The 57067-nt window shown below is 72.7% G+C and carries 50 protein-coding genes (2 of these 50 only partly in view); 30 read left to right on the plus strand and 20 right to left on the minus strand.

Annotation, left to right across the window (positions count from 1 at the left end; all coding sequences use genetic code 11):
• Positions 1 to 129 carry the 3' portion of a DUF5685 family protein gene (locus tag ABZ621_RS27500; protein ID WP_360609101.1) on the plus strand. The gene continues 1278 nt to the left of window position 1, outside the view, so 129 of the gene's 1407 nt are visible here — the last part of the coding sequence; its start codon lies beyond the left edge, outside the window; the stop codon is at positions 127 to 129.
• 79 nt (positions 130 to 208) lie between these two features.
• Here ABZ621_RS27500 and ABZ621_RS27505 read toward each other — a convergent pair whose 3' ends face one another.
• Positions 209 to 1717 carry a DUF4246 domain-containing protein gene (locus ABZ621_RS27505; RefSeq protein ID WP_360609103.1) on the minus strand — a complete coding sequence of 503 codons (1509 nt, stop codon included), beginning with the start codon at positions 1715 to 1717 and terminating at the stop codon, positions 209 to 211.
• A gap of 191 nt (positions 1718 to 1908) precedes the next feature.
• Here ABZ621_RS27505 and fabG point away from each other — a divergent pair, with 191 nt between their 5' ends.
• Positions 1909 to 2706 carry a 3-oxoacyl-ACP reductase FabG gene (gene fabG, locus ABZ621_RS27510; RefSeq protein ID WP_360609105.1) on the plus strand — a complete coding sequence of 266 codons (798 nt, stop codon included), beginning with the start codon at positions 1909 to 1911 and terminating at the stop codon, positions 2704 to 2706.
• A gap of 21 nt (positions 2707 to 2727) precedes the next feature.
• Here the strand turns inward: fabG and ABZ621_RS27515 are convergent, their stop codons facing one another.
• The 5 genes from ABZ621_RS27515 to ABZ621_RS27535 form a co-directional block, all read right to left on the minus strand.
• Positions 2728 to 3585, minus strand: a complete 858-nt coding sequence (locus tag ABZ621_RS27515; protein WP_360609106.1) for an aldo/keto reductase — start codon at positions 3583 to 3585, stop codon at positions 2728 to 2730.
• Between the two features lie 17 nt (positions 3586 to 3602).
• A complete protein-coding gene (locus ABZ621_RS27520) occupies positions 3603 to 4826 on the minus strand; it encodes an MFS transporter (protein WP_360609107.1) in 1224 nt (407 codons plus the stop codon).
• A gap of 247 nt (positions 4827 to 5073) precedes the next feature.
• Positions 5074 to 5541 (minus strand): MarR family transcriptional regulator, encoded by a 468-nt coding sequence (locus tag ABZ621_RS27525; protein ID WP_360609108.1) that lies wholly within the window; start codon positions 5539 to 5541, stop codon positions 5074 to 5076.
• Between the two features lie 136 nt (positions 5542 to 5677).
• Positions 5678 to 7294, minus strand: a complete 1617-nt coding sequence (locus ABZ621_RS27530) for a glycerol-3-phosphate dehydrogenase/oxidase (RefSeq protein WP_360609109.1) — start codon at positions 7292 to 7294, stop codon at positions 5678 to 5680.
• Positions 7291 to 7890, minus strand: a complete 600-nt coding sequence (locus ABZ621_RS27535; RefSeq protein ID WP_360609110.1) for a helix-turn-helix domain-containing protein — start codon at positions 7888 to 7890, stop codon at positions 7291 to 7293. The genes ABZ621_RS27530 and ABZ621_RS27535 overlap by 4 nt, the downstream gene beginning before the upstream one ends.
• Positions 7891 to 7964: 74 nt before the next feature.
• Between ABZ621_RS27535 and ABZ621_RS27540 the strand changes: the two genes are divergently transcribed.
• From ABZ621_RS27540 to ABZ621_RS27550, 3 genes are all read left to right on the plus strand, one after another.
• Positions 7965 to 9560, plus strand: a complete 1596-nt coding sequence (locus tag ABZ621_RS27540; RefSeq protein WP_360609111.1) for an FAD-binding oxidoreductase — start codon at positions 7965 to 7967, stop codon at positions 9558 to 9560.
• Between the two features lie 60 nt (positions 9561 to 9620).
• Positions 9621 to 10502, plus strand: a complete 882-nt coding sequence (locus ABZ621_RS27545; protein WP_360609112.1) for a YegS/Rv2252/BmrU family lipid kinase — start codon at positions 9621 to 9623, stop codon at positions 10500 to 10502.
• Positions 10503 to 10694: 192 nt separating this feature from the next.
• Positions 10695 to 11357, plus strand: coding sequence for a deoxynucleoside kinase (locus tag ABZ621_RS27550; protein WP_360609113.1), 663 nt, complete (start codon positions 10695 to 10697; stop codon positions 11355 to 11357).
• Between the two features lie 58 nt (positions 11358 to 11415).
• Here ABZ621_RS27550 and ABZ621_RS27555 read toward each other — a convergent pair whose 3' ends face one another.
• The gene (locus ABZ621_RS27555; protein WP_360609114.1) at positions 11416 to 12108 is read right to left on the minus strand and encodes an HAD family hydrolase; all 693 of its coding nucleotides are present in this window, start codon (positions 12106 to 12108) and stop codon (positions 11416 to 11418) included.
• 175 nt (positions 12109 to 12283) lie between these two features.
• Here ABZ621_RS27555 and ABZ621_RS27560 point away from each other — a divergent pair, with 175 nt between their 5' ends.
• The 3 genes from ABZ621_RS27560 to ABZ621_RS27570 all read left to right on the plus strand — a co-directional run bounded on the left by ABZ621_RS27560 (position 12284) and on the right by ABZ621_RS27570 (position 14280).
• A complete protein-coding gene (locus tag ABZ621_RS27560) occupies positions 12284 to 13003 on the plus strand; it encodes an SDR family NAD(P)-dependent oxidoreductase (RefSeq protein WP_360609115.1) in 720 nt (239 codons plus the stop codon).
• 73 nt (positions 13004 to 13076) lie between these two features.
• Positions 13077 to 13403, plus strand: a complete 327-nt coding sequence (locus ABZ621_RS27565) for a plasmid stabilization protein (RefSeq protein ID WP_360609116.1) — start codon at positions 13077 to 13079, stop codon at positions 13401 to 13403.
• Positions 13404 to 13569: 166 nt separating this feature from the next.
• On the plus strand, positions 13570 to 14280 hold the full coding sequence (locus ABZ621_RS27570; RefSeq protein WP_360609117.1) for a BTAD domain-containing putative transcriptional regulator: 711 nt from the start codon (positions 13570 to 13572) through the stop codon (positions 14278 to 14280).
• On the opposite strand, the gene ABZ621_RS27575 is transcribed toward ABZ621_RS27570, so the two are convergent.
• From ABZ621_RS27575 to ABZ621_RS27590, 4 genes are read right to left on the minus strand one after another with little or no spacing between them, the layout of a single operon-like run.
• Positions 14253 to 14744 carry a S26 family signal peptidase gene (locus ABZ621_RS27575; RefSeq protein ID WP_360609118.1) on the minus strand — a complete coding sequence of 164 codons (492 nt, stop codon included), beginning with the start codon at positions 14742 to 14744 and terminating at the stop codon, positions 14253 to 14255. The genes ABZ621_RS27570 and ABZ621_RS27575 overlap by 28 nt on opposite strands.
• Complete coding sequence (locus ABZ621_RS27580) at positions 14741 to 16576, minus strand: ABC transporter ATP-binding protein (protein ID WP_360609119.1); 1836 nt, start codon at positions 16574 to 16576, stop codon at positions 14741 to 14743. The genes ABZ621_RS27575 and ABZ621_RS27580 overlap by 4 nt, the downstream gene beginning before the upstream one ends.
• A complete protein-coding gene (locus ABZ621_RS27585; RefSeq protein ID WP_360609120.1) occupies positions 16573 to 17100 on the minus strand; it encodes a hypothetical protein in 528 nt (175 codons plus the stop codon). The genes ABZ621_RS27580 and ABZ621_RS27585 overlap by 4 nt, the downstream gene beginning before the upstream one ends.
• A 2-nt stretch (positions 17101 to 17102) precedes the next feature.
• Positions 17103 to 17747 carry a MauE/DoxX family redox-associated membrane protein gene (locus ABZ621_RS27590; RefSeq protein WP_360609121.1) on the minus strand — a complete coding sequence of 215 codons (645 nt, stop codon included), beginning with the start codon at positions 17745 to 17747 and terminating at the stop codon, positions 17103 to 17105.
• Positions 17748 to 17946: 199 nt separating this feature from the next.
• Between ABZ621_RS27590 and ABZ621_RS27595 the strand changes: the two genes are divergently transcribed.
• The 3 genes from ABZ621_RS27595 to ABZ621_RS27605 all read left to right on the plus strand — a co-directional run bounded on the left by ABZ621_RS27595 (position 17947) and on the right by ABZ621_RS27605 (position 21953).
• A complete protein-coding gene (locus tag ABZ621_RS27595) occupies positions 17947 to 18144 on the plus strand; it encodes a hypothetical protein (protein ID WP_360609122.1) in 198 nt (65 codons plus the stop codon).
• 113 nt (positions 18145 to 18257) lie between these two features.
• A complete protein-coding gene (locus tag ABZ621_RS27600) occupies positions 18258 to 21104 on the plus strand; it encodes an ABC transporter permease (protein ID WP_360609123.1) in 2847 nt (948 codons plus the stop codon).
• A gap of 3 nt (positions 21105 to 21107) precedes the next feature.
• Complete coding sequence (locus ABZ621_RS27605; RefSeq protein WP_360609124.1) at positions 21108 to 21953, plus strand: ABC transporter ATP-binding protein; 846 nt, start codon at positions 21108 to 21110, stop codon at positions 21951 to 21953.
• Between the two features lie 166 nt (positions 21954 to 22119).
• Here ABZ621_RS27605 and ABZ621_RS27610 read toward each other — a convergent pair whose 3' ends face one another.
• Complete coding sequence (locus ABZ621_RS27610) at positions 22120 to 23070, minus strand: collagenase (protein ID WP_360609125.1); 951 nt, start codon at positions 23068 to 23070, stop codon at positions 22120 to 22122.
• Between the two features lie 255 nt (positions 23071 to 23325).
• Between ABZ621_RS27610 and ABZ621_RS27615 the strand changes: the two genes are divergently transcribed.
• From ABZ621_RS27615 to ABZ621_RS27640, 6 genes are all read left to right on the plus strand, one after another.
• Entirely contained in the window at positions 23326 to 23658 is a 333-nt protein-coding gene (locus ABZ621_RS27615) for an alpha-amylase (RefSeq protein WP_360609126.1), read from the plus strand.
• Positions 23659 to 23774: 116 nt separating this feature from the next.
• On the plus strand, positions 23775 to 24344 hold the full coding sequence (locus tag ABZ621_RS27620; protein ID WP_360609127.1) for an EF-hand domain-containing protein: 570 nt from the start codon (positions 23775 to 23777) through the stop codon (positions 24342 to 24344).
• 568 nt (positions 24345 to 24912) lie between these two features.
• Entirely contained in the window at positions 24913 to 25494 is a 582-nt protein-coding gene (locus tag ABZ621_RS27625) for a carbonic anhydrase (RefSeq protein WP_360609128.1), read from the plus strand.
• Positions 25491 to 26972, plus strand: coding sequence for a SulP family inorganic anion transporter (locus tag ABZ621_RS27630; RefSeq protein ID WP_360609129.1), 1482 nt, complete (start codon positions 25491 to 25493; stop codon positions 26970 to 26972). Before ABZ621_RS27625 ends, ABZ621_RS27630 begins: the two co-directional genes overlap by 4 nt.
• Before the next feature lie 196 nt (positions 26973 to 27168).
• Positions 27169 to 27768, plus strand: a complete 600-nt coding sequence (locus ABZ621_RS27635) for a DUF2165 domain-containing protein (protein WP_360609130.1) — start codon at positions 27169 to 27171, stop codon at positions 27766 to 27768.
• Positions 27769 to 27824: 56 nt separating this feature from the next.
• Positions 27825 to 28274, plus strand: a complete 450-nt coding sequence (locus tag ABZ621_RS27640) for a DUF523 domain-containing protein (protein ID WP_360609131.1) — start codon at positions 27825 to 27827, stop codon at positions 28272 to 28274.
• Between the two features lie 94 nt (positions 28275 to 28368).
• On the opposite strand, the gene ABZ621_RS27645 is transcribed toward ABZ621_RS27640, so the two are convergent.
• Together ABZ621_RS27645 and ABZ621_RS27650 are read right to left on the minus strand one after the other, a co-directional pair.
• On the minus strand, positions 28369 to 30534 hold the full coding sequence (locus tag ABZ621_RS27645; protein ID WP_360609132.1) for a glycoside hydrolase family 9 protein: 2166 nt from the start codon (positions 30532 to 30534) through the stop codon (positions 28369 to 28371).
• Between the two features lie 354 nt (positions 30535 to 30888).
• Positions 30889 to 31851 carry an alcohol dehydrogenase catalytic domain-containing protein gene (locus tag ABZ621_RS27650; protein WP_360609133.1) on the minus strand — a complete coding sequence of 321 codons (963 nt, stop codon included), beginning with the start codon at positions 31849 to 31851 and terminating at the stop codon, positions 30889 to 30891.
• A gap of 492 nt (positions 31852 to 32343) precedes the next feature.
• Between ABZ621_RS27650 and ABZ621_RS27655 the strand changes: the two genes are divergently transcribed.
• The 5 genes from ABZ621_RS27655 (at position 32344) to ABZ621_RS27675 (ending at position 38250) form a co-directional block, all read left to right on the plus strand.
• Positions 32344 to 33345: an ABC transporter substrate-binding protein gene (locus ABZ621_RS27655; RefSeq protein WP_360609134.1), complete on the plus strand. Its 1002-nt coding sequence runs from the start codon at positions 32344 to 32346 to the stop codon at positions 33343 to 33345.
• A gap of 66 nt (positions 33346 to 33411) precedes the next feature.
• Positions 33412 to 35001: a sugar ABC transporter ATP-binding protein gene (locus tag ABZ621_RS27660; RefSeq protein WP_360609135.1), complete on the plus strand. Its 1590-nt coding sequence runs from the start codon at positions 33412 to 33414 to the stop codon at positions 34999 to 35001.
• Positions 34998 to 36113: an ABC transporter permease gene (locus ABZ621_RS27665; RefSeq protein ID WP_360609136.1), complete on the plus strand. Its 1116-nt coding sequence runs from the start codon at positions 34998 to 35000 to the stop codon at positions 36111 to 36113. The genes ABZ621_RS27660 and ABZ621_RS27665 overlap by 4 nt, the downstream gene beginning before the upstream one ends.
• Positions 36110 to 37108, plus strand: a complete 999-nt coding sequence (gene yjfF, locus ABZ621_RS27670) for a galactofuranose ABC transporter, permease protein YjfF (RefSeq protein WP_360609137.1) — start codon at positions 36110 to 36112, stop codon at positions 37106 to 37108. Before ABZ621_RS27665 ends, yjfF begins: the two co-directional genes overlap by 4 nt.
• A 74-nt stretch (positions 37109 to 37182) precedes the next feature.
• The gene (locus ABZ621_RS27675) at positions 37183 to 38250 is read left to right on the plus strand and encodes an aldose epimerase family protein (RefSeq protein ID WP_360609138.1); all 1068 of its coding nucleotides are present in this window, start codon (positions 37183 to 37185) and stop codon (positions 38248 to 38250) included.
• 66 nt (positions 38251 to 38316) lie between these two features.
• Here ABZ621_RS27675 and mmsB read toward each other — a convergent pair whose 3' ends face one another.
• Genes mmsB through chvE form a run of 3 tightly spaced genes read right to left on the minus strand, consistent with a single transcriptional unit; the run spans position 38317 to position 42265 of the window.
• Entirely contained in the window at positions 38317 to 39561 is a 1245-nt protein-coding gene (gene mmsB / locus ABZ621_RS27680) for a multiple monosaccharide ABC transporter permease (protein ID WP_360609139.1), read from the minus strand.
• Positions 39558 to 41129 (minus strand): multiple monosaccharide ABC transporter ATP-binding protein, encoded by a 1572-nt coding sequence (gene mmsA / locus ABZ621_RS27685; protein ID WP_360609140.1) that lies wholly within the window; start codon positions 41127 to 41129, stop codon positions 39558 to 39560. Before mmsA ends, mmsB begins: the two co-directional genes overlap by 4 nt.
• A gap of 26 nt (positions 41130 to 41155) precedes the next feature.
• On the minus strand, positions 41156 to 42265 hold the full coding sequence (gene chvE / locus ABZ621_RS27690; protein ID WP_360609141.1) for a multiple monosaccharide ABC transporter substrate-binding protein: 1110 nt from the start codon (positions 42263 to 42265) through the stop codon (positions 41156 to 41158).
• A gap of 223 nt (positions 42266 to 42488) precedes the next feature.
• Between chvE and ABZ621_RS27695 the strand changes: the two genes are divergently transcribed.
• The 4 genes from ABZ621_RS27695 to araD all read left to right on the plus strand — a co-directional run bounded on the left by ABZ621_RS27695 (position 42489) and on the right by araD (position 47978).
• Positions 42489 to 43535, plus strand: a complete 1047-nt coding sequence (locus ABZ621_RS27695) for a LacI family DNA-binding transcriptional regulator (RefSeq protein ID WP_360609142.1) — start codon at positions 42489 to 42491, stop codon at positions 43533 to 43535.
• Positions 43536 to 43933: 398 nt separating this feature from the next.
• Positions 43934 to 45643 (plus strand): ribulokinase, encoded by a 1710-nt coding sequence (gene araB, locus ABZ621_RS27700; RefSeq protein WP_360609143.1) that lies wholly within the window; start codon positions 43934 to 43936, stop codon positions 45641 to 45643.
• 47 nt (positions 45644 to 45690) lie between these two features.
• Positions 45691 to 47199, plus strand: a complete 1509-nt coding sequence (gene araA / locus ABZ621_RS27705; RefSeq protein ID WP_360609144.1) for an L-arabinose isomerase — start codon at positions 45691 to 45693, stop codon at positions 47197 to 47199.
• Positions 47200 to 47264: 65 nt separating this feature from the next.
• The gene (gene araD / locus ABZ621_RS27710) at positions 47265 to 47978 is read left to right on the plus strand and encodes an L-ribulose-5-phosphate 4-epimerase AraD (protein WP_360609145.1); all 714 of its coding nucleotides are present in this window, start codon (positions 47265 to 47267) and stop codon (positions 47976 to 47978) included.
• Positions 47979 to 48042: 64 nt separating this feature from the next.
• Here araD and ABZ621_RS27715 read toward each other — a convergent pair whose 3' ends face one another.
• The 3 genes from ABZ621_RS27715 to ABZ621_RS27725 form a co-directional block, all read right to left on the minus strand.
• Positions 48043 to 49509, minus strand: coding sequence for an endo-1,4-beta-xylanase (locus tag ABZ621_RS27715; RefSeq protein WP_360609146.1), 1467 nt, complete (start codon positions 49507 to 49509; stop codon positions 48043 to 48045).
• A gap of 320 nt (positions 49510 to 49829) precedes the next feature.
• A complete protein-coding gene (locus tag ABZ621_RS27720; protein WP_360609147.1) occupies positions 49830 to 51272 on the minus strand; it encodes a family 43 glycosylhydrolase in 1443 nt (480 codons plus the stop codon).
• Between the two features lie 170 nt (positions 51273 to 51442).
• Positions 51443 to 52456, minus strand: coding sequence for a LacI family DNA-binding transcriptional regulator (locus ABZ621_RS27725; RefSeq protein WP_360609148.1), 1014 nt, complete (start codon positions 52454 to 52456; stop codon positions 51443 to 51445).
• 232 nt (positions 52457 to 52688) lie between these two features.
• Here ABZ621_RS27725 and ABZ621_RS27730 point away from each other — a divergent pair, with 232 nt between their 5' ends.
• The 4 genes from ABZ621_RS27730 to ABZ621_RS27745 all read left to right on the plus strand — a co-directional run.
• On the plus strand, positions 52689 to 53978 hold the full coding sequence (locus ABZ621_RS27730) for an extracellular solute-binding protein (protein ID WP_360609149.1): 1290 nt from the start codon (positions 52689 to 52691) through the stop codon (positions 53976 to 53978).
• 67 nt (positions 53979 to 54045) lie between these two features.
• A complete protein-coding gene (locus ABZ621_RS27735) occupies positions 54046 to 54963 on the plus strand; it encodes a sugar ABC transporter permease (RefSeq protein WP_360609221.1) in 918 nt (305 codons plus the stop codon).
• Positions 54960 to 55790 (plus strand): carbohydrate ABC transporter permease, encoded by an 831-nt coding sequence (locus ABZ621_RS27740; protein WP_360609150.1) that lies wholly within the window; start codon positions 54960 to 54962, stop codon positions 55788 to 55790. Before ABZ621_RS27735 ends, ABZ621_RS27740 begins: the two co-directional genes overlap by 4 nt.
• Positions 55791 to 55870: 80 nt before the next feature.
• Positions 55871 to 57067 carry the 5' portion of a glycoside hydrolase gene (locus ABZ621_RS27745; protein WP_360609151.1) on the plus strand. It continues 168 nt past the right edge of the window, so 1197 of the gene's 1365 nt are visible here — the first part of the coding sequence; its start codon is at positions 55871 to 55873; the stop codon falls past the right edge of the window.

Raw genomic sequence — 57067 nt, forward strand, 5'->3', positions numbered from 1 at the left:
GGTGGTTCCGGAAGCGGCCCCGGCGGCTCCGGTGGTTCCGGCGGCTCCGGGGGCGGTGGCGGTGGCTGCGGGGACGGCGGCGGTGGCTGCTGCAACCCGTGCAAGTGCTGCGACTGCTGCTGCGACTGAACGGGACGGGCGCGCCGCCCCGGTACCCCCGCGCAGGGGGACCGGGGCGGCGCGCCGCACGTCGTCCGGGGCCGCGGGCTCAGTGCTCGCAGAGGGAGAACTCCCGCTCGTAGAGCTGCTCGTTGTGCTCGTCGACGAAGAACTTCCGTTCCTTCATGAGCTCTTCGCGGAAGGTCTTGGCCTGCTCCAGCGTCATGGTCGGGGTCGCGGACCACGGCTGCTGCGGCGGCACGTCGGCCGTCGAGACGATCCGCTGCGAGGGGTCGACCAGGAAGAACGCGAGGATCTTGCGGTGTCCCGGACGGGTGGGGTCCGCGAGGCGGAACGCGTCGACGCGGTGCTGGAGGACGTTCGGGAAGGCCAGGCACCGGCCCTGCGGCGTCGACGCCGACCCCAGCACCTGGTTCAGCGCCTCGTCGTTCTCCAGGCCGTAGACCTCGCGCACACCGGTGTCGTCGCTCTGCTGGTACTCCGGATCGTCGAGCGCCGCCCGGAAGCCGAGGCGGCTCTCGGTGATGTTCTCGCTGTCCCAGTAGTAGAGCCCGGTCGAGACGATGCGCTCGTTCACCATCCCCTCGACGTGCCACGAGCCGCCCGCGTACTCGGGCTTCTCCGGGGTCAGGTGGATGGTGGCGAGCTTGACGATCACCTGGAGCCGGCGACCGCGCAGATCGACCCGGTCGGCCTCGGCGGGCGCCTCGGGCGCGGTGAACTCCGGGGCGTCCGGGACGACCGGGCTGCGGTTCTCGTACCAGTCGTCGTGGGCTTCCGCCCAGGCGTGGTAGGCCTCCTGGTAGGCCGTGGCGTCGGCGTAGGCGGACTTGACCGGATACTCCGGCTCCGCGTCGTACCACCCGTAGGGATCGGCCTCGATGCGCAGCGGCCGGGGATGGCGCAGGTCGGTGAGCACCCGCTCGAACAGCGGACGCATCCTCCCGAACAACTCCGGCAGCACGGCGCCGAGTTCACGATGGTCCTCGGGATGGACGTTGTTGACGTACGAGCGGAAGGCGACCCCGCCCTCGTCGTCGACCTCGACGTCCGTGGGCAGCCACTGGAACCGCTCCGAGAACTCGTACGCCGAGTAGCGGTCCGTCGGGTTCCGCCACGTCTCCTCGGGCGCGCCGCTCACCTCCCGCACCAGGCAGAACAGCGAGGGGTGCACGAGGTCGAGCACCTGGCCGTCGGAACCGGGGTGCCAGTCCCTCTCCGCCTCGGGCACCTCCTCCAGGACCCGCACCGCGTCCCGCAGCCGGGCCCTGAGCGACTCGTCGACGAGCGCGTCCGACTGCCACACGCCGTCGACCGCGGACACCTCGGCACCGGTCGCCTCGTCCCTCAGCGCGGCGTAGTGCGCGAGTTCGCCGAGCACGTACGCCACCTGCGCCTCGGTGAGCCCCTGAGCGACCGCCTCGCGGGTCCACCGGGCCACGATGCCGGCGTCGTTCCTCTTCTCGAACCACCCCGATTTCGCCCGGACATGGGCGCTGCACTCCATCATCTCCAGCTCCCGCAAGGTCCGCGGCGGCGTGAACGGCAGCGTACGGGTGGAGTGGAAGGGCAGGGGGAATGCGGTGAAGCCGGTCAATGCTCTGGGTCCTTCGAGTCGGCGTGCGATGGCGGGAAGGATATGCCAGCCGGGTCGCGTCGGATGACTCGTACGGGTGAGATCCGCGCCGCCGGAGCGGGCAGCCCGAAAACGGTCTCACCGGCGCGCGAGCCGGTCGCCTACGGTGAGGGCACCCACCGGTGAGTGACGTGGAGAGGACGGGGCGGCCCATGACCAGCACCCCTTGGCGAGAGCGGTCCGTCGTGGTGACGGGAGGGACGCGCGGCATCGGACGGGGCATCGCGGAACTCTTCGCCCGCCGGGGCGCGGCGGTGCTCCTGACCGGCCGGGACGCGGCCGTGGCGCGCGCGGTGGCCGGGGAGGTCGCCCGCGCCACCGGCGGGCGGGTCGCGGGGACCGGCGTGGACCTCCGCGACCCGGCCGCGGTCGAGGCGATGGCGGCCGAGGCGGAACGCCTCCACGGGCACGTCGACGTCCTGTGCGCGAACGCCGGGGTCTTCCCCGAGAAGCCGCTGCGCGAGATGACCGCGGCCGATATCGACGACGTCCTCGCCGTCAACCTCCGGGGCACGATCCTCGCGGTGCGGGCGTGCCTGCCGGCGATGGAACGCGCCGGGCGCGGCCGCGTCGTCCTCACCTCGTCCATCACCGGACCGACCACCGGCTACACCGGCTGGTCCCACTACGGCGCGAGCAAGGCGGGCCAGCTGGGCTTCCTGCGCGGGGCGGCGCTCGAACTGGCCCCGCTGGGCATCACCGTCAACGCGGTGCTCCCCGGGAACGTCCGTACCGAGGGCCTGGACGCGCTGGGCGAGGAGTACCTGCGGCGGATGGCCGCGTCGATCCCCCTGGGCCGGCTGGGGGAGACCGCCGACATCGCCCACGCCGTCGGCTTCCTCGCCTCGGACGAGGCCGCCTTCATCACCGGCCAGACGCTCACCGTCGACGGCGGCCAGACGGTCCCCGAGTCCCTGGACGCGCTCGCCACGACGACCGGCACGGCCTGAGGCCCCACCGGCCGCCCGGGGTCAGTTCAGCTCGTCGGGGTGCGGGCCGGTGCGCAGGCCGCGGTCGAGACCGGCGATCGCCGCCATCTCCTCGTCCGTCAGGACGAAGCCGAAGACGTCGAAGTTGGCGCGGATCCGGGCCGGGGTGACCGACTTCGGGATGACCACGTTGCCGAGCTGGAGGTGCCAGCGGATGACGACCTGGGCGGGCGACGTGCCGTGGGCGGCGGCGATCGCTTCGATCGCCGGGTCGTCGAGGACCGCTCCCTGGGCCAGCGGGCTCCACGCCTCGGTGGCGATCCCGTGCTCGCGGTGGAAGGCGCGCAGCTCGGACTGCCGGAGCGCGGGGTGCAGTTCGATCTGGTTGACGGCCGGGGTCAGGGTGGCGTCGTCGAGCAGCCGGCGCAGGTGCTCCGGCTGGAAGTTGGAGACGCCGGCGGCGCGGATCCGGCCCTCCTCGGCGAGCCGTTCGAGGGCGCGCCAGGAGTCGCGGTACAGGTCGCGGGCCGGGGTCGGCCAGTGGATCAGGTACAGGTCGACGTAGTCCAGGCCGAGCTTGGCGAGACTGGCGTCGAAGGCCCGGAGGGTGGCGTCGTGGCCCTGGTCGGCGTTCCACAGCTTGGTGGTGACGAACAGTTCCTCGCGGGCGATCCCGGAGCCGGCGAGGGCCCGGCCGACGCCCGCCTCGTTGCCGTAGACGGCGGCGGTGTCGATGCTGCGGTATCCCGCGTCGAGGGCGGCCGTGACGGCGGCGGTGGTCGCGTCGTCGGCGACCTGGAAGACGCCGAAGCCGAGCTGGGGGATCTCGACGCCGTTGTTCAGCGTGACGGTGGGGACGGCGGGGGCGGTGGGGGTGGTGGGGGTGGTGGACGGTGCCATGGGGGGTACGTGTTCCTTCACTTGGCGAGCGCGGTGGGCTCGGTGGGCTCGGTGGCGCGGGCCGGGGCGGCCTGGGCCACGACGGTGCTGGTCCTGGTGGTGCGGCGTTCGAGCGCGGCGGACCAGAGGGCGAGGGCGAGTGCGGTGGCGGCGAGGACGGCGCCGACCCAGTTCGGGGCGGTGTAGCCGAGTCCGGCGGCGATGACGAGTCCGCCGAGCCAGGCGGCGAGGGCGTTGCCGAGGTTGAAGGCGCCGATGTTGACCGCGGAGGCGAGGGTGGGCGCGCCGTGGGCCTGGTCGAGGACGCGCTTCTGGAGGGGCGGGACGGTGGCGAAGCCGAGCGCTCCGACGAGGAAGACGGCGATCGCGGCGAGGACCTTGTCGTGCGCGGCGAGGGTGAACAGGCCGAGGACGACGGCGAGTCCGCCGAGGGTCGCGTAGAGCAGGGGCATCAGGGCGCGGTCGGCGTAGCGTCCGCCGAGCAGGTTGCCGAGGAACATGCCGGTCCCGAAGAGGACCAGCAGCCAGGTGACGGCGCCCTCCGAGTACCCGGCGGTCTCGGTCATCATCGGCGCGATGTAGGTGATGGCGGCGAAGACGCCGCCGAAGCCGAGGACGGTCATCGCCATGGCGAGCAGGACCTGGGGGTTGCGGAAGGCGGTGAGCTCGCGGCGCAGGTTCGCGCTCGCGGGGCGGGGCATGGCGGGGACGAGGCGGGCGATGCCGGCCAGTCCGACGACGCCGAGGGCGGCGACGACGACGAAGGTGGTGCGCCAGCCGACGGCCTGTCCGATGAAGGTGCCCAGGGGGACGCCGACGATGTTGGCGACGGTGAGGCCGGTGAACATGGTGGCGATGGCGCCGGCCTTCTTGTCGGGGGCGACGAGGCCGGCGGCGACGACGGAGCCGATGCCGAAGAAGGAGCCGTGGGCGAGGGAGGCGATCACGCGCCCGGCGAGCATGACCTCGAAGGTGGGGGCGAGGGCGGAGACCAGGTTCCCGGCCACGAACAGGCCCATCAGCACCATGAGCATGCGTTTGCGGCTGACCCGGCCGCCGAGCACGGTGAGGAGCGGGGCTCCGATGACGACGCCGAGTGCGTAGCCGGTGACGAGGAGACCGGCGGTGGGGATGGTGACGCCGTAGTCGCCGGCGATCTGGGGCAGCAGTCCCATGATGACGAACTCGGTGGTGCCGATTCCGAAGGCCCCCACGGCGAGGGCGAGTAGTGCGAGCGGCATTGGGCCCAACCCTTCCTTGTTGCTTGAGCGAGCTCCTTGCGTGCTCTCACAATAATTGCAGACGCGTGTTAATTGCAAACGCGGGCAGATGTTGGAGTGGAAGTGTGGGCGCCTGCGTGGTGTGGGCGGGTGCAATGAAGAACCCCCGCCCGGGCGCGAAGCCCGGACGGGGGTGGTGGAGTGCGGTGGGTGTGGGTGTGGGTGTGGGTGTGGGTGTGGGTGTGGGTGTGGCGGGTGCGGTGGGCCGCTACGGGTGCGGCGCCGGTACGTCGACGGCCTCGACGGCCGCGACCAGCGGGGCCAGCTCGGGGTTCCCGGCCGCCTCGTCCAGCGCCCGCCGCAGTGCGGCGTCGTTGGTCGGCCGGGCCGCGCCGAGGAGCTCCCGGCCCGCCGGGGTCACCTCGGTGTAGATGCCGCGCCGGTCGGTCGGGCAGAGGTACCGCGACAGCAGTCCGCGGTCCTCCAGGCGGGTGACGAGGCGCGTCGTGGCGCTCTGGCTCAGGACGACGGCGTCGGCGACCTGCTTCATCTGCAGGTGGCCGCCTTCGCCGTCGTGCTGCCGGCCGAGCACGTCGAGCAGGGAGTACTCCCGCGCGCTCAGGCCGTGGCCCGACTGCAGGGCCCGCTCGACGTGCGACTCGATCCGGTCGTGCAGCAGGGAGAGCGCGCCCCAGCGGCTGGCGAGCGCGGTGAGGGCGGGATCCGTCGCGGTCATGGGTTCCGGTCTCCTTCCGCGGGCTGTCGACGCCCAGGATACGCCGGCGGAGCAAAAATCGGCGGATGCGGATATCGCGCTGACGCAAGTAACCGGCGCCGACCGCCCCGACCGCCCCGACCGCCCCGGCCGTCGGTCACCCGGCGCCGGTACCGGTGCCCGTGCCGTGCCCCAGCCGGGCCGGGGTCGCGCGGGCGAGGGCGTCGCGGGCCGCCTCCTCCGCGAGGGCGCGGTCCTCCGGGACCACGCCGACGCGGGTGCGGCGGTCGAGGAGGTCGGAGGTGTCGAGGGCGCCCTCGTGGCGGACCGCCCACACGAGTTCGGCGCCGGTCACGGGGTGCCCGGGCACGACGGGCTCGGGCAGGGCCGGGTCCTCGATCCCGAGGGCGTGGACGGCCGGGGCCTCGGAGCCGTACCGCTGGACGAGGCGGGGCGGCACGTCGAGTCCGGCGAGGGCCGCCGGGCGGGCCGCGCCGACGAGCGGGACGGAGGCGGTGCGGCAGGGGCCGGCGGGCAGGTCGCGGACGGCGACGGCCGCGTCGACGGCGTCCTGGGCCATGCGGCGGTAGGTGGTCAGCTTCCCGCCGACGACCGTCACGACGCCGTCGGGCGAGGTCAGCACCGCGTGCTTGCGCGAGATGTCGGCGGTGCGGCCGTCCGGATCCCGGCTGTCGAGCAGGGGCCGCAGGCCGGCGAAGGCCCCGACCACGTCGCAGCGGCGGACGGTGACGTCGAGGGCGGAGCCGAGGACGTCGAGGAGGAAGCCGATGTCGGTCTCCGGGACCTCCGGCACGTCGGGGACGTCGCCGTCGACGGGCTCGTCGGTGAGGCCGACGTACACCCGGCCGTCGCCCTGCGGCAGCACCAGGACGAAGCGGTTCGTCTCGCCGGGGATCGGGATGTGCAGTCCGGCGGAGAGCCGGCCGAGGGTCTCGGAGCGCAGGACGAGGTGCGTGCCGCGCGAGGGCCGGAGCCGTACGTCGTCGACGAGGCCGCCCGCCCAGACGCCGGTCGCGTTGACGACGGTGCGGGCGCGGATCCGCAGCTCCTGTCCGGTGGTCTCGTCGCGTACCAGCGCGCCGTCGCCGCGCAGCTCCAGGGCCCGGGCGCGGGTGAGGATCCGGGCGCCGTAGGCGGCTGCGGTGCGGGCGATCGCGGTCACCAGGCGCGCGTCGTCCGAGAGCTTGCCGTCCCAGGAGAGCAGTCCGCCGCGCAGGCCGACCGGGCGCAGGGCGGGGGCGAGGTGGCGGGTCTCGACGGCCGACAGCGTGCGCGGCTGCGGCAGCGTGCGCCGCGAGGTGCGGGCGCCGACCCGCAGCAGGTCGCCCGCGACGAACCCGGCCCGGGCGAGGGCCGCCTGGCCGCGGCTCACGAGCGGCGTGAGCGGGAGCACGAAGGGCTGGGCGCGGACCAGGTGCGGGGCGGTGCGCTCCATGAGGATGCCGCGCTCGACGGCGCTCTCGTGGGCGACGTCGAGCTGCCCGGTGGCGAGGTAGCGCAGTCCGCCGTGGATCAGCTTGGAGCTCCAGCGGGAGGTGCCGAACGCCAGGTCGTGGGCGTCGATCGCGGCGACGCTCAGCCCGCGGGTGGCGGCGTCGAGCGCGGCTCCGGCTCCGGTGGCGCCGAGCCCGACGACGAGGACGTCGACGGTCTCGCCGTCGGCGAGCCGCTCCAGTTCGCGCCGGCGCCGCTCGGCGTCGAGGGAGGAGCCGGGCAGGGCGGTGCCGCTCGGGGGAGTGCTCGTGGGGTTCACGGGGCGAGGGTCCTCTCCAGCAGGGTGCGCAGCTCGTCGAGGAAGGCGGCTTCGCTCAGTTCGGGATCGCTCGCGTCGGCCATGGTGCGCAGCGAGAGCGTGAAGGACTGGACGACGAGCAGCAGGGACCGGGCCTGCAGGTCGAGGTGGGCGCGGCGGACGGAACCGTCCTCGTGCCCCTCCTCCAGGGCTGTGAGGAGCAGCCCGAGCAGGGCGTCCTGGCTGGCGCCGCGCCGGTCGAGGACGTACGGCAACAGCAGCTCGGGGTCGACGTCGAGGATCTTCTGGAACAGCGGATGGGAACGGAAGGCGGCGACGCCGGCCACGAGCCCTTCGACGATCCGCTCCCGTTCGGGCCGGTCGTCGTCGACGAGCGGCATGGCGCCGGCGGCGACCGCGATCCACTCGCGGGTCATCAGGTCGCCGACGAGGCTCCGGACGTCGGGCCAGCGCCGGTAGATGGTCATCCGGGACACGCCGGCCCGCCGGGCGACGTCGGTGAGGGTGGTTCGCCGTACGCCGACGGCGAGCACGCAGTCCCGTGCCGCGTCGAGGACGGGATCTGCGTCCGCATGGTTGTGACGAATGGGCGTCATCTGTCACAGTGTAATGCCAGTGAGGGCCGAGCGGCAGCGCCGTCCCTGAAACAGACCGTGAGGAACCTCTCGAAGTGGACATGTTGTGGAGCGGCTGGGGCGACCCGGCCAAGGCGGCACCCCTGCCCGAATCGGTGACCGGACTGCTGCGGGACCTGCTCGGCGTCACGCCCCGTGAGAGCGGCCCCTCCGCCCTCACCGACATCGACGTGCCCGCCCCGGCACTGACCGAGGAGGCGAGCGGCGCCCTGCGCGCCGCCGTCGCCGCGCCCGACGGCGTACGGGACGACGCCGAGAGCCGCATCCGGCACACCCGCGGCAAGTCCACCCCCGACCTCCTGCGCATCCGCGCCGGCGAGGTCGACGACATCCCCGCCGCCGTCGTCCTGCCGGGAAGCCACGACGAGGTCCTCGCCGTCCTGCGCGCCTGCGCGGACCACGGTCTCTCCGCCGTCCCCTTCGGCGGCGGCACCTCCGTCGTCGGCGGCCTCGCCCCCACCACGAAGCGCCCGTTCGTCGCCCTCGACCTGCGGCGCCTCGACCGGCTGCTCGCCCTCGACGAGATCTCGCGCACCGCCACCCTCCACCCCGGCCTGCGCGGCCCGCAGGCCGAGGCGCTGCTCAACGAGCGCGGCTGGACCCTCGGCCACTTCCCCCAGTCCTTCGAGTGGGCCACCGTCGGCGGATTCGCCGCGGCCCGCTCCAGCGGCCAGGCCTCCGCCGGCTACGGCCGCTTCGACGAGATGGTCCTCGGCCTGGAGGTCGCCACCCCGGAGGGCACCCTCTCCACCGGCCGCGCCCCGCGCTCCGCCGCCGGCCCCGACCTGCGCCAGCTGATCCTCGGCTCCGAGGGCGCCCTCGGCGTGATCACCTCGGTGACCGTCCGCGTCCGCCCGCTGCCGCAGGAGCGGATCTACGAGGGCTGGCGCTTCGCCTCCTTCGAGGCCGGCACGGCCGCCCTGCGCCGCCTCGCTCAGGACGGCCCCCGCCCCACCGTGCTGCGGCTCTCCGACGAGTCCGAGACCTTCATCGGGCTGGCCCAGCCGGACGCCATCGGCAGCGCCGCACTCCCCGAGAACCCCGGCTGCATGGCCATCGTCGGCTTCGAGGGCACCGAGGCCGACACAGCCGCCCGCCGCGCCGCCGCGCGCGAGGTCCTCCTCGCCTGCGACGGCGAGTTCATCGGCGAGGAGGCGGGCGACAAGTGGGAGCACGGCCGTTACAACGCCCCCTACCTGCGCGACGCCCTCCTCGGCGCCGGCGCGTTCGCCGAGACGCTGGAGACGGCCGCGTTCTGGTCCGCGATCCCCGGCCTGTACACGGCCGTACGCGACGCCCTGACCGCCACCCTCACCGAGGCCGGCACCCCGCCCCTCGTCATGTGCCACATCTCGCACACGTACGAGAACGGCGCCTCGCTGTACTTCACCGTCGTCTCCGCGCAGGGCGAGGACGCCGTCGCGCACTGGGCGCCCGTGAAGCGGGCGGCGAACGACGCGATCCTGGCGGCGGGCGGCACCATCAGCCACCACCACGGCGTCGGCACCGACCACCGCGACTGGTACGCCCGCGAGGTCGGCCCGCTCGGCATCCGCATGCTCCAGGCGGTCAAGGCCGAGGTCGACCCGACCGGCGTCCTCAGCCCCGGGGTCCTCATCCCCGTCCGCTGAGCACCACCCCGTCCCGCCCCCTTCCCGACCCTCTCATCGCGCCGCCCGGAGGCCAGTTCCATGCGACAGTTCACCGCCGTCGTCAACCCCACCGCAGGGGGATCCAGCGGCACGGCGAGCCTGCTCCCGGTGGCCCGGCTGCTGCGGGAGGCGGGCGCGCGGCTCGACACCGTGTACAGCCGCAGTCTGGAACACGCGCGGGAAGTCGCCCGGGAGGCCGGGGAGAAGGGGCACGTCGTGCTCGCCGTCGGCGGTGACGGCATGGCCGGCACCGTCGGCGGCGCGCTCAGCGGCACGGACACCGTCTTCGGCCTGGTCCCCGCGGGCCGTGGCAACGACTTCGCCCGGGCCCTGGGCCTTCCCACCGACGCCCCGGGCCTCGTCAGGGTCCTCCTCGACGGGGAACCGCGCGCCGTCGACACCATCGAGGTGCGGTCGGCCCGGCACGCCGGCGTCTGCGTCCTCGGCAGCGTGTACGCGGGCGTCGACGCGGTGGCCAACCGCCACGCGAACGACTCCCGTCTCCTGCGCGGAGCGGCCTCCTACTACGCCGGCGGCCTCCGGGCCGTCCTCGCCTGGAAGCCCGCCGCGTACCGGATCACGATCGACGGGATCCGGCACGAACGCAGCGGCTACTCCGTGGTCGCGGCCAACTCCGGCTTCTACGGATTCGGCCGGAACATCGCCCCGGGTGCCCGCGTCGACGACGGCCTCCTCGACGTCGTCGTCATCAAGGAGGCGCCCAAGCGCCTCTTCTTCGCCATGATGAACGAGCTCAAGACGGGCGCCCACGTGCACCGCCCGCAGATCGAGATCCTCCGCGGCAAGGAGGTCCGCATCGAAGCCGACCGCCCCCTGCCGTACGGCGCGGACGGCGAGGTCGACGCCACCCTGCCGGTCAGCCTCAGGGCGATGCCGGCGGCCCTCCGCGTCCTGGCCTGACCAGGACGCCGGGCCGCCCGGGTCAACTATGCTTCTGGGCGGCACCCGCGCAGCGGCTTGTGAGGCCCGGGCGGGGACCGCGTGACATCGATCATGAAGATCCTGGGGAACCGACTGACCGCCGTGACGTGTCCGGGGCGGAGGGGGCACCCGGCTCTCGCCGTGAACAGGAATCCCAGGGAGAAGTGAGGTATGTCGGTGATCTGCGTCGGAGGCATGATCGGGATCGGCAAGACGAGTGTGGCCGAGCTTCTGGCGAAGGAGCTGGGCAGCGACGTCTTCTACGAGAGCGTGGACGACAACCCGATCCTGCCGCTCTTCTACACGGCGAGCCCCGAGGAGATCCAGGCCAAGCGGTACCCCTTCCTGCTCCAGCTCTACTTCCTGCAGACGCGCTTCGCGTCGATCAAGGAGGCGTACAAGCAGGGCGACAACGTCCTCGACCGGTCCATCTACGAGGACTGGTACTTCGCCAAGGTCAACCACGACCTGGGCCGCATCAGCTCCCTGGAGATGCAGGTCTACGAGGGCCTGCTCGACGAGATGATGCGCGAGATCGACGGCCTGCCGTACCGCAAGGCACCCGACCTCATGGTCTACCTGAAGGCGGACTTCGAGACGGTGCTCAAGCGCATCGGGTTGCGCGGCCGCGACTTCGAGCAGGACGAGGCCCTCGTGGAGTACTACCGGACCCTGTGGTCCGGCTACGACGACTGGGTGCACAAGCACTACTCGGCCAGCGAGGTCCTCGTCATCGACATGAACCGCACCGACGTCGTGAACGAACCCGACGACGCGGCCCGCGTGGTGCAGCAGGTCAAGGACGCCCTGACCGCCGCGAGGTCCCGCGCCTGAACCCGCGCGCCGGAAGGCGCCGCCGGCCGGGCCCCGGCGTGACCGGCCGGCCCGGCGGTCACTCCGGGGGCCGGGACAGCGGACTGGTGTCGATCCTCCGCAGCAGGGTCGCGACGTCCTCGCAGACGAGCACCGCGCCCGCCTCCTCCAGCTCGGCGCGCGTCGCGCCGCCGGTCAGCAGGCCGACGCACGGCAGCCCGGCCCGCCCGGCGGCCTCGACGTCCCACACGGTGTCGCCGACGAAGACGGCTTCCTCGGGCTCGGCCCCCACCGCTTCCAGGGCGGCCTCCACGAGGTCGGGCGCCGGCTTGGTGGCGTCCACGTCCCCGCCCGAGGTGGCCGTCTCGATCACGTCGTCGGCGTCGAGCAGCCGGCGGACGGCGGCGACCTCCTCCGCGGAGGCCGAGCTGGCGAGCACGACCCGCCATCCCCGGGCGGACACGGCGCGCAGCAGCTCCGTCGCGCCCTCGAAGGGGCGGAGATTCTCGTACCAGGCGGCGTAGAGGGCGCCGTGCGCGTCGGCGATCGCCCCGTCCTCGGCGCGCCGGCGCCGCTCCCCGAGTACCGCGTCGAGGAGACGGTCCGCGCCCATGCCGATGGCGTGGTGGATGCGGGACATCGGTACGTCGTGACCGTGCCGGCGCAGCGCCTGCCACCAGGTGACGGTGTGGAGGTAGGTGGTGTCCACCAGGGTCCCGTCGACATCGAACAGGGCGGCGCCCCGGGACGCTCGTGCCGCACGCGCAGTCATCGTGTCCTCCTCACGCCGGGCCCCGTCGCCTCGGTCCGGTCAGGCGACTACCCGGCCGTGGTCCTCCCACCCGTATCCGTGCGTCGGGCGTGTTCCGCCGGGGCGGGGGCAGGGGCCGAGTGGGTGCGTGCCGCGCCGGGGCGGGCAGGTGCCACCGGCCGGCAGGAGCGTGATCATGATCTGGGTGTCCGATTTCTACTCGTTCGTCGAGAGCCTGCTGGCCATGCACGCGATGCCGGACGAGCCCGGGAGGACGTTCGCGGGCCGCAACGTGGTCGTGACCGGTGCGGGCGAGGGAGCGGGGCGGGCCACCGCACGCGCCTTCGGGGAGTCCGGGGCCCGCGTGGCTCTCCTCGGGGAGGGCCGGGCCGGTCTGGAGGAGGTGGCCGGGGAGGTCCGCCGGGCCGGGGGCGAAGCCCTGGTCGTGCCGGTCGACATGGCGGAGCCGTGGAGGGCGGAGGAGGCGGCGGACCGCGTCGAGGGCCGCCTCGGCCCGGTGGTGGTGTGGGTGAACGCGGCGTTCGCGTCCGGCCGCGCGCCGTTCCTCGCGGCGGCCCCGGAGGAGTTCGAGCGGGTCACGCGGGTGACGTACCTCGGCTGTGTGAACGGCACCCGGGCCGCCCTGCGGCGCATGCTGCCCCGCGACACCGGCGCCGTCGTCCAGCTCGGCCCCGCACCCGGCGAGGCCGACGGGCCGCTGGGGGCCGCGTCCCGCGGGGCGAGCCACGCGATCGACGGCTTCACCGCCTCCGTACGGGTCGAACTGCGCCGCCGCCGCAGCCGGGTGGCCGTCACGGTGGTGCGGCTGCCGGCCGTGACCGCCCCGGCGTTCCCGTGGGACCTGTTCCGGCTGCCGTACCGGCCGCACGCGGCGCGACCCGCGCCCTCCGCATGAAGACCGGCGGAAGGGGCAACCGCGCGGGGAGGGCCCTGCCGCCCGGGCGGGGCTCGCCGGGAAGGAGCACGCCATGCCTCGTGGATCGAGTGCCAAGCGGGAGCGGCAGTACGAGCACATCAAGGAGAGCGCCCTGGACCGGGGCGAGAGCGAGAAGCGCGCGAAGGAGATCGCCGCCCGCACCGTGAACAAGGAACGGGCGCGCTCGGGCGAGTCCAAGACGGCGAGCAAGAGCTCCACGCAGGACATGTCGTCCTCGCGCCGCGGCGGCAAGCGCTCGCACAGCGGCTCCGAGGGGCCCACGTACGACCAGCTGTACGCCGAGGCCCAGCGGCGCAACCTCCACGGACGGTCCCGGATGGACAAGGCGGAGCTCAAGCGGAAGCTCGGCCACGGCTGAGCGGGAGCGACGGGGAGGGGTCCGGGGCGCGAGGCGCGTCGATTCGCGGAGTCCAGGGCCTTGACCGCGTCGCCGCCTCCTCCTAGCTTGATCGATGTTTCAGCAACTTGCGGAAAGAGTTTGCAGGTTGGGTGGTCGTGGGGGTGGCGGAGCGGTGTTATTCCGGATGCTGGGCAGGGTGCGGGTCGCGGAGGAGGAGGTCGGCGGGGCCAAGGCGCGCGCCCTGCTGGTGGCGCTGCTGATGGAGGCGAACCGGATGACCTCCGTGGACCGCCTGGTCGACGCGCTGTGGGAGGACGAACCGCCGGCGTCGGCGGTGGCGAACGTACGGACGCACGTGTGCACGCTGCGGCGGGTGATCGGGGACGCCGGGACGCTGGTCTCGCATCCCGGGGGCTACGAACTGGTCGTGCCCGGGGACACCTGCGACGCGACCGCGTTCTCGGCGCGGGCCGACGCGGGCCGGGCGGCGCTCGCCGACGGGCGGGCCGAGCGGGCCGTCGCGCTGCTCCAGGAGGCGCTCGCCCTCTGGGGAGCGGACCGGGCCGCCGTCGGGGTGCCCCGGGGTGGCTGGCTGGCCGCGCGGCTCGGCTACCTGGACGAGGAACGGCGGCGTGCCGTGGAGGACTTCGCGGAGGCCAGCCTGCGGGTGGGCGAACCGCGGGCCGCGCTGCGGGATCTGGCGGCGCTGCTGGCGGTGGACCCGCTGCGGACCAGGAGCTGGGCCCTGCGGATGCGGGCCCATCACCGGCTGGGGGAGCAGGGCGGCGTGAACGAGGCCATGCGGGAGGCCGCCGGACTGTTCCGGACGCAGCTCGGGGCGCCGGTCGACGCCTCGCTCGTGCGGCTTCACGACGACCTGTGCCGGACCTCCTGAGGCCGCTCCGGCAGGCGGGCGACGACGCGGTCCAGGGGGACCAGGCCGAAGGTGCGGGAGTCGGTGCTGGCCGGCGCGTTGTCGCCGAGCACCGCCGCGTATCCGGCCGGGACGGTCGCCTGGGCCTCGTGCTCGCCGCGCACGCCCGGAGGCAGCGGATCGCCGGGCAGGGCGGCGAGCCGTTTGACCAGCAGCGGCCGGAGGTGGGGCCGGGCGGTCGGCTCCGGCCAGCGCCAGGCGCCCGGCGCCGTCGGCTTCAGCAGGACGACCACCTCGCCCGCACGCAGTCCCGACGGCCCGACGCGGTGCGCGACCACCACCTCGCCGGAGGCAAGCGCGGGCGCCATACTGTCGCCCGACACGGTCACGCGCAGCCTGCGCCTGCCCCGTACGGCGGCCGTCGCCAGCAGGGCGAGGCCCGCGGCCGGCAGGCCTGCCAGCAGGATCGCGGCGGACGCGTTCACGCCTCGGCTCCCGTCGTGTATCCCGCGGCCTGGCGGGCGAAGAGGTCGGCGTAGCGGCCCTCCGCCGCCACCAGCGTGTCGTGGTGGCCCTGTTCGACCACCCGGCCGTCGCGCAGGACCACGATGCGGTCCGCGGTCCTGGCCGCCGCCAGACGGTGGGAGATGAGCAGGCTCGTACGGCCCCGGCGTTGCCGGGCCAGCAGGGCGTTGACCTCGTCCTCGGCCTCGGGGTCGAGACCGGAGGTGGGTTCGTCGAGGATGAGCAGGTCGGCGTCGGTGCTCAGCAGCGAGCGCGCCAGGGCGACGCGCTGCCACTGCCCGCCGGAGAGTTCGACGCCCTCGTCGGTGTCGGGGTCGGCTCCCGGGAACGACCGGCCGAGCATCGTGTCGTAGCCGTGGGGGAGGGAGCCCAGGAGGTCGTCGACGCCCGCGCGGGCCGCGGCGTCGCGCAGCCGCGCCCGGTCGTCGGCGGCGGCCGGGTCGCCGAGGGCGATGTTCTCGGCGGCGGTCAGGTCGTAGCGCATGAAGTCCTGGAAGACCGCGCTGATCCGGGCGCGGAGCTCGGCCGGGTCGAAGGTGCGGATGTCGCGGCCGTCCCACAGGACGGTGCCCTCGGTGGGGTCGTAGAACCGGCACAGCAGTTTGACCAGGGTCGACTTGCCCGCGCCGTTGTCGCCGACGACGGCCAGGGAGGAACCGGCGGGCAGCGTGAGGGAGACGTGCCGCAGGGCCCAGTCGTGGCCCTCTGAGTAGCGGAAGGAGACGTCGCGCAGTTCGATGCCGAGGGCCAGGGGCGCCGGCCGGTCCTGGGGTGCGGGCAGGGGCAGGTCCGGCGGTGTCGCGATCACCTGCGTGAAGTGCTCGAAGACCATCAGATTGCGTCGTACGAGGGCGAGTTGGGCGGCCGCCGTGCCCAGTCCGCCCTGGACGGCGGCGGTCGCGGCGACGGCGAGCGTCACGTCGCCGACCGTCATCCGGCCGTGCGCGGCCTCCCGGACCGCCCACAGCAGTCCGGCGGCGGCGACCGCCGCCGAGACGGAGGCGGGCAGCGCCTGAAGCACGGCGTTACGGCGCTCGGAGCGGCGGTGGGCGGCGTTGATGGCCGCGCGGTCGGCCCGCATCCGGGACCGCAGATGACGGCCCGTACCGAACAGGCGGATCTCCTTCGCCGCCTGGACGCTGCCGAGCAGCTGCGCGTAGAACAGCTCCCGGCGCTCCAGCGGCGTGACCCGCAGCACCGTGTCGGCCCACACCCGGGCCATCCGCAGCTCCACCAGCAGCGCGGGCACCGCGGACAGGACGACCACCGCCACCAGCCACCAGCTCACCACGGCCAGCGAGACGAGGAAGCCCGCGACCGTCACGCCCGCCCGCAGCAGGCCGATCGCCCCGGTCACGATCTGCGGCGGCGCCTCCTGACCGCAGCTCTGCGCCAGCCGCAGCCGGTCCAGCTGCGCCGGATCCTCGAAACGGGACAGACCCGCGAAGGCGTCGACCGCCGTGTACAGGCGGTCCTGGGCGTGCAGCGCCACGGCCCGTGCGAGGTCGCCGCGCAACAGCTCGTCGAGGTGGGGGAGGAGCGCCGTGGCGACCCCCGCCACCGCGATCAGCGTCGCGGGCGCCACGATCCGGGAGGGGTCGCCCGAGGCGGCCACCGTGTCCAGGACCGCGGCGGTCGCCCAGGCGGCCAGGACCGGCAGCTGCCCGACCACCAGCGCGGTCGCCAGCACCCCGGCCAGCGGACCGCGCGCCGCGTGCCAGGCGAGCCCGAGGACCGTGGGCACGGCGCCGGCCGGCCGTCCGTCCCGGCGTCCCGCCCGCCGGCCGCTCACCCGGCCACCAGCGCGTCGAGGCCCTTCAGGTCGCGGTCGACGACCGTGAGCGTGCCGTCCGACGCGACCCGGCACACCACCGGATAGCCGGTCACGCCGAACGCCGCGACCACCGTCTCCGCCTGGTCGCCGGCGACCACCCGGGCGAGACCGTCGAGTTCGTCCGTGTAGGTGCGCTCCTCACCGGGGCCCGGCCCGACCACCGCGAGGACGCGGTCCTGAGGGAGACGCAGACGGCGCACGGCGGCCGAGAAGCGCGGCAGCAGCTCCGTGCACGGTTCGCAGCCCGGGGAGAAGAAGCCGACCAGAGCGCCCTCGGGCAGGTCCTCCCGCGCGAGCGTCCCGCCGTCGGTGGCGCGGACCGTGAACGGTCCGGCGGCCGTACCGACACTGCCCGCGTCGATCGGGCCCGCCGGGCGCGCGGGGCCCAGCGTGGCGAGCTTGCGGATGATGCCGTACGTGAGGATCAGGTTGACGACGAGCAGAGCGCCCAACAGGGCGACGGCCGAGCCGAGTACAGCCACGTTCAGCTCCTTGGAGCGGGCGTTGACGACGGGGACGGGGACGGAGACGAGGAGGGGGAGAGGGAGGGAGACGGGGACGACGGAACGGAGGAGGAGGCCGGGGAGGAGACCGAGGGGGCGGACGGCTCCGAGGCGGCGAACAGCCCGACGATCTCGTCGAGCGTCACGACGAGCAGCGCCGCCGCCGCGCCCGCCCCCACGGCCACCACCACCGCCGGCGCCCCGGACGGCTCCCCGACGGGCAGGAGGGCCAGACCGGCCGCCGCCAGCAGGAAACCGTTGCGCACCAGGTGCCGCCTGCCGAGCGGAACGGCGGTGCGGCCGAAGCAGGAACAGCGAGCCGTCGTACCCCGGGCGCGCGTGACCACGATCCCGGCCGTGAACACCGCGACGAGCAGCCCCCCGAGCACCGGCCCGCTCCGGCCCGCCGCCGGCAGCGCCGACAGGACGGCCGCCACCGCCTCCGCGCCCGCGACGCCCGCCGCGACGGCGCCCGACGCCCCGGCCGGTACCAGCCGCCAGGCCCGTACCTCCGCCGTGAAGACGGCCAGCGCGTCCCTGCCCCGCAGCTTGCCCGCGGCGGAGGCGAGGAAGACGAGTGCCAGCAGCGCACGGCAGGCGATGACCACGTACACCACGCCGCTCACCCCCTGTTCGATACGGAGAAACCCCGGGCCGGCCACCGAACCCGCGGTGCGGCGCGGGGGAGGGCCGGTGCCGCGGCAGCCTAGGCGGGCGGCATACACGCCGCGTACTCTCCGGCCGGGACGAGCCCTGTAGGCACGGCCGCTAGCTTCTGCACCGCCCGACCGCCACCTGGCGGTCACCCAGCGAAGGGATCACGCCATGAGCACCCTGAAGCGACTCGCGGACAAGATGGCCGACCGGCTCGCGCCCACCGCGCAGGCCGAGGCGACCTGGTGGGTCAAGGACACCCGCTGCGTCGCCTCCAGCAGCTGCAGCAGCCAGGCCAAGCGCCAGCAGTACATGTGCTGGGACAGCTCGTTCTGCTCGGGCTGGCAGGACGCGGGCTGCTGTTCCTGACCGCCCCTCGCACGCCCGGTACGCGGCAGCGGCGCACGCCCTGCCGCGTACCGGGCGGCCGGCGCCCGACGCGGGCACCGCCCCTCCGCCCCGCCCCCAGTGAGAGGATCCCCGTGCTGCGGCTCGCCGCCTTCCACCTCCGACACCGGACGCTGCGCAGCCTCGCGCTCGTCCTCGGGATCCTCCTGGCGACCTCCGGGTTCACGCTGCTCACGGCCGGCGCGCGGAGTTCCCAGCTGCGGACCACGGGCACGGTGGACGACAACTACCGGGGCGCGTACGACATCCTCGTCCGGCCCCAGGGGGCGCGGAGCGCGCTGGAGGACGGCGAGGGACTCGTCCGGCCCAACTTCCTGTCGGGCCGGTTCGGCGGGATCACGGCCGCGCAGCAGGAACGGATCGCGAGGACGGCCGGGGTGGACACGGCGGCCCCCGTCGCCATGGTCGGGTACGTCGTCAGCAACAACCACGCCGTCGTCGACCTCACCGCACAGGTCGACCGGGCCCGCACGCGGCAACTGCTCACCCTGCGCCCGACCTGGCACAGCGACCGCGGCCTCAGCCGCATCACGGACGACGCGCCGTCCCGGGTCTACGTCACGAAGAACCCGCTCCTGTGGCCGCGCTACCCGAAGGTGGGCGGCGGCGGGACCCTCCACTACGCGGACGGCACCGACCCCGGCCCCGTCCAGAAGCAGTGCGGAAGCGACTTCGCGCCCGTTCTGGAGGCGCTGCCGGACGGCCGTCGCGTACCGCTCTGCCAGCCGCCGGTCTCCGGACTCTCCGACGGCCGCGGCTGGTTGGTGGCCGCCAGGCTCACCGCCGACGGCACCTTCGTCACCGGCGAGGACGAACACGGCCGGCCCGTGGCGCGGGAACGTCTCACCTCCGTCGTCCAGTGGCCCATGACCATGCTGCTGGCCGCCGTCGATCCCGGGCAGGAGGCGCGGCTCGTCGGCCTGGACAAGGCCGTCACCGAGGGCCGCTACCTGCGGCAGGACGAGACGACCGAGAACGGCCGCGACGAACTCGGCGCCCTCCACCGCTACGTACCCCTCCTCGCCTCGGCCGCCCCGCAGATCGACGAACAGCTCAGGGTCGGCATCGAACGCTCCCGCCCCGGAGGAGCGGAGGAGTCCGGCGGGTCCGGCGGGTCCGGCGGAGGAGCGGAGTCCGGCGGCCCCGGCATCGCCGGACTCGCCGGAGAGCGGCTCGCCGCCCGCCTCGCCGCCCTGCCCGGCACCCTCCTCGACACCCGCGTGTTCACCGCCGACGAGGTGTACGGGGCCGCCGAGCCCCGCACCGCCGACCTCACCCGCGTCATCCAGTCGGGGCGGCCCGACTACCGGGACACCGACCCCCTCACCCCCGCCCCGGTCCCGGTCGACCAGGAGGCCCTCTGGCACACCGAGCACGCCTCCGGCCTCCCCGTGCCCCGGTTCGCGCAGGACACCGCACACCGTCCCCTGCACCGCGTCCCCGAGTACCGGTCGCCGGAAGCCGTCGCCGGCGAGTGGAACGGCGACGCCGTCACCGTGGGCACCTTCGACCCGGCCCGGCTCACCGAGTTCTCCGCGCTCTCCCGCGTCCCCCTGGAGACGTACCGCCCCGTCGACGCCACCGCCGCCGACGCGGCCACCCGCCGCCTCCTCGGCGACCGCCCGCTGCTCCCCAACGGCAACCCCGGCGGCTACCTCGCCACCCCGCCCCAGCTGCTCACCACGCTCGCCGCCCTCACCCGGATCCTCGACCCCGCGTCCGAACAGGCCCGCGCCCCCATCTCCGCCGTCCGGGTCCGGGTCGCCGGGGTCACCGGCACGGACGCCGCCTCACGGGAACGCGTCCGGACCGTCGCCGAGGAAATCACCCGCGCCACCGGCCTCGACGTCGACCTCACCATGGGCTCGTCCCCGGCGCCCCGCACCGTCCTCCTCGGCGCCGGAAGCCACGGCCGCGCCCCGCTCACCCTCAGCGAGGGCTGGTCGGTCAAGGGCGTCGCCGTCGCCGTCGTCGAGGCCGCCGACCGCAAGAGCGTGCTCATCTCCGGCCTCGTCCTCGTCGTCTGCGTGCTGTTCCTGCTCAACGCCGTCGGCGCGGGCGTCCGCGACCGGCGCAGGGAACTCGCCGTCCTCGGCTGCCTCGGCTGGACCCGCCGCCGCGTCGCCGGACTCGTCCTCACCGAGACCGCCCTCGTCGGCGCCACCGCCGGCACGCTGGGCGCCGTCCTCTCCGCCGCCCTGGCGCCCCTCCTGGGGATCGACGTGCCGGCCGGCCGCGCCGCGCTCGCCCTCCCCGTCGCCCTGGCCCTCAGCCTCCTCGCCGCCCTGCCCCCGGCGCTGCGCGCCACCCCCCGGCACCCCGCCCGCGCCCTGCGCCCAGCCGTACGCGCGGCCCGCCGCCCACGTCGCCACCGCACGCTCGCGGGCCTCGCCGCCGCCAATCTGGCCCGTGTACCCGGCCGGACCGCGCTCGGCGCCCTCTCCCTCGCCGTCGGCGTCTGCGCGGTCACCGCCGTCGCCGCCGTCCTCACCTCCTTCCACGACGGCGTCGTGGGCACGGCCCTGGGCGACGCCGTCGCCCTGCGCGTCCGCGGCATCGACATCGCCGCCGCCGCCGGCACCGTCCTCCTCGGGGCGCTGGCCGTCGCCGACGTCGTCTTCCTCGGCATCCGGGAGAGGGCGGCCGAGTTCGCGGTCCTGAAGGCCACCGGCTGGTCCGACGCCCACCTCGTACGCCTCGTCCTCCACGAAGGCGCGCAGCTGGGCGCCCTCGGGGCGACCGTCGGAGCGGCCACCGGAGCGGCGCTGGTCGTCTGGCTCACCGGCACGCTCACCCCGGCCCTGGCCGCCACCGCCGCGGCGGCCGCGTTCGGCGGCGTCCTCCTCACCACCACGGCCGCGCTCGCCCCCGCCGCCGCCCTGCTCCGCCTGCCGACGGCCCCCCTACTCGCCGAGGACTGAACCATGGACCGCCCCACGACCCCCACGACACCCTCCGCGCCGCCCGTGCCCCCGGGGGTGGCCATCGACATCACCGGCCTGTCGAGGTCGTTCGGACGCGGCGAGGCCAGGATCACCGCCGCGGACGGCATCACGCTCCGGGTGCCGCCCGGCCAGATCGTCGCCGTCACCGGCCGCTCCGGATCCGGCAAGTCGACCCTGCTGCACCTGCTCGGAGCCATCGAACGCGCCGACGCCGGCAGCATCCTCGTCGACGGCACCGACATCACCGCGCTGGGCAAGAAGGACCTCACGCGCTACCGCAGGACCGTCGGCTTCGTCTTCCAGCGCTTCCACCTGCTCCCCGCCCTCACCGTCCTCGACAACGTCCTGGCCCCCGTCCTCCCGCGCCGCACGCCCTACGACAAGCACGCGCGCGCCCGCGAACTCCTTGACGCCGTGGGCCTCGCCGACCGCGCCGACGCCCACCCCGCCCAGCTCTCCGGCGGCCAGCAACAGCGGGTCGCCCTGGCCCGCGCCCTCGTCGACACCCCGCGCCTCCTCCTCGCCGACGAACCCACGGGCGCCCTCGACTCGACCACGGGAGCCGCCGTCATGGACCTCGTCGTCCGGCTGGGCCGCGACCACGGCACCACCGTCCTCATCGCCACCCACGAGCAGTCGGTGGCCGAGGGCTGTCCACGCGCCCTCCACATGCGCGACGGCCGCATCGTCTCGGACACGGACACGAACACGGACACGGACACGGACACGGGTACGGAGACCGGCCAGCCCCCGTGTCCTGGCCGACGGACACGCGTAGCGGACGCGAGCCCGGATACCGGTCGGTCGAGGGGGCCGGTGTCCTGACCGAGGCGTCGGAGGGTGCGGACCTGCTGGTCGTCGGCAGCAGGGGCCGCGGCGGCTTCGCGAGCCTCCTCCACCACCGCCCCGGCGGTGGGAAGCACCGCCTGACGCGCGGTCGTCGGCGCGGGAGGCGGCCCGCGCCGACGCCGGCATGCCCCGGCGCGCGCGATCAGGCGCCGGCCGACACGTCCGTCAGCCAGGCGTTCCAGTCGCTCTCGTAGTCCAGCGAGGTGAGGAACGCGCGCGCGGCGTTCCAGTTCCCGGTGCGGTAGTGGCCGAGGACGGTCGCGACGTCGGCGGGGTGCCGCTCGATCATGTAGCGGGTGGCGAGGTAGCCCCAGTTGTAGGTGCGGTTGACGTCGCTGTTGGCGTAGGTGGTGTCGAAGAGCGTGCGCAGCGCGTACGTGTGCTTGCCCGCCTCGGCCAGCGCGTTGGTGTAGGGGACGCCGCGGTACGAGTAGGAGACGTACTCGGCGATGCCCTCGCCCCACCAGACGGTGGGGGTGGTCTGGCTGTCGGCGAAGTCGCCGTGGAGGTCGTAGCGGCCGTCGAGGTAGTGGGTGTACTCGTGGTTGAGGTTCCAGATCTGCCAGCCGGGGCTCACGTCGGTGCGTTCGTAGCATATGAACCGGGGCTGGTTGCCGGTCCGGGCCGGGTCCCCCTCCAGGTACATGCCGCCGTTGTTCGTGTCGATGCCGTAGATCCGGCCGGCGTACGCCTTGTAGTCCGCGCTGGAATTGAAGACGTCGACCTCCAGCGTGGTGTTGTGGTCGTCGGCGACCGGGCCCGGGTCCTTGACCACGTTGTGGAAGGAGGCGTCCTGGCCGGCGAGGCTCGCGCAGGTGGCGGCCAGTTGGGCGGCGGTCATCTCCTGGGCGCGAATGCGCAGGGCCGGGCTGCAGTCGTGGACGACGGGCAGGATCCGGGCTTCGAGTCTGCCGCCTCCGGCCGCGGCCAGGCCGAGCGTGTCCTTGCTCGTGCCGTGGGCCGGGCGCTGCCCCGCGTCGGCGAAGACGTGGTCCGGGGTGGGCTCGCCCCGGCCTGCGGGCGCCGCGTGGGCGGCGGCAGCGGGGGTGGCGACGGCGATCAACAGGGCGGTGGCGATGGCCAAGGCGCGCAAGTTCGGCTCCTGGAGGACGAGTTGGGGGACCCGTCGGTGACGGGATGCGCAGTAAAATGGCACATGTCACATGTCTTGGCAATGGTGTTCGCGGGGCGGGGATCGGTCGCGCGCGTCGGGGGCGACATGAGGGGCGCAGGGCTTGCAAGCTCCTGAAAGTCGCCTGACCTGCGCGGGTCGCGGCCGCGTCGCGGCCTGACTGAAAACATTTGCAGATACTTGCGCAAGGAGGGGCGGGCTTCGAAGATGCACCGCATGACCGAACTGACGAACCGCCTGCCGCGAGCTGTCGCCGCCCTGGCGTCGACGGGCTTCCTGCTCGCCCTGTCCGCCGCCCCTTCCGCCGTCGCGGCCACCGACCCCCTCGCCCCCGACTGCGTGGAGTACGTCCAGGGCTGGCGCTACACCGACGTCCACAACGGCTGCGGCGATGCCGTCGCCATAACGGTCGACTACACGAACGGGCAATGGGCCCCGTGCCGTGTGCTCCAGCCCGGCCAGTGGGCGACCTTCGCCGGCTACGGAACGGACGGCAACCACGTGACGGGGCTGCGCACGTGCGACCCGGCCGCGACCGCCGGCGGCTGAACCGGCCCTCGGCGTCCTGGGCGAGGGCGTTTCCTTTCCGAGCGGCCCCTCGTTGCCCCGCGTGGCAGGGGCGTCCCCGCGTCCTGCCGCGGCGCACGCGACGACGAGGAGCGGTGATGACCGGCCAGGACTTTCTGACGGCGAAGATCGAACGCGGATTCGACCGGCTCGACGTGAACGGCAACGGCGTACTGACGGAGGACGACCACGTGGTGATGGGCCGCCGGGTGGCGTCCTCCCTCGGGCACGCCGAGGATTCCCCGGAGGCGCGGCGGATCGTCGACGCCTACCTGGGCATCTGGCGCGAGGTGCACCTGCCGTTCCTGTCGGCGGGCGGCCAGGGAATCCCGAGGGAGCAGTTCGTCGCCTCGACCCGGTCGCTGTCCGGCGACCCCGCGGCTGCCCGGGCCGCCCTCGGCAGGATCGCGGAGGCCTATCTCCAGATCGCGGACATCGACCAGGACGGGCGGGTCAGCCCCGACGAGTTCCTCGCCTTCCAGCGCGGGCACTTCCCCGGCTTCACGGAGGAGGACGCGGCCGAGGCCTTCCGGCACCTCGACACCGACGGCGACGGCACGCTGTCGCCCGCCGAATTCACCGACGCCGTCGTGGAGTTCTGGACCAGCCCGGACCCCGAGGCCGCCGGCAACTGGTGGATGGGGCGGCCGGTCCCCGACCGGGACTGAGAAGTCCCTCCCGGTTCCGGTTCCGGGTGAGCGGGCCCCCGGCCCGCACGTGCGTGCCTGCCGTGTCCTCCCTGTGCACACGGCGAACGAGAGGCGTCCGACGGGCAGTAGCCCAGGTCGGGCGCCTCGGTCTTTGCCCTGCGGGCGGCCTCGCCGCGCCCGTCGGCGGATCGGCGACGCCTCGTCGAAATCGCTTTCGCGATCGACTCGATCCGGCCAATCCCCCTCGCATTTAGGGCGCTCCTGGGGTGGACGCCTCACGTTGCCCCCGCATGCGACTTTGCTGGATTAGCATGCTTCTTGACCCTCCCTTGACCAATCTTTGGTTCCTGCTATACGTATCAACCAACCGAAAGAGAAACAGAAGCCGCATGTCACGAGCATCGGCGAAACGAGGCGTGTTGACGCTCCTCGCCGTCGTGGCGTTCGTGTCACCGCCCCTCGCCGTCACCCTGCCCTTCGCAGACGCGTAGAGGAGTTCTCTCGCCGCAAGTCCCCCCGCAGTCCCCCCACACAGCCGTCACGCACCCGACGCGCAGCCATCGCGCGCCAGGAGGATCACCACGCCATGCAACCCCTCATCGACAACGCGCGCTCTTTCGGACGGCGCCCGGAGGAGTTCACCGGCCTTGCCGCGGGCCAGTCCCCGGCGGTCCTGTTCATCACCTGCTCCGACTCCCGGGTCGTCCCGGCCCTGATCACCGGCGCCCGTCCCGGCGAGCTCTTCGAGCTGCGCACGGCGGGCAACATCGTTCCGCCCTACGCCTCCTCCACCCCCACCGGTGAGGCGGCCACCATCGAGTACGCCGTGGAGGTCCTCGGCGTCGGCGACGTCGTGGTCTGCGGGCACTCCCACTGCGGCGCCGTCGGCGCGCTCGTACGCGGCGAGGACCTGACCGCCGTGCCGGCCGTACGGGACTGGCTCGCGCACGCGGCGGACGAACCCCGGTCCTCCGATCCGACCGACCCGGCCGTGACCGAGGCCGTGCAGAACCACGTCCTGACCCAGCTGCTGCGGCTGCGCTCCTACCCGTGCGTCGAGAGGCGGCTGGCGGACGGCCGGCTCCGCCTGCACGGCTGGTACTACGAGGTCGGCACCGGCGCCGTGCGCGAACACCGCCCGGACACCGACGCGTTCGAGGCGCTGTGAGCGGCGCGACGGTCGGCACGCCTCGCCGCTTCCCCCACCTGCGCGAGGACTTCCTCGCGTCCGTCGTCGTCTTCCTCGTCGCCGTACCGCTGTGCGTCGGCGTGGCGGTCGCCTCCGGCGTCCCGGCCGAACTCGGCCTCGTCACCGGCATCGTGGGCGGTCTCGTCACCGGGTGCATGGCAGGCAGCAGCCTCCAGGTGTCCGGGCCCGCCGCAGGCCTGACCGTCATCGTCTTCGAGGCGGTCAGCGCGTACGGAGTGGGCATGCTCGGGGTGATCGTGCTGGCCGCCGGCCTGCTCCAGCTCGCCATGGGCTTCCTCAAGGTCGGCCGCTGGTTCAGGGCGATCTCCGTCGCCGTCGTCGAGGGCATGCTCTGCGGCATCGGCCTGGTGATCATCGCCGGTCAGCTCTACGCGGCGGCCGGCCTCAAGGCCCCGGAGACCGGCATCGGCAAGATCGCGGGTCTGCCCCGGGCGTTCGCCGACGCGCTCGGGAGCACGGAGGCCCTGGCCTCGCTCGCGATCGGTGCCGGCACGATCGCCGTCATCGTGCTGTGGAAGAAGCTGCCGGGGCGGGTGCGGTCCGTGCCCGGGGCCCTCGTGGCGGTGGTGCTGGCGACGGCCGCCTCGCTCGGCCTCGGCCTGCCCGTCGCCACGGTCGAGGTGGAGGGCCTCCTCGGCGTCGTCCAGCTGCCCGGCGCCCAGGCCTTCGCCGAGCTCGCCGATCCGGCCGTCTGGGGCACGATCATCGCGTTCGCGCTGATCGCGTCCGCGGAGAGCCTGTTCAGCGCGGCGGCCGTGGACCGGCTGCACGACGGTCCGCGCACCGAGTACGACAAGGAGATGATCGCCCAGGGGACCGGTAACGCGGTGTGCGGCCTGCTCGGCGCCCTGCCCATGACCGCGGTGATCGTTCGCAGCTCCGCCAACGTCGAGGCCGGCGCCAGGACCAAGGCGTCGCGCGTCCTGCACGGCGTGTGGCTGCTGCTGTTCGCCGCCGTGCTGCCCTTCGCCCTCGCCCTGATCCCGCTCGCGGCCCTGGCCGGAATCCTGGTGCACGCGGGCTGGAAGCTGATCCCGTTCCGCCAGCTCGTGGGGCTGTGGCGGGGGCACAAGGGAGAGGCCGTGGTCCTGGTGGTCACGGCCGTCGCCATCGTCGTGGTGAACATGTTCGAGGGCGTCCTGATCGGCCTCGGCCTGGCGGTCGCCAAGACCGCGTGGGAGGCCTCGCACGTGAGGCTGGAGGTCGTCGACAAGGGCGCCGGCCCGATCCGGGCGTACCTGGCCGGCAACGCCACCTTCCTCCGCCTGCCGAAGATCCTCGACAGCCTGGAGTCGCTTCCGCAGGACCGCCCGGTCGAACTCGACCTGTCGCGCCTGCACCACCTCGACCACGCCTGCCGTACGGCGCTGGAGGGCTGGGCCGAGCGGCACAGCGCGGCCGGCACCGAGCCGGTGAAACTCACCACCGTCGCCTGAGCCCGCACGGCGCCCCGAGGAGACCCACGAGCGCGGGAGCCCGGACCTCCGGCGGTGACTCCGGCCGTGGGGGTCCGGCCCGGGACGAGCGGGGGAGCGGGGCGGGGCGGCTGGAAGGGCGTCCGTGTGGGGAGGAGACCGTACGCGGCCCGCGGTCCGAGCGCGGGACCCACGCCACGACGAGGAGGACCCACCCATGGGACAGGCCCATCGGCCGACCGGCAACGACTCCGACACCCCTTCCCCGCCAGAGGCCCCGGCCTCCCGGCGGAACCTGCTGCTGGAGCTGGGCGCGCTGCCCGTCGCGGCGACCGCGCTCACGGCGACCGTCGCGCTCTGCATGGCCCTGGTCGCCTTCGGGAACATCACGGACTTCGGCACCAACCAGCAGTTCGTCCGCCACGTCCTGAGCATGGACACCACCTTCGAGGACCCCGACCTGATGTGGCGGGCGATCGAATCGCCCGCCCTCCAGGACGCCGCGTACGTCGCCGTCATCGTCTGGGAGACGCTGGCCGCGCTGGTCCTCCTCGCCGCCACCTGGTTCTGGATCACGGGACTGCGCCGGGACGCGTACGACCGCGCCCGAGCGGCGAGCACGGTGGGTCTGGTGATGGTGCTGCTGCTCTTCGGGGTGGGCTTCCTCGCGATCGGCGGCGAGTGGTTCGCCATGTGGCAGTCGTCCGACTGGAACGGTCTGGACGCCGCGGCCCGCAACCTCGCGCTGGCCGCCTTCACGCTCCTCGTCGTGCACCTGCCCGGTGCTCGCGGCCGGGCGGCTGCCGATCGGACCTGACGCCCCCTCCGCGTCGTACGGCCCCTCGCGCGGTGGGTCACGGATAGCCTGCCGGTGTGGAAACAGTCCTGGTGAGCGCGTGTCTGCGCGGAGTTCCGTGCCGGTTCGACGGACGGCACAAGGCGTCCCCGGAGATCGAGGCCGCGCTCGCGGGCCGCGAGCCGGTCCCCTTCTGCCCGGAGACGGCGGGCGGCCTCGCGACCCCGAGGCGCCCCGCCGAGCTGGTCGGCGGCGACGGGGGCGCCGTGCTCGACGGCACGGCGCGCGTGGTCGACGACACGGGCCGCGACGTGACGGCGGAGTTCGTCGCCGGCGCCCGTCTCGCGCTCGACGCGGCCCGGCGCGGCGGCTGCCGGGAGGCCCTGCTGATGCCGCGCAGCCCCTCGTGCGGTCGCGGCGCGGTTCACGACGGCTCGTTCACCGGGCGGCTGACGGCGGGCGACGGGGTCACCGCGGCCCTGCTCGAACGGAACGGCGTCACGGTCCGTCCCGCGCCCGGCGCGTGAGGACGCCGGCGGGGTGACGGGGCGTCGAGGGGGCCGCGGCGGTCCTCCTCGTCAGCGGAGGACCGACCCGCGGGTGGTTCGGCGGACGGACGGGTCAGGCGCAGGCGCCCGTGTTGAGCGTGAAGGCCGTGGGGGAGGGGGTCGAGCCGGTGTGGGTCCCCTGGACTCCGAAGCTCACCGACGCGCCGGGGGCGATCGTCCGGTTCCAGTCGGTGTTGCGGGCGCTGACGGCGGTGCCGCTCTGGGTGACGGTGGCGTTCCACGCGCTCGTGACGTTCTGCCCGGCCGGGTAGGACCAGGTCAGCTGCCAGCCGTCCACGGCCGTCGGGCCGGTGTTCTGGACGGTGACGTTGGCCGTGAAGCCGGTGCTCCAGACGTTGCTCACCGCGTACGTCACCGCGCAGGCGGCGGCGGGCGGTTCGCCGCCGGTGGAGGTCCGCTCGGCGGCGTAGGCGGCGAGCCAGGCCAGCGGGGCGTTCCAGTTGACCGCCACCTCGTTGGTCGAGTACGAGTCGATGTGGTCGACGTAGCAGGCCGCGGGGGCGCAGCCGCGCAGCCTCTCCTGCGCCACCGGGTCCTGGAGCGCGCTGTTGGGACCGCCCGCGAGCGAACCGGCCGGCGGGTGGGGCAGCGAGGCGTCCAGCTGGTGCGCCCAGAAGCGGTGGTGCTGGTTCTGGGCGGACGTCTCGCCGTAGCCGGTCACGTACGACACGCCGAGGGCGTTGCGTCCCAGCAGGTAGTCCATGGTCTCCAGGGCGCCGGCGCGGTAGCGCGCGTCGCCCGTCAGCTCTCCGGCGACGGCCATGACGACGGCGTCGTTGGCGACCTCGCCGTTCGATCCCCAGAAGTAGCCGTCCGCGGGGACGGGCACGGCGTACCCCTGGGCGGCCATCCTGGACAGGTAGCCGTCGGCCGCGGCGGTCACCGAGGAGCGGATCCGGGCCGTGTCGGCGGCGGGCAGCCCGTTCGGGACGGTGGCCAGGACGAGCCGGCCGAGCGCGGCGGTGTCCGCCCAGCCGAAGCCGTACGGACTGAACGCGTCGGCGGAGGTGTGCCAGGACGAGGAGGTGACCGCGTCCCGGTACGCGCTCTCGCCGGTCGCCGCGTACAGCTCCGCGGCGGCCCAGTAGAACTCGTCGGTGACCCGCGTGTCCCCGTAGGCGCCGCCGCCCGTGCCGTCGGAGTCCGGGGCGAAGACCGCCGGGTTGGCCTGCGCCGCGCTCCACGCCCGGCGGGCGGCCGACAGGCAGCGGTCGGCGTAGGCGGAGTCGTAGGGCCGGAAGACGCGGGCGCACTGCGCGGCGGCCGCCGCGAGGTTGAGGGTGGCCGCCGTGGAGGGGCGGTGCAGTTCGCGCGGCTGGGGATCCTGCTCGGGCCGCATCGGCATGCCGGTCCACGCCGCGTCATGGATCTTGTGGAACGCCATGCCCGCGTTCGGCTTGCCGACGGGCACCTGCATCCGCATCAGGAAGTCCAGCTCCCACCGCGCCTCGTCGAGGACGTCGGGCACGCCGTTGCCGCGCTCGGGGACGCGCAGGGTCGAGTCGCCCAACGCGGCCTCCTTGCCCGCCCGTTCGGCCCTCTCGAAGGAGTTGACGAGCAGCCAGGTGGAGAGGCCGCCGTTGACCACGTACTTGCCGTGGTCGCCGGCGTCGTACCAACCGCCCCTGACGTCCTGGGTGTAGTCGCACACGCCGGCCTGACACGGGACGGAGGTGTCGCCCTTGTTGGGCGCGACCCCGAGGTGACCGGCCGGGCGCGCGTAGGCGGAGCCCACCAGGGAGGCGTCGATCGCGATGCCGCTGCGCTGGTGGTGGAAGAACGCCATCGAGTCGGAGCGCAGCGCGTCGTAGAGGTCCGCGCGGATGTCGAAGGGGGCGCTGCTGCTGCCGTCCACGGTCAGGACGTATCCGGTGCCCGTCTCCCGGTGCGAGGAGAAGTCCGCCACCTGGGCGGACTGTCCGGAGGGGGCGTCGGAGCCGCGCGGGACGGTCGATCCTGAGGCGACGACCGTCCCGGCCGCGTTCCGCAACTGCCAGTTGAGCGCCTGTGGCGCCGTGGTGACGACGGTGGCGCGCTTCGGACCGTCGGGCAGGTAGCCCACCTGGTTGACGCGTACGGCCGAGGTCGCCGCCGCCGCGGTCGACGCGCCCGCGGCGGAGGGTGCGGTCACGAGGCCGCCGAGGAGGAGCGCGCCCGTCAGGATCGCGGCGGAGAGGCGCGCGGGTCGGCGGACCAATGACGACGTGGTGGGGGGCATGTGCGGCTCCTACGGGTGGTCGTGGGGCGGCGTCAGGAAGCGCGGGTGGCGCCGTGAGCCGTGGGGGATGGCGGGAGGCGTGGGGAGGCGGTGGGGAAGCCGTGGCTCGTCCTGGACGATCGGGTATGGGAGAGCGAAGGAATGGGAGCGCTCCCAAGGGGTGTCGCGGAGAACCCGGGTGGTCAGGTCGGGATCTGGAGCGGAGACTAGCGACGCGCCGCTGCCACCGTCAACGGTCCTGACGACGGGCCCTGTTCACCCGCGTCGCCGTCGCCGTGGTGCCCCTCTGTCCTGACCAGGCTGTCGACGCTGTCCGGGCATGCGGACCTTCGGATGCGCGACGTGCTTCGGCCGCTAGGGGCGGAGCAGGACCCTCCCGACGTGGGGATCGGCGCTGCCCGTGAGGTCCACGGCCCGCTCGAACTCCTCGATTCCCAGCTGGTGCGTGAGGAGTTCGAGCGGCGTCAGGCGCGCCGCGGAGAAGGCGCGTACGGCGTGGGTCCAGGCGCGGGAGGTCGCTCCGAACGCGGTGCCGATCGACAGCTGCCGTGCGACGACCCGGGCGGGGTCGAGTTTCTCCGCCCCGGGGGCCGGGATGCCGGTGAGCACCAGGCGTCCTCCCGGTCGCAGCAGGGAGGTCGCGGCGCGCGCGGTCGACGCCGCGCCCACGGTGTCGATCACCACGTCGCAGTCCGTGAGGTGGGCGGTCTGGTCCCACGTGCGGTAACGGGTGGCGCCGAAGCGATGGGACAGGTCGGCTCGGCCGGGGCTCGCGCCGACGACCGTCAGCTCGCTCGGCGAGAAGGCGCCGAGGAGCTGCGCGGCGAGCAGGCCGAGGGCGCCGGAGCCGATGACGGCCACGCGTGACCCGGGCAGGGGGCGCGCCTTGAGGACGGCCGCGGCGGCACGGGCGGCGGGTTCGAGGAACGCCGCGGCGGTGAGATCGGCGTCCGGCGGCAGTGTGTGCAGCAGGCGGGCGGGGAGTGTCAGGGTCGGGGCCATCGCGCCGGGAAGGGTGAACCCCGTCTCCTCGTAGCCGGCGGCGCAGAGGCCGGCCTCGCCGGCGCGGCAGGGTGCGCAGGCCGCGCAGTCGCGCAGTCCTTCGCCGACGACCTTGCGGCCGACCAGGGCGGCGGGCGTGCCCTCGCCCACCGCGGTGACGGTGCCGGACCACTCGTGGCCGGGGGTGAGCGGATAGCGCGCGTACGGGGCGGGGCGGCGGCCCAGGTGGAGGTCGAGGTCGCTCCCGCACATCCCGGCGGCGTGGACGCGTACCCGGGCTTCGCCGGGCCCCGGATCCCGAGGCAGGTGCTCCACGAGGCGGACCGTCCCGGGAGCGTCGAGGACGACGGCCCGCCTCCGGCGGCTCACCGGGGGCGGGCCGGGTGCGGAGGCCGAGGGCGGCACATGGGGCGGCGACTCCTGATGTTCGGTATGTCGGGCGTCGTTCGAAAGGGTGTCGCGACGATACGAAGCGCGGTGGGGTGTGTCAACGGGCGTCACACCGCAAGGGATTCCGGCCCGGGGCGGTGCCCCGGCGGCGCCTCGGTAAACGTCGCGGCGGCGCCCAGGCGGCACCCCGACGGTGACTGTTAACGCTCACAACTTTTGGCGCCGACTTCCTGGTTGGCTCCGGAGTGGCGTCGCATCAAAAAAGGGTTACGGCTGTACAGACCCTTGAGTTGTCAGTCTGTTAGCGCTCACAATGTCTCGCGTTCGACGCCCTCCCTTTGCTGCCCTGTCTTCGCCGGGCCCGTCCCCTTCAGGGCTCCGCCTGGTACGACGCACGTCCCCGAGAGGAACCACGACATGGCCCACAGAGCCCTCCGCGTCATCACCGCCGCCGTCCTGGCCGCTGGTGCGCTGACCGCCTGCACCACCGAGCCCGCGCCCTCCGGCACCACCGGCGGTGCAGGCAAGGGCTCCTCCGACGGCACGCTGGTGCTCGGGTTCGCCCAGGTGGGAGCCGAGAGCGGCTGGCGTACGGCCAACACCAAGTCCGTGCGCGAGGCGGCCGAGAAGGCCGGTATCACCCTGAAGTTCTCCGACGCGCAGCAGAAGCAGGAGAACCAGATCAAGGCCATCCGCACCTTCATCCAGCAGAAGGTGGACGTCATCGCCTTCTCGCCGGTGGTGGAGTCCGGCTGGGACACCGTCCTGAAGGAGGCCAGGAACGCCGGCATCCCGGTGATCCTCACCGACCGCGCCGTCGACTCGCAGGACACCTCGCTCTACCGGACCTTCCTCGGATCCGACTTCGTCAAGGAGGGCCAGGAGGCCGGCAAGTGGCTCGTGAAGGAGTACGAGGGCACCTCCGACCCCGTCAACATCGTCGAGCTCCAGGGCACCACCGGATCCGCCCCCGCCAACGACCGCAAGGCGGGCTTCGCCGAGGCCGTCAAGGGCGACCCCAAGTTCAAGGTCGTCGCCTCCCAGACCGGGGACTTCACCCGCGCCAAGGGCAAGGAGGTCATGCAGGCCTTCCTGAAGTCCCACGACGACATCGACGTCCTGTACGCCCACAACGACGACATGGCCCTCGGCGCCATCCAGGCCATCGAGGAGGCGGGCAAGAAGCCGGGCACCGACATCAAGGTGATCTCCGTCGACGGCATCAAGGAGGCCTTCGTCGCCCTGCAGGAGAAGAAGATCAACGTGGTGGTCGAGTGCAACCCGCTCCTCGGCGACCAGCTCATGGACCTCGCCAAGAAGGTCGCGGCCGGGGAAAGCGTCCCGACACGGGTCGAGGTCGAGGAGGGCGTCTTCACCCAGGACCAGGCCGCGGCCGCCCTGCCCGGCCGCCAGTACTGACCCACCGCCCGCACCGGACCCGGGCCGGCCTCGCGCCGCCCCCGGTCCCCAGAACGAGGAGGGCGGATGACAGTCCCACCCACCCCCCGCACACCCGCACCGACCCCCAACCCCGCCCCCGCCGACCGGCCGGTCCTGGAGGCCCGCGGCATCCGCAAGGCGTTCCCCGGTGTCCTCGCCCTCGACGGCGTCGACCTGCGCCTCTTCCCCGGCGAGGTCCACGCCCTGATGGGGGAGAACGGCGCCGGCAAGTCGACCCTCATCAAGGTGCTCACCGGGGTCCACCCGCCGGACTCGGGAACGGTCTCCGTCGACGGCGGCCCCCGGCGGTTCGCCCAACCGCTGGAAGCGCAGCACGCCGGAATCAGCACCGTCTACCAGGAGGTGAACCTGTGCCCCAACCTGTCGGTCGCCGAGAACATCCTCGTCGGCCGTGAACCCCGGCGCTTCGGTCTCGTCCACTGGAAGGCCCTCCACCGGCGCGCGGCACGGCTCATCACCGAGCTGGACCTCGACCTCGACGTCCGCATGCCGCTGAGCGCCCACTCCCTCGCCGTCCAGCAACTCGTCGCGATCGTCCGCGCCGTGGACGTCCAGGCCAAGGTACTCGTCCTCGACGAGCCCACCTCCAGCCTCGACCGCGACGAGGTCGCCCAGCTCTTCGCCCTGGTGCGTCGCCTCCGCGACCGAGGCGTCGCGATCCTCTTCGTCACCCACTTCCTCGACCAGGTCTTCGACCTGTGCGACCGGGTGACCGTACTGCGCAACGGGCGCCTCGAAGGCGAGTACCGGATCGACGAGCTGACCCCCGTCACGCTGGTCCACCACATGGTCGGCAGCGCACTCGGCACCCTCGACGAACTGGCCGGGACCTCCCACACCGGCACCGCGGCCGAGGCGGCCGCCCCCGAGTCCGCCGAAGCCCCCATCCTCAGCGCCCGCGGGCTCACCCGGGCCGGCTCGGTCCACCCGTACGACCTGGACATCCACCGCGGCGAGGTCATCGGACTCGCCGGACTCCTCGGATCCGGACGGACCGAGGCCGCCCGGCTGCTCTTCGGAGCCGACCACGCCGACGGCGGCGAGCTGCGGATCCACGGCGAGCGCGCCGTCCTGCGCTCGCCGCGCACCGCGATCGCCCACAAGATCGCCTTCTGCTCGGAGAACCGCAAGGCGGAGGGCCTCATCGGCGAACTCACCGTCCGCGAGAACATCGTGCTCGCCCTCCAGGCCGCACGCGGCTGGACCCGACCCCTCTCCCGCGCCCGGCAGGACGAGATCGCCGCCCGGTGGACCGAGGTCCTCGACATCCGCCCGGCCGACCCCGAGGCCCAGGTCCGCAACCTCAGCGGCGGCAACCAGCAGAAGGTGCTGCTCGCCCGGTGGCTGCTCACCGACCCCGAACTGCTGATCCTCGACGAACCCACCCGGGGCATCGACATCGGCGCCAAGACGGAGATCCAGCGGCTCGTCGGCCGGCTCGCCGCGGAGGGCACCGCGGTCCTCTTCATCTCCGCCGAACTGGAGGAGGTCCTGCGGCTGAGCCACCGGGTCGGCGTCCTGCGCGACCACCGGCTCGTCGCCGTCCTCCCCAACGACACGACCCTGACGCCCGACCGGATCCTGGCCGCCATCGCCACCGGAGCCACCTCATGACACCACCTGACGACACCGGCACCGGGGAGCGGCAGGGCCGGGCGCCCGGAGCCCGGCGGCTCACGAAGCACCGCCTGTTCTGGCCCGCCGCCGTCCTGGCCACCCTGTTGCTGGGGAACGTCGCCCTCACCCACGACTTCCTCGCCGTCCGCGTCCAGAACGGACACCTGTACGGCAGCCTGATCGACATCCTCCAGTTCGGCGCCCCGCTGATCCTGGTCTCCGTCGGCATGACGCTCGTCATCGCCACCCGGGGCATCGACCTGTCGGTCGGCTCGACGGTCGCCATCGCCGGCGCCCTCGCGTGCGAGCACATCGCCACCGCCGAGGACCCCGGAAGCCTGCCCACGATGACGTCGGCGATCGCGCTGGCGGTCGGCGTGGCCGCCGCCATCGGCCTCCTCAACGGCTTCCTCGTCGCCCGGCTCGGCGTCCAGCCGATCGTCGCCACGCTGGTCCTCATGGTCGCCGGGCGGGGCGTGGCCCAGCTGATCACCGACGGCCAGATCATCAGCGTCGCCGAAGGCCCGTACAAGATGATCGGCGGCGGCTACTGGCTCACCCTCCCCTTCGCCGTCCTGCTCGCGGCCGCCCTCGTCGCCGTCACCTCCCTCGTCACCCGGCGGACCGCGCTCGGCATGCTCGTCGAATCGGTGGGCGGCAACCCGGTCGCGAGCCGGCTCGTCGGCGTCCGGGCGGCCGGGCTCCTGGTCACGGTCTACGTCGTCAGCGCCGTGTGCGCCGCGGTCGCCGGCCTGATGATCAGCTCCAACGTGTCCAGCGCCGACGGCAACAACGCGGGCCTGTGGATCGAGCTCGACGCGATCCTGGCCGTCGTCATCGGCGGCACCGCCCTCACAGGCGGCCGTTTCTCCGTCGGCGGGACCGTCCTGGGCGCGCTCGTCATCCAGACGCTCTCGACCACGATCTACACCCTCGGCGTCCCGCCAGAGACCACCCTCGTCTTCAAGGCGCTGGTCGTCATCGTCGTGTGCCTGGTCCAGTCGCCCGTGTTCCGCGCGCGGTTCCCACGCCTTCGCCGGACGGGCGCCCCCGAACCGGCCGCCACGTCCGCTGATCTGACGGCCCGTCGGCAGGAGGTCCACTCGTGAGCACCAGTCTCACCACGCCGCTCCACCGCTTCTCGGCACGGCACGCCGCCCGCCTGCCGCTGATGGTGACGGCCACGCTGCTGGTCGCGATGTTCTCGATCGGCTCCGTGCGGTACGAGGGCTTCTTCTCGGCCCAGGTGCTGCTCAACGTCCTGATCGACAACGGCTTCCTGCTCGTCGTCGCCATCGGCATGACCTTCGTCCTCCTCACCGGAGGGATCGACCTGTCCGTCGGCTCCATGGTGGCCCTGTCGACCATGCTGACCGCCTGGCTCGTCGAACAGAACGGCCTGCCGCTCGCCCTGGCGGTCCCGCTGGTCCTGCTGGCGGGAGCCGGAGGGGGCGCCCTCATGGGCTGGGTGATCCACACCTTCGAGATCCAGCCCTTCATCGTCACCCTCGCCGGCATGTTCCTCGCCCGCGGCCTCTGCTACATGATCAGCACCGAGTCCCTCTCGATCACGGACCCGACGACCACCCGGATCGCCCAGACGCGCGTGCTGCTGCCCGGCGGCCTGTTCGTCTCGCCCGCCGTGGTCATCGCCCTCGTCGTGCTGGCGCTCGCCTTCGTCGTCCTCCACCACACCCGCTTCGGCCGCACCGTCTACGCCGTGGGCGGCAACGAGACCTCCGCCCGTCTCATGGGCCTGCCCGTGGGCCGCACCAAGGTCGCGGTGTACGCCGTGAGCGGCCTGTGCTCCGCCCTCGGCGGCCTGCTGCTGACCTTCTACATGCTGTCCGGCTACGCCCTGCACGCCGTCGGCATGGAACTCGACGCCATCGCCGCCGCCGTGATCGGCGGGACGCTGCTGACCGGAGGCTCCGGTTTCGTCCTCGGCACCGCGCTGGGCGTGACGGTCCTCGGTCTGATCCAGACCGTCATCAGCTTCCAGGGCACGCTCAGTTCGTGGTGGACCCGCATCGTCATCGGCGGTCTGCTGTTCGTCTTCATCCTCCTCCAGCGCCTCTTCGGCGGCTCCCGCCAGGCGGAATAGACCCCGGGCCACCGAGGGGGCGGGGTTCTCCCTGCCCCCTTTCGGCTGCGCCCCCTCGCGACCAAGGAACCCGCATGAACCCAGCCCCGTCCGCCCTCACCGGAGTACCCCCGGTCCGCCACGACGACCCGCACGCCGGAGAACGCTGGACCTTCGGCTTCCCCGGCGGGCTCACGGCGGAGGTGCACACCCTCGGCGCCCGCCTCCATGGGCTGTGGGCGCCGGACCGGAACGGCACCCCCGGCGACGTCGTCCTCGCCCCCCGCGACCCGCGCCACACGGCCACCACCGCCCGGTACTTCGGCGCCACCGTCGGCCGCTACGCCAACCGCGTCGCACACGGCCGCTTCTCCCTGGACGGGACGCCGTACCGGCTGACCACACAGGAGAACGGCCACTGTCTCTACGGCGGGACCGACGGCTTCGACACCCGCCTCTGGGAGGCCGAGAGCGTGCACACCCCGGAGTGGACCGGGGTGCTCCTGCGGCTGCGCAGCCCGGACGGCGACCAGGGCTTCCCGGGGAACCTCGACGTCACCGTCGCCTGTCTCGTCGGCCGTGACGACGAACTCGCCTTCTCCTACACGGCGGTGACCGATGCCCCCACCCTCGTCAACCTGACGAACCACGCCTACTTCAACCTCGACGGCGAGGGTGCCGGCGACGTCCTCGGTCACGAACTCGCCGTCCACGCCTCCCACTACACCCCGGTCGACGGCGACCTCATACCCCGCGGGGACCACCTCCCCGTCTCCGGCACCCCCTTCGACCTCCGCCGGCCACTCAGGCTCGCCGACGCCCTGGCCCGCCCCGGCGCGCCCGGCGGGTACGACCACAACTTCGTCCTGGACCCGTACGGCGCCGGGACGCTGCGCCGGGCCGCCGTCCTGTACGCGCCGGCCACGGGCCGCCGCATGGAGGTGCTGACCACGGAGCCCGGAATCCAGGTCTACACCGCGGGGCAGTTCGACGGAACGGTCCTCGGCAAGGGCGGTACGCCCTACCGGGCGGGCGCCGGCATCGCGCTGGAGACCCAGCACTTCCCCGACGCCCCGAACCGCCCGGGTGACCCGTCCCCGGTGCTGCGGCCCGGCGAGGAGTACACGTCGAGGACGGTCCTGCGGTTCGGCACGCGCGACTGACCGCGCACGGACACGGCTGTGCCCGCCGGCGACCCGCCGGCGGGCACAGCCGTGTCCGGAGCGGCGTCAGGCGCCCGCCCTGCGCTTGTTCCACACGTCGAAGCCGACCGCCGCGAGCAGCACGAGGCCCTTGATGACCTGCTGCCAGTCGGTGCCCACCCCGACGAGGTTCATGCCGTTGTTGAGCACGCCGAGGACCAGGCCGCCGATGATGGCGCCCAGGACGGTCCCGACGCCCCCGCTCATCGACGCCCCGCCGATGAATGCGGCGGCGATGGCCTCCAGTTCGAAGTTCACGCCCGCCTTCGGCGAGGCCGCGTTGAAGCGCGCCGCGAACACGAGTCCGGCGAGCGCCGCGAGCATCCCCATGTTGAGGAAGACCGCGAAGGTCACCTTCCGGTCCTTGACCCCGGACAGCTTCGCGGCGGGCAGGTTGCCCCCGATCGCGTACACATGGCGGCCGATCACCGCGTTGCGCATCACGTAGCCGAAGCCGACGAGCAGGACGGCCAGGATCAGCAGGACCACGGGCGCGCCCTTGTAGCTGGCGAGCAGCAGGGTGGTGAGCAGGACCGCGGCGACCAGCGCGGTCACCTTCAGCGCGAACAGGCCCGTGGGCAGCGTCTCCAGGGCGAACTCCCGCTGACGGCGGCGGTCCCGGACCTCCTGGAAGACCACGTAGGCGATCAGGCCCAGGCCGAGGAGCAGGGTCAGGTTGTGGTAGTTCGTCTGCGGCCCGACCTCCGGCAGGAAGCCGTTGGCGACCTTCTGCAGTCCGTCCGGGAACGGGCCGAGCGTCTGCCCCTTGAGGAAGATCTCCGTGAGCCCGCGGAAGAGCAGCATGCCGGCGAGGGTCACGATGAACGACGGTATGCCGACGTACGCGATGAAGAAGCCCTGCAGCGCGCCGGCGACGGCTCCCAGGAGCAGGGTGAGGAGCACCGCGACCGGCCAGGAGACGTGGTGCTCGACCATGAGCACCGCCCCGACACCGCCCACCAGGGCCATCAGCGAGCCCACCGACAGGTCGATGTGCCCGGAGATGATGACGATCATCATGCCGATGGCCAGGATGAGGATGTAGCTGTTCTGCAGGACCAGGTTGGAGACGTTGCGCGGCAGCAGCAGGTCGCCGCCCGTCCAGATCTGGAACAGCAGCACGATCAGGCCGAGCGCGAAGAGCATGCCGTACTGGCGCATGTTCCGCCGGATGCCGTCGAGGAGCATCCGGAGCACCGGTGTTCCGGGGGGCGGGGAACCGCCGCCCGGGGGTGCTGGGGTGGTCGTCTTTGTACCGACTTCGGTGCTCATGCCTGGTGTCCTTCACTGGAGGCGGTGCCCGCGGTGGCCGCCGGCGGTGCGGGGGAGCTCTGCGTCATGTGCCGCATCAGGACTTCCTGGGTGGCGTCCGCGCGGCTGACCTCGCCGGTCAGCCGCCCGGCGGCCATGGTGTAGACGCGGTCGCACATGCCGAGCAGTTCGGGCAGTTCGGAGGAGATGAGGAGGATCGCCTTGCCTTCGGCGGCGAGCCGGTCGATCACGGTGTAGATCTCGTACTTGGCTCCCACGTCGACCCCGCGCGTGGGTTCGTCGAGGACGAGGACGTCCGGTCCGGCGAGGATCCACTTGCTGAGGACGACCTTCTGCTGGTTGCCGCCGGACAGGCGGCCGACCGGTTCGAGGACGTTCGGAGCCTTGATGTTCATGGTCCGTCGGTACCGTTCGGCCACCCGGCGCTCCTCGTGCCCGTCGACGACTCCGCGGCGGGCGAGGGAGCCGAGGGACGCGAGCGAGATGTTCCGGCTCACCGAGTCCCCGAGGTCGAGACCGTAGTGCTTGCGGTCCTCGGTGACGTACGCGATGCCGTGGGCGACCGCCTCGGGAACCGTACGTGTCGCCACCTCACGCCCGTCCTTGAGCACGGTGCCCCGCTCGTAGCGGCCGTAGGACCGCCCGAAGACGCTCATGGCGAGTTCGGTCCGGCCGGCCCCCATGAGTCCCGCGACGCCGACGATCTCCCCGCGGCGGACCTGGAGCGACACGCCGTCGACGACCTTGCGGCCGCGGTCGAGCGGGTGGCGCACGGTCCAGTCGCGCACCTCCAGGACGGGGGTGGCGTCGGCCGGGCCCTGGTACGGCGTGCGGTCGGGGAAGCGGCTGTCGAGGTCCCGCCCAACCATGCCGCGGATGATGCGCTCCTCGGTCGTGGCCGGGTCCCGGACGTCGAGGGTCTCGATGGAGCGCCCGTCGCGCAGGATGGTGACGGAGTCGGCGATCCGGGCGATCTCGTTGAGCTTGTGCGAGATCAGGATCGAGGTGATGCCCTGGCCCTTCAGCTCCCGCATCAGCCCCAGCAGCTTCGCGCTGTCCTCGTCGTTGAGCGCCGCGGTGGGCTCGTCGAGGATCAGCAGGCGGACGTCCTTCGCCAGCGCCTTCGCGATCTCGACGAGCTGCTGCTTGCCGACGCCGATGTCGGCGACCCGGGTCTCGGGGTGCTCGTCGAGCCCGACCTGCCGGAGCAGTCCGGACGCGCGGCGCAGCGCCTCGCGCCAGTCGATGATCCCGCGCCGGGACGGTTCGTTGCCGAGGAAGATGTTCTCGGCGATCGACAGGTGGGGGACGAGCGCGAGCTCCTGGTGGATGATGACGATCCCGTGGCGCTCGCTGGCCCTGATGTCCCTGAAGCGGCACGGCTCGCCGTCGAAGAGGATCTCGCCTTCGTACGTCCCGTGCGGGTGGACGCCGGACAGGACCTTCATCAGGGTCGACTTGCCGGCGCCGTTCTCCCCGCAGAGGGCGTGCACCTCGCCGCGTTCCACGGTCAGGGTCACCTCGGAGAGGGCCCGGACTCCGGGGAAGGTCTTCACGATGGACCGCATCTGGAGAAGGGGCGTCACCGGGGAGGTCACTTCAGTGCCCCGGCGTCGATGTAGCCGGAGTCGACCAGGACCTTCCGGTAGTTCGACTTGTCGACGCTGACCGGGTCGAGCAGGTAGGCCGGAACCACCTTCTCGCCGTTGTCGTAGGTGGTGTCGTCGTTGATCTCGGGCTTCTTGCCGTCGAGGACGGCGGCCACCATGTCCGAGGCGACCTCCGCGAGCGCGCGCGTGTCCTTGTAGACGGTCTGCGTCTGCTCGCCCGCGATGATCGACTTCACGGAGGCGACCTCCGCGTCCTGGCCGGTGACGACCGGCAGCGGCTTGGCGGCGCTTCCGTAGTCGTCGGACTTCAGGGCGGAGAGGATGCCGATGGAGATGCCGTCGTAGGGGGAGAGGACCGCGTCGACCCGGGCGGTGGAGTACGCGGAGGTCAGCAGGTCGTCCATGCGCTTCTGCGCCGTCCCGCCGTCCCAGCGCAGGGTGGTGACCTGGTTCAGCCGGGTCTGCTGGGAGCGCACGACCAGCTGCTTCTTGTCGAGGTAGGGCTTCAGCACCTTCATGGCGCCGTCGAAGAAGTACTTGGTGTTGTTGTCGTCGTTGGAGCCGGCGAACAGCTCGATGTTGAAGGGGCCCTGCTTCGCGCCGGACTTCAGCCCCAGCTTCTCGACGATGTACGTCGCCTGGAGCTCGCCGACCTTCTCGTTGTCGAAGGAGGCGTAGTAGTCGATGTGGGGGGAGCCCAGGACGAGCCGGTCGTAGGAGATCACCGGGATGTCGGCGTCCGCCGCCTGCTGCAGGACGTTGGACAGGGCCTCGCCGTTGATGGCGGCCACGACCAGGGCGTCGACCCCCTGGGTGATCATGTTCTCGATCTGGGCGACCTGCTGGTCGGGGTCGTCCTCGCCGTACTGCAGGGTCGTGGCGAAGCCGGCCTTCTTCAGGCTCTCCGTCATGTTGCGGCCGTCGGCGATCCACCGCTCGGAGGACTTGGTGGGCATGGCGATGCCGATGGTGCGCTCCTTCTCGTCCTTCGACTCCTGGCTGCCTCCCTCGGCGGACTGCCCGCAGGCGGTCAGCAGCAGGGCGCAGCCGGTGGTCACGGCCAGGAGGGCGGATGCGGATCGGAACTTCTTCATGGGCGTTACCCATCCCGTCGTCGAGGGCGGCTCCGACCGGGAACGGGTTCGACGGCAGCGCGGGTCCACGCACCACCGGGACGGCACCGTTCCGGCTGAGTGGCCGGGGCTTCGGAGCCCCGGTCGAGCTAGATTGTTAGCGCTCACAAAGGCGTGATACAAGAGGCGCTAAGGTTTTTCCCGTATCGATCCACAGCCGTGAGCACGGAGAAGGGAGGCGAACGTGGCGCACCCCGCGGAAGACGTCCGCCCGCCGACGATGGCCGACGTCGCACGGGAGGCGGGGGTCTCCCACCAGACCGTCTCCCGGGTGCTCAGCGGCCACCCCAACGTGCGCGCCGCCACCCGCGAGCACGTCACCGAGGCGATCGAGCGGCTCGGCTACCGCCGCAACTCCGCCGCCCGCGCCCTGGTGACGCGCCGCACGAGGACGCTGGGCGTCATCGCCGTCAACACCGCCCTGTACGGCCCCGCCAGCACCCTGACCGGCCTGGAGGAGGCGGCGCGGGAGGAGGGCTACCTCGTCTCGACCGTCAGCCTGCGCAGCGGAGGCGGGCAGGGCCTCAAGGACGCCATCGACCACCTCGCCGCCTGGGGCGTGGAGGGCGTCGTCGCCATCACCCCGCAGCGCTCGCACGTCCAGGCCCTCGCCGAACTGGACGCGCCCTTCCCCGTCGTCACCGTGGAGGGCGGCCACCAGCTCGACCTGCCCGGCGTCTCCCTCGACCAGGAACTCGGCGCCCGCATGGTCACCGAGCACCTGCTCGCCGCCGGGCACGCCAACGTCTGGCACGTGTCGGGCCCCGGCGACTGGCTGGAGAGCGAGGCCCGCACCGCGGGATGGCGTGCCGTCCTGGAGGAGAGCGGCATCCGGCCGCCGCGCGTCCTGACGGGGGACTGGAGCCCGCTGTCCGGGTACCGGGCCGGGCAGGAGCTCGCGGGACTCGCCATGGCCCGCCGCGGGGCGACACCGGTCACGGCCGTCTTCGTGGCCAACGACCAGATGGCGCTCGGCGTCCTGCGGGCGCTGCGCGAGGGCGGGATCCGCACCCCCGCGCAGGTGGCCGTCGCCGGCTTCGACGACATCCCCGAGGCCGAGTACTTCCCCCCGCCGCTGACGACGGTCCGGCAGGACTTCGCCGCCATCGGGCGCCGGAGCATCGGACTCCTGGTGGACCACATCGAGGGACGTGCCACGAAGGCCGCACACCTCCTCGTGGAACCGCAGCTCATCATGCGCGCGAGCACGCGCCCTGCGCACGAGGCCTGACGGGGAGGACGGCTCCGGCCACGGGCGGGGTGGGACACGCTCCAGGTCGCGCCGCCTCGCGTCGCGTCGGGCTCCGGTCGGGTTCGGGCCCTTCCGGCCCTTCCGGCCCTTCCGGCCGTCCCGGCTGGACCGGGCCCGTGGCGCGGCCTCGCGTCGGCCTGTCCCCGGCTCTTTCCTTCCGCCGGCGGGAAGGCCCTTCCGCCGGCGGGAAGGCCCTTCCGTCGGCGGGAAGGCCCTTCCGTCGGCCGCCGCACGCCATGCGTGAGCGCTCACTTCAGAGCTTTCCTTTCTCGCCCGATGTGCGACAGAACTGCACCCAGCTCTTGTTCAACTCAATTGTGAGCGTTAACAATCTGAGTGTTCCTCTGACTCCTGCTCCCGACGAGAGAGACCGCATCGTGAGCTCACACGTTCTTCCCGGTCCCGCGGCCCGCCACCACCCCGAGGCATGCACCATCGGAGTCGACTTCGGCACCCTCTCGGGGCGTGCCGTGGTGGTCAGGGTCCGGGACGGCGCCGAACTCGGTTCGTCGGTCCACGCGTACCGCCACGCCGTCATCGAGGACCGCCTCCCCTCCACCGGAGCCCCCCTGCCCCCCGACTGGGCCCTGCAGCACCCCGAGGACTGGCGCGACGTCCTGCGCACCGCCGTCCCCGCGGCGCTCGCCGACGCCGGGGTCGACCCCGCCCGGGTCATCGGCATCGCCACCGACTTCACCGCCTGCACGGTCCTGCCGACCACCCCGGACGGCACCCCGCTCGCCCTGACGCCCGAGTGGGCCGGCCGCCCGCACGCCTGGCCGAAACTGTGGAAGCACCACGCGGCCCAGGACCAGGCCGACCGCGTCAACGCGCTCGCCCATGCCCGCGGCGAGAAGTGGATCGCCCGGTACGGCGGCAGGATCTCCGCCGAGTGGCAGTACGCGAAGGCCCTCCAGGTCCTGGAGGAGGACCCCGCCGTCTACGCCGCCTGCGCACGCTGGATCGAGGCGGCCGACTGGATCGTCTGGCAGCTCACCGGAACCGAGTCCCGCAACACCTGCACCGCCGGCTACAAGGGCATCCACCAGGACGGCGCCTACCCCTCGCCCGCCTTCCTCGCCGGACTCCACCCGGACTTCGCCGACTTCCCCGCCACCCGGCTGGAGCACCCGCTGTCCCCCCTGGGCTCCCGGGCCGGCGGCCTGAGCGCCCGGGCCGCCCGCTGGACCGGCCTCCCCGAGGGCGTCGCCGTCGCCGTCGGCAACGTCGACGCCCACGTCGCCGCGCCCGCCGCGGGCGCCGTCGAGAACGGCCGGATGCTCGCCATCATGGGCACCTCCACCTGCCACGTCCTCAACGGCGCCGCCCTCGCCGAGATCCCCGGCATCTGCGGGGTCGTCGACGGCGGCATCGTCGAGGGCGCCTACGGCTACGAGGCCGGCCAGAGCGCGGTCGGCGACATCTTCGCCTGGTGGCTCCGGCAGGGCGTCCCGGACCACTACCGCTCCGAGGCCGAGGCGTCGGGCGAGGACCTCCACCAGCTCCTGACCCGCAAGGCCGCGGACCAGCCGGTCGGCGCGCACGGCCTGGTCGCCCTGGACTGGATGAACGGCAACCGCTCCCCCCTGGTCGACCACCACCTCTCCGGCGTCATCGCCGGCCTCGCCCTCGACACCCGGCCCGAGGACGTCTACCGGGCCCTGCTCGAAGCCACCGCGTACGGCACCCGGCTGATCGTCGAGACCTTCGAGGACAGCGGGATCCCCGTCGAGGAGTTCATCGTCACCGGCGGACTGCGGAAGAACGCACTCCTCATGCAGATCCACGCCGACGTGCTCCGCCGCCCCGTCTCCCTCGGCACCTCCGAACAAGGACCGGCGCTCGGCTCGGCCATCCACGCCGCCGTCGCCGCGGGCGCCCACCCCGACGTCCGCGCCGCCGCCTCCGCCATGGGCAGCGTCCACCGCCACGCGTACCTGCCCGACCCGGCGCGGGCGGACGCGTACGACGCGCTGTTCCACGAGTACCGCGCCCTCCACGAGCACTTCGGCACCGGCGCGGACCTCCTCCTCCACCGCCTGCGACGGATCCGCAACACCGCCCGCCGCGCCACCGCCACCGGCTGACCGACCCCGACCTCCCCGCCCCGGCCCCTCCGAGGAGCACACCCGACATGACGCTCGCCCAGCCCGACCGTGAGATCTGGTTCCTCACCGGCAGCCAGGCCCTCTACGGCGACGACACCCTGGCCCAGGTCGCCGACCAGTCGCGCACCCTCTGCGCCACCCTCGCCGGACAGCCCCGGATGACCGTCCGCCTGGTGTGGAAGCCGGTCCTCACCGACGCGGCCGCCATCCGCGCGCTCTGTCTGGAGGCCAACGCCGACGACCGGTGCATCGGCCTCATCGCCTGGATGCACACCTTCTCCCCGGCCAAGATGTGGATCGCCGGCCTCGACGCCCTGCGCAAGCCCCTGCTCCACCTGCACACCCAGGCCAACCGCGAACTGCCCTGGTCCACCATCGACATGGACTTCATGAACCTGAACCAGGCCGCCCACGGCGACCGCGAGTTCGGCTTCGTCCAGACCCGCCTCGGCGTCCCCCGCAAGACCGTGGCCGGCCACGTCACCACACCCGACGTCGTCGACCGCATCGCCGGATGGGCCCGCGCCGCCGTCGGTCGCGCCGAACTCACCACCCTCAGGCTCGCCCGGTTCGGCGACAACATGCGCGACGTCGCCGTCACCGAGGGAGACAAGGTCGAGGCGCAGCTCCGGTTCGGGGTCTCGGTCAACACGTACGGCGTCAACGACCTCGTCGCCGCGGTCGACGCCGCCGACGAGTCGATCGTCACCTCCCTCGTCAAGGAGTACCAGGACCTCTACGCCCTCGCCCCCGAGCTGCGGCCCGGCGGCGAGCGCCACGACTCCCTGCGCTACGCCGCCCGCGTCGAAGCCGGGCTGCGCGCCTTCCTCACGGACGGCGGGTTCCGCGCCTTCACCACCAACTTCGAGGACCTCGGGGGCCTGCGCCAGCTGCCCGGGCTCGCCGTGCAGCGCCTGATGGCGGACGGGTACGGCTTCGGCGGCGAAGGGGACTGGAAGACCTCCACCCTGCTGCGCACGCTGAAGGCGATGGCGCACGGCCTGCCCGGCGGCACCTCCTTCATGGAGGACTACACCTACGACCTCACGCCCGGGCAGGAGCTCATCCTCGGCGCCCACATGCTGGAGGTCTGCCCCTCGCTCACGACGGCGGCGCCCCGCTGCGAGATCCATCCGCTCGGGATCGGCGGGCGCGAGGACCCGGTCCGCCTCGTCTTCGACGCGGATCCCGGCCCGGCCGTCGTCGTCGGACTCGCCGACATGGGCGACCGCTTCCGCCTCGTCGCCAACCGCATCGACGTCGTCGCCCCGCCCGAGCCGCTGCCCCGGCTCCCCGTCGCCCGGGCCGTCTGGCGGCCCCGCCCCGACCTGCGCACCTCCACCGAGGCGTGGCTGACGGCCGGAGCGCCGCACCACACCGTCCTGACCACCGCCCTCGTCGGCGAGGAGCTCGACGACCTCGCCGAGATGCTGCGGACCGAACTCGCCGTCATCGACGAGGACACCACCGTCCGGCGCTTCACGCGCGAGCTGCGCTGGAACCAGGCGTACCACCGTCTGGCCCAGAGCCTGTGACCGCGCCCACCGCGCCCACCGCGCGCACCGCCTCCCCGACCGACCCCACCAGGAGGGAGCCCTCCGTGAGCACCGCCGTGTCCAAGGAACTGCGCCGAGAGGTGCTGGAGGCCAACCTCCGCATTCCCCGAGCCGGTCTCGCCACCCTCACCTGGGGCAACGTGAGCGGAGTGGACCGGGAGGCCGGCGTCTTCGTGATCAAGCCCTCGGGCGTGACCTACGACGTGCTCACCGAGGAGGACCTCGTCGTCGTCTCGCTGGCCGACGGGAGCGTGGTGGAGGGCCGGCTGCGACCGTCCACCGACACGGAGACGCACCGGAGCCTCTACCTGGCCTTCCCCTCCATCGGAGGCGTGACCCACACCCACTCCACCCACGCCGTCGCATTCGCCCAGGCCCGCCGCCCGATCCCGGTGCTCGGCACGACCCACGCGGACACCTTCAACGGGCCCGTCCCCGTCACCGACGCCCTCACGCCCGAACAGTGCGCCACGGACTACGAGTACAACACCGGCCAGGTCATCGTGGACCTCCTGGACCGTGACGACACCCGGGCCCGGGAGGTCCCCGGCGCCCTGGTCGCCCACCACGGCCCCTTCACCTGGGGCGCCGACGCCACCGCGTCCCTGGAGCACGCCGTCATCTGCGAGGCGGTGGCCGAGATGGCGCTGCGCACCCTCGCCCTGGGCCCGGTCGAACCCCCGCAGCACCTCCTGGACCGCCACTACACGCGCAAGCACGGGCCGGATGCGTACTACGGCAACGCCTCCCACGCCTGACCGCGCCGAGGGGAGCCAGGGTCATCCCGGCTCCCCTCCTGGGCGGGGGTGTCACCGCACCGGGTCAGGCGCGGGTCCAGCGCTGGTTGGTGCCGTTCCAGCAGGAGTAGAGCTGGACCGGCGTGCCGTTGGCGGTGCCGCTCGCGGCGGCGTCGAGGCAGAGGCCGGACTGGACTCCGACGATGGATCCGTCGGAGCCGAGGCGCCACTTCTGGTTGTCGCCGCCCCAGCAGCCGTAGATCTGCACCTTGGCGCCGTTGCCGGTGCCGGCGGCGTCCAGGCACTTGTCGCCGTAGACCCTGAGTTCACCCGCGGCGGTGTAGGTCCACTGCTGGTTGCCGCGGCCGTTGCAGTCCCACAGCTGGATCTGGGTGCCGTCGGTGGTGACGGCGCCGGGCACGTCCAGGCAGCGGCCGGAGGCGACGCCCTTGATCTGCCCGGAGCCGGGGGAGGGGGTCGGAGTCGGGGTCGGGGTCGGCGTCGGGCTGGGGGTGGAGGAGCCGGCGTTGAGGGCGTTGAGGACGGAGGTGTACGCGGGCTTCTTGCTGCCGTCGCCGTTGAACAGCAGCGGCGTGTGCTCCGCTCGCCAGGAGTCGGTGTCGCGCACACCCCAGACCGTGATGCCGAGGCAGCGCGGCACGGCCAGGCAGTCGTTGGTCACGTTGGCGTAGGTGGTGCCGGAGGCGCCCTGGATGTCCAGTTCGGTGATGGCGACGTCGACGCCGAGCGCGGCGAAGCTCTGCAGGGTGGTGCGGAAGTTGCTGTTGTAGGGGCTGTCGTTGTTGAAGTGCGACTGGAAGCCGACGCAGTCGATGGGCACGCCGCGCTGCTTGAAGTCCCGGACCATGGAGTACATGGCCTGGGTCTTGGCCCAGGTCCAGTTCTCCACGTTGTAGTCGTTGTAGCAGAGCTTGGCGGCCGGGTCGGCGGCGCGCGCGGTGCGGAAGGCGACCTCGATCCAGTCGTTGCCGCTGCGCTGCAGGTTGGAGTCGCGCCGGGCGCCCGAAGTGCCGTCGGCGAAGGCCTCGTTCACGACGTCCCACTGGCCGATCTTGCCCTTGTAGTGGGCCATCACGCCGTTGATGTGGCCGGTCATGGCCTGGCGCAGCGCGCTGCCGCTGAGGTTCTGCATCCAGGAGGGCTGCTGGGAGTGCCAGGCCAGCGTGTGGCCGCGCACCTGCTTGCCGTTCTGCACCGCCCAGTTGTAGACGCGGTCGCCGGCGGTGAAGTCGAACCGGCCCTGCTGGGGTTCGGTGGCGTCGATCTTCATCTCGTTCTCGGCGGTCACCGAGTCGAACTCGCGGCTCGCGATCGTCGTGTAGGCCGAGTCGCCGAGCTTGCCCGACGCGATGGCGGTGCCGAAGTACCGGCCGCTCTGCGCCGCCGCTCTGCCGAGCGTGCTCTCGGCGGCCTGCGAGGCCGGGGGAGCGACCAGAACGGCGGCGGAGCCGAGGACGCCGACGATCAGCGCCGCGCCCAGGCCGCCGATTCTCCGGCGGACGCTGGACGGGGAAAGCGTGGGTGAACGCATGACTGGACCTCCGGGAGAGAAATCGAGGAAGGATTCGCACACGGCGGAGGAATTCTCCGTCTGAGGCCGTTCGCGCCCATGAGAAAGGGCGCATACGGCCAGGACGCGAAGAATTCGAGAACGGCGCCGTGGTGCGGCGGCGAAGAAGTCGAGCCGCCTCAGGAATCAGTGTGGAAATGCGGCAGGGGCATGTCAACGGTTTCGAAGATGTTTCGAAGCTCCGGAGAAGTCGAAAGATTTCGCTGCGGAAGGCATGCGGAATCCTGTCGTGGTCCGAATGCTCGGGCGGAGGAAATACGGCGCGAATGTGCCGTCCGTCGCTAACCGTCCGATGAATTCCGCGGATGCGGATACGTGAGGTCGAACCAGGTGAAACGGGCGCTGTTGGCCGACGGGCGGCCGTGGGAGGTGGCGTAGAGACCGATCTGGACGCTGGTGAACAGCGGGGCGAGGAAGGAGGCTTCGACGGTGGCCAGGTCCCGCCGGCCGCCGCCGGGGGCCTCGTGGACGAAGGTGTGGCCGAAGCCGCGGATACGGACTCCCAGCCGCACGGGACCGGGGCCGAGACCGGCGCGGGCCAGCACATCGGACCCGCGGCGGAGGGTGAGTCCTTCCGTCGTGCGCAGGAGGAGGAGGTGGGCGTCGTCGTCGAGGACGACGGCGAGGCCCGCCTGTTCGTACGGTGCCGTGGGGGTGAAGTGCAGCTCGGTGGAGGCGTCGCAGTCGGGTTGCTCCTGGGGCCGGACCAGCAGGGACGGGACGCCGCGTTCGCCGAGCCGCTCGGGGCGGAGCCGGAGGCGGAGCCCGTCGCCAGTGGTCCAGAACGGGGCGCGTGGGGTGCGCAGGGTGCTCCAGTCGGAGGAGAGGGCGGCGAAGTCGTCGCGGAGACGGGTGCGGGGGCGCGGGCCCGGGTGACCGGCAGGGGAGAAGACCGGCCAGCCGTCGCTCCAGGTCACCCTGGCGAGGAAGGTCTCGCGGCCGATGGCGGAGCCCCGGCGGACGCCCAGGAGGACGGCCCGCCAGTCGCCGTCCGGGGTCCGCACGAGGTCGGCGTGCCCGGTGCAGGTGACCGGGCCCGTGGCGGGAGGCAGCACGGGATTGCCGGGGGCGCCCTCGTACGGGCCGGTCACCCGAGGGGCGCGGGCGGCCACCACGCTGTGGTCCGCCTCGGTGCCGCCTTCCGCGGTGAGCAGGAGATAGGCGCCGTCGACCTTGTAGAGGTGCGGGGCCTCCACCCATCGCGCGCCCGCCCGGCTCCCCGACCACAGGACGTACTCGGGGCCCGTGAGCCGCCGTTCGAGGGGGAGGTACTCGCGCATCCAGATCTCGGTGCGGCCGGCGGCCTCGTCCAGGACGCGGGCGGCGGTGAACCAGGCCCGTCCGCCGTCGTCGTCGAAGAACAGGGACGGGTCGAAGCCCTCGCCCTCCAGCCACCGCGGCTCCGACCACGGCCCCGCCGGGTCGGTGGCCGTGACGACGAAGTGGCCGGGGCCGTCCATCAGCGTGCAGACGAGATGGAACACCCCGTCGTGGTGTCTGATCGTGGGCGCGAAGAGTCCGCGTGAGGGCGCGCACCCGTCGAGGTCGAGCTGGGACGGCCGGTCGAGCGCGGAACCCAGGCGCCGCCAGTGCACGAGATCGCGGCTGTGGAACACGGGAAGCCCCGGGAACCACTCGAAGCTGGACGTCACCAGGTAGTAGTCCGCCCCCACCCGGCAGACGGACGGATCGGGCCGGAACCCGGGCAGGACGGGCTCGCCCAAGGACGGGCTCATGGGCCGGGCACGGGGACGGGTACGGGTCCGGGGGCGAGGCTGGCCGGCGCGGACGGCGCGCGGCCGGCCGGAGGGCGTACCGGCGTGTGGAGAGCGGAGGCGCCACGCCCGGGCGGAGGCGGGAGGGGGGTGCGCCGTGGCTCGTACAAGGGATGCTCCTAGGGGCTAGGCGGGGCGGTGGAGAGCCGGACCTTGAGTTCGGTCGAGAGCTCCATCCGGGGGCTGACCAGGGGCTGGCCGTCCAAGAGCTGGAACAGGGTGCGGGCGGCGACCCGGCCCATCTCCTCCAGCGGCTGACGCACCGTCGTCAGCGGCGGCGACAGCCAGTCGCACATCGGCAGGTCGTCGAAGCCGACCACGCTGAGGTCCCCCGGGATGCTCAGGCCACCCTGCCGGGCGGCCTCGTAGACGCCCATCGCCTGCTGGTCGCTGCCCGCGAAGACGGCGGTCGGCGGCTCGGGGAGGGCGAGCAGCTCCTGGGCGCACCGGAAGCCGCCCTCGTGCTGGAAGTCGCCGAACCGGATCAGGGCGCGGTCGACCTCGATCCCGGCCCGCTCCAGGGCGGCCCGGTACCCGTCGATGCGGGCCTGGCTGCAGAGCATCTCCTTGCGTCCGCCGATCGCGGCGATCCGGCGGTGCCCCAGCTCCAGCAGGTGCTCGGTGGCGGCGAGGCCGCCGGCCCAGTTGGTCGCCCCGACGCTCGGCACGCCGTTGCCCGGCAGGTCGATCGGGTCGATGACGACCAGTGCCGCCCCGGTCCGCTCGACCTGGGCCCGCTGGGCGTGGGTGACCGAGGCGGTGACGAGGATGACGCCGTCGCTGTGGTGCCGGGCCGGCAGCGCGGTCCAGCTGGAGGGCGCTGCCTCGCCCGGCGGGACGAGCGACACGACGGTGGCGACGCTCCGCTGGGCGCACTCGGCCTCGACACCGCGCAGTATCTCCACCGCCCACGCGCTGTCCAGACCGCCGATGATCAGGTCGACGAGACCCGATCTGCGGCCTCTGCCCGGCCGGCCGGGCGGGAGGTAGTGGTGAGCCTGCAGCAGGCCCTCGATCCGTTCGCGGGTCGAGGGGGCGACATCGGAGCGGCCGTTGATCACCTTGGACACGGTGGCCTGGGAAACGCCTGCTTCCGCGGCGATGACGGCCAGGGTCGGGCGCTGCTCGCTCAACTTCTCTCCTCTGCGGGGAAGCCTTCGGCCGACGGTTATCGCAAACTTTCGATGAGTTTCCGGGCGGCTGGACGGCTTGTCAACCCTGCGAACAGCCGTCGTCCGCAGATAAATCGACGCGGGGTCTTGACCGATAAGCCGCACGTTCCTAGTTTGTGGCAGCGCGGAATTCGAGAGTATTTCGAAAACTTTTCGGTGTGCCCGCCCCGGCATTCCCCGTCCCGGAGGTCCCATGGCCGACACCCTCACGAGCCGACGAAGCTTCCTTGCCCTCGCGGGTCTGACCGCCCTCTCCGCCTCCCTGACAGCGGCCTGCGGGGCCGACGGATCCGGCCCGCCGGCGGCCGATGGCAAGGTGTCGTTCGCGTGGTGGAACATCGCCACCACCGAACCGGGCAAGTCCCTCTTCCCGGAGATCTCCGCGGCCTTCACGTCCGCTCACCCGAACGTCGCGATCCACACGACCTCGTTGGAGAACGAGGCGTTCAAGTCCAAGCTGACCGCCACCACTTCGTCGGGCAGGCTCCCCGACGTCTTCCAGACCTGGGGCGGCGGCGTGCTGCGGCAGCAGGTCGACGCGGGGCTGGTCGAGGACCTCACGGACCTCGTCGACTGGTCGTCCGAGCTCACCCCGGTCTCGCTGCAGGCCTATCAGTTCGAGGGCCGGACCTACGGGGTTCCCTACGACATCGGCATGGTCGGCTTCTGGTACAACAAGAAGCTCTTCGCCAAGGCCGGTATCACCGCCCCGCCCGCCACCTGGGCCGAGCTCCTCGACGGCGTCGGGAAGCTCAAGGCGGCGGGCATCACCCCGATCGCCCTCGCGGGCAAGGAGAAGTGGCCCGGACACTACTACTGGGCCTATCTCGCGATGCGCGTCGCCGGCCTTCCCGCGCTGCAACAGGCCGCCGAAGACAAGGACTTCACCGGTGACGGCTTCGTCCAGGCCGGTGTCCGCCTCAAGGAGCTGGTCGACCTCCAGCCCTTCCAGCCGGCCTTCCTCGGCGCCGGTTACGCGACCCCCGGGGGCCAGGCGGCGACCATGGGCAACGGCAAGGCCGCCATGGAACTGATGGGGCAGTGGGGACCGTCGGTGCAGAAGGACGCGGGCGCCGACCTCGGAGCGGACCTCGGCTTCTTCCCGTTCCCGACGGTCGACGGCGGCGTCGGCCGGGCCACCGAGGTGTTCGGCGGGGGCGGCGGCTTCGCGCTGCGCAAGGGAGCCCCGAAGGAGGCGCTGGACTTCTTGAGGTTCTTCGTCCTGGAGAACCAGTCCAAACTGCTGGCCTCCAACGGCTACCTGCCGGTGGTCAGGGGTGCGGAGAGCGGGCTCACCGACGCCAACAAGAAGGTGGTGGCCGACAGCCTGGTGGAGGCGACGGGCTTCCAGCTCTTCCTCGACCAGGCCTATCCGCCGGCGGTCGGCCAGGAGGTCAACGACAGCGTCGCCGACCTCATCGCGGGCAAGAAGACGCCCGAGCAGGTCACCGCCTCGATCACCGAGGCTGCGAAGAGTGCCTAGTTCCGTGACCACGCCGGCGGAGGAGCGGACGGCGGACGCCGTGCCGGCAGGCCACCCGCCCGCCCCGGTGCGGTCGCTCCCGGGCGGGTGGCGGGAGTGGGCCTCGGTCGCCTGGTTCCTGGTCCCGGCTCTGGTCCTGTTCCTCGTCTTCGTCCTCGCCCCGATCGTCGTCGCCGTCTTCACCGGCTTCTTCAAGTGGGGCGGGATCGGCCCCATGGACGACTTCGTCGGCTTCGCGAACTACACCAGGCTCTTCGGCGACGGGGTCTTCCTCGGCGATCTGGGCCGCGGGCTTTACCTGATCGTCCTGTCGATCACGGTGCAGCTGCCGTTCGCGCTGTTCACCGCGGTCCTGCTCAACCAGCGGCTGCGCGGCCGGGCCGTCTACCGGATGCTGTTCTTCGCCCCGTACGTCCTCTCCGAGGTCGTCACGGCGGTCCTCTTCACGATGATCTTCCTTCCCGGCGCCGGCATGGCCGACCACTTCGTCGGCCTCCTGGGCCTGGAGGGGCTGCAGGGCAAGTGGCTCGCCGACCCCTCGACGGTCATGCCGACCCTCTTCGTGGTCATGATCTGGAAGTACTTCGGCTTCCACATGATGCTCTTCCTCGCCGGACTGCAGAGCATCCCGGCGGAGGTCCTGGAGGCCGCCTCCATCGACGGCGCCGGCGCCTGGCGGCGCTTCCGGCACGTGACGCTGCCGCTGCTCGGCCCGACGATCCGGATCAGCGTCTTCCTCTCGGTCATCGGCTCCATCCAGCTCTTCGACCTCGTCTGGGTCATGACCGCCGGCGGGCCCAACCACTCCTCCGAGACGATGGCGATCGCGATGTTCCAGTTCGGCTTCAAGCGCTACCAGGTCGGCTACGCCAGCGCCATCAGTGTGGTGCTGTTCATGATCAGCCTGGTCTTCTCCCTCTTCTACCAGCGCTACGTGCTCCGGCGTGACCTGAGCGGGGCCGTCACCTCGGGAGGCGACCGGTGAACGCCCGCCGGACGGCACGCGGTCTCTCGCTGCACACCGTCATCTGGCTGATCGGCGCGTTCGTCGCCGTCCCACTGGTGTACGCCGTGATCTCCGGGTTCAAGAGCACCGGCGAGCTCACGAGCAACCCCTTCGGGCTGCCGGAACAGTGGAAGATCGGCAACTACACCGGCATCCTCGGCGACGGGATGTTCTGGCGGCAGATCGCCAACAGTGCGGGCATCGCGATCGGTACGACGTTCTGCACGGTGGCGGCCTCCGCGATGGCGGCGTTCGTCCTGGCCCGCTACGTCTTCCGCGGCCGTGAGCTGTTCTACGGGCTGTTCACGATCGGGTTGATGTTCCCGTTCGCCGTGGCCGTTCTGCCGCTCTTCCTGATGCTGCGCACCTTCGGCCTGCTCGACAACCCGCTCGGGGTGGTCCTCCCGCAGGCGGCCTTCGGACTCCCCATGACGATCATCATCCTGCGCGGCTTCTTCCGTACCATCCCGGCGGAGATCGAGGAGGCCGCCGTCATGGACGGCTGCGGCAAGTTCCGCTTCTTCTGGAGGATCCTGCTGCCGATGGCGCGCCCGGCCCTCGGGACGGTCTCGGTCCTGGCGATCGTCGCGAGCTGGAACAACTTCTTCCTGCCGCTGCTGGTGTTCAACGACCCGAAATGGCAGACGATCCCCGTCGGCGTCCAGCAGTTCCAGGGCCAGTACTCGACCGACTACGCGCTCGTCCTCGCCTATATCGTGCTCGCCATGATCCCCGCCCTCGCCTTCTACGCCGTCGCCGAACGGCAGCTGATCGGCGGCCTCACCGCGGGCGCCACCAAGGGCTGACCCGCTGATCCGCTTCCCCTGTGCCCTCCCTTCTCCCAGGAGACCTCGTGAAACGTCGGACCGCACTGACAGCCGTCGTATTGTTAGCGCTCACAACCCAGGTCGCGGCAGCAGACCCGCCGGCTCCCGCCACTTCCGCCCGTGCCGCCATCGACTTCCGCGGCGAGCTCCAGCCCATCGACGGATTCGGCTTCTCCATGGCCTTCCAGCGGGCTGACCTGCTGCACGGCGCGCGCGGCCTCAGCCCCGCCAAGCGGCGCGAGGTGCTCGACCTGCTGCTCAGCGAGGAGAAGGGCGCCGGCCTGTCGATCCTGCGCCTGGGCATCGGATCGTCGACCGACCGGGTCTACGACCACATGCCGACGATCCTGCCGACCGACCCCGGCGGGCCCGACGCCACGCCGTCGTACGTCTGGGACGGCTGGGACGGCGGCCAGGTCTGGCTCGCCAAGGAGGCGAAGGCGTACGGCGTAGAACGGTTCTTCGCCGACGCCTGGAGCGCGCCGGCCTTCATGAAGACCAACGACAGCGAGAACGACGGCGGCGAGCTCCGGCCCGAATGGCGCCAGGCCTACGCGAACTACCTGGTCCAGTACGCGAAGTTCTACCAGCGGGAAGGGATCGGGATCACCGACCTGGGGTTCACCAACGAACCCGACTGGACGGCGACCTACGCCTCGATGCGCTTCACCCCGCAGCAGGCCGTCGACTTCCTCAAGGTGCTCGGGCCGGCCGTCCGCGCCTCCGGCCTCAAGACGGACCTGGTCTGCTGCGACGTCGCCGGCTGGGACCGCCAGGTCGCCTACACCGAGGCCATCGAGGCCGACCCGGCGGCCGACCGGGCCGTACGGACCATCACCGGCCACCGCTACAGCGGTCCGGCCACGGTCCCGCAGCCCACCGACAAGCGCGTGTGGATGTCGGAATGGTCCCCGGACGGCACCACCTGGAACGAGAACTGGGACGACGGCAGCGGCTACGACGGCCTCACCGTCGCCGCCGACATCCAGAACACCCTGACCGTCGGCAACGCCAACGCCTACGTCTACTGGACCGGCGCGTCCCTCGGCGCGACCCGGGGCCTCATCCAGCTCGCGAACCCCGGCGACGACTACCGGGTGTCCAAGCGGTACTGGGCACTGGCCGCCTTCAGCCGCTTCATCCGCCCCGGAGCCGTCCGCGTCCCCGTCACGAACGCCGCCCCGGAACTCCAGGTCACGGCCTTCCGCAACACCGACGGCAGCCGCGTCGTCGAGATCCTCAACACCGCCGCCACC

The organism is Streptomyces sp. NPDC007863 (genome assembly GCF_040633895.1).
Taxonomy (GTDB): Bacteria; Actinomycetota; Actinomycetes; order Streptomycetales; family Streptomycetaceae; genus Streptomyces.

What these genes read in the sequence shown, in the direction of transcription:
- mmsB (WP_360609139.1), bottom strand. Translation starts at nt 39,561, where the DNA reads ATGAGCACCGAAGTCGGTACAAAGACGACCACCCCAGCACCCCCGGGC.
- ABZ621_RS27620 (WP_360609127.1), top strand. Translation starts at nt 23,775, where the DNA reads ATGACCGGCCAGGACTTTCTGACGGCGAAGATCGAACGCGGATTCGAC.
- ABZ621_RS27615 (WP_360609126.1), top strand. Translation starts at nt 23,326, where the DNA reads ATGACCGAACTGACGAACCGCCTGCCGCGAGCTGTCGCCGCCCTGGCG.
- ABZ621_RS27515 (WP_360609106.1), bottom strand. Translation starts at nt 3,585, where the DNA reads ATGGCACCGTCCACCACCCCCACCACCCCCACCGCCCCCGCCGTCCCC.
- ABZ621_RS27560 (WP_360609115.1), top strand. Translation starts at nt 12,284, where the DNA reads ATGATCTGGGTGTCCGATTTCTACTCGTTCGTCGAGAGCCTGCTGGCC.
- ABZ621_RS27675 (WP_360609138.1), top strand. Translation starts at nt 37,183, where the DNA reads ATGAACCCAGCCCCGTCCGCCCTCACCGGAGTACCCCCGGTCCGCCAC.
- ABZ621_RS27655 (WP_360609134.1), top strand. Translation starts at nt 32,344, where the DNA reads ATGGCCCACAGAGCCCTCCGCGTCATCACCGCCGCCGTCCTGGCCGCT.
- ABZ621_RS27605 (WP_360609124.1), top strand. Translation starts at nt 21,108, where the DNA reads ATGGACCGCCCCACGACCCCCACGACACCCTCCGCGCCGCCCGTGCCC.
- ABZ621_RS27715 (WP_360609146.1), bottom strand. Translation starts at nt 49,509, where the DNA reads ATGCGTTCACCCACGCTTTCCCCGTCCAGCGTCCGCCGGAGAATCGGC.
- ABZ621_RS27595 (WP_360609122.1), top strand. Translation starts at nt 17,947, where the DNA reads ATGAGCACCCTGAAGCGACTCGCGGACAAGATGGCCGACCGGCTCGCG.
- ABZ621_RS27525 (WP_360609108.1), bottom strand. Translation starts at nt 5,541, where the DNA reads ATGACCGCGACGGATCCCGCCCTCACCGCGCTCGCCAGCCGCTGGGGC.
- fabG (WP_360609105.1), top strand. Translation starts at nt 1,909, where the DNA reads ATGACCAGCACCCCTTGGCGAGAGCGGTCCGTCGTGGTGACGGGAGGG.
- ABZ621_RS27625 (WP_360609128.1), top strand. Translation starts at nt 24,913, where the DNA reads ATGCAACCCCTCATCGACAACGCGCGCTCTTTCGGACGGCGCCCGGAG.
- ABZ621_RS27545 (WP_360609112.1), top strand. Translation starts at nt 9,621, where the DNA reads ATGCGACAGTTCACCGCCGTCGTCAACCCCACCGCAGGGGGATCCAGC.
- ABZ621_RS27555 (WP_360609114.1), bottom strand. Translation starts at nt 12,108, where the DNA reads ATGACTGCGCGTGCGGCACGAGCGTCCCGGGGCGCCGCCCTGTTCGAT.
- mmsA (WP_360609140.1), bottom strand. Translation starts at nt 41,129, where the DNA reads ATGCGGTCCATCGTGAAGACCTTCCCCGGAGTCCGGGCCCTCTCCGAG.
- ABZ621_RS27570 (WP_360609117.1), top strand. Translation starts at nt 13,570, where the DNA reads ATGCTGGGCAGGGTGCGGGTCGCGGAGGAGGAGGTCGGCGGGGCCAAG.
- ABZ621_RS27535 (WP_360609110.1), bottom strand. Translation starts at nt 7,890, where the DNA reads ATGACGCCCATTCGTCACAACCATGCGGACGCAGATCCCGTCCTCGAC.
- ABZ621_RS27635 (WP_360609130.1), top strand. Translation starts at nt 27,169, where the DNA reads ATGGGACAGGCCCATCGGCCGACCGGCAACGACTCCGACACCCCTTCC.
- araA (WP_360609144.1), top strand. Translation starts at nt 45,691, where the DNA reads ATGACGCTCGCCCAGCCCGACCGTGAGATCTGGTTCCTCACCGGCAGC.
- ABZ621_RS27565 (WP_360609116.1), top strand. Translation starts at nt 13,077, where the DNA reads ATGCCTCGTGGATCGAGTGCCAAGCGGGAGCGGCAGTACGAGCACATC.
- chvE (WP_360609141.1), bottom strand. Translation starts at nt 42,265, where the DNA reads ATGAAGAAGTTCCGATCCGCATCCGCCCTCCTGGCCGTGACCACCGGC.
- ABZ621_RS27660 (WP_360609135.1), top strand. Translation starts at nt 33,412, where the DNA reads ATGACAGTCCCACCCACCCCCCGCACACCCGCACCGACCCCCAACCCC.
- ABZ621_RS27550 (WP_360609113.1), top strand. Translation starts at nt 10,695, where the DNA reads ATGTCGGTGATCTGCGTCGGAGGCATGATCGGGATCGGCAAGACGAGT.
- ABZ621_RS27730 (WP_360609149.1), top strand. Translation starts at nt 52,689, where the DNA reads ATGGCCGACACCCTCACGAGCCGACGAAGCTTCCTTGCCCTCGCGGGT.
- ABZ621_RS27665 (WP_360609136.1), top strand. Translation starts at nt 34,998, where the DNA reads ATGACACCACCTGACGACACCGGCACCGGGGAGCGGCAGGGCCGGGCG.
- ABZ621_RS27645 (WP_360609132.1), bottom strand. Translation starts at nt 30,534, where the DNA reads ATGCCCCCCACCACGTCGTCATTGGTCCGCCGACCCGCGCGCCTCTCC.
- ABZ621_RS27520 (WP_360609107.1), bottom strand. Translation starts at nt 4,826, where the DNA reads ATGCCGCTCGCACTACTCGCCCTCGCCGTGGGGGCCTTCGGAATCGGC.